This is a genomic window from Armatimonadota bacterium, assembly GCA_022563855.1.
Lineage (GTDB): Bacteria > Armatimonadota > Fimbriimonadia > Fimbriimonadales > Fimbriimonadaceae > JADFMN01.
In genome coordinates, this window is record JADFMN010000004.1 from 228,563 (window position 1) to 286,233 (window position 57,671).

Annotated in this window: 43 protein-coding genes (2 of these 43 running past the window's edge); 30 read left to right on the forward strand and 13 right to left on the reverse strand. The window is 61.0% G+C overall.

Going from position 1 to position 57,671, the window contains the following annotated elements:
* Positions 1-501, forward strand: partial view of a DUF2961 domain-containing protein gene (locus IH944_07065; protein MCH7904313.1) — the 3' portion only. It extends 627 nt beyond the left edge of the window; only the last 501 of its 1,128 coding nucleotides appear in the window; the start codon falls outside the window, past its left edge; it ends in the stop codon at positions 499-501.
* Positions 502-654: 153 nt separating this feature from the next.
* On the opposite strand, the gene IH944_07070 is transcribed toward IH944_07065, so the two are convergent.
* Positions 655-1,950, reverse strand: a complete 1,296-nt coding sequence (locus tag IH944_07070; protein MCH7904314.1) for a hypothetical protein — start codon at positions 1,948-1,950, stop codon at positions 655-657.
* 434 nt (positions 1,951-2,384) lie between these two features.
* On the opposite strand from IH944_07070, the gene IH944_07075 reads away from it, so the two are divergent.
* Positions 2,385-2,837 (forward strand): TIGR00725 family protein, encoded by a 453-nt coding sequence (locus IH944_07075; protein ID MCH7904315.1) that lies wholly within the window; start codon positions 2,385-2,387, stop codon positions 2,835-2,837.
* A 379-nt stretch (positions 2,838-3,216) separates the two neighbouring features.
* On the opposite strand, the gene IH944_07080 is transcribed toward IH944_07075, so the two are convergent.
* Positions 3,217-3,450 carry a zf-HC2 domain-containing protein gene (locus IH944_07080; GenBank protein MCH7904316.1) on the reverse strand — a complete coding sequence of 78 codons (234 nt, stop codon included), beginning with the start codon at positions 3,448-3,450 and terminating at the stop codon, positions 3,217-3,219.
* Positions 3,451-3,557: 107 nt separating this feature from the next.
* Between IH944_07080 and IH944_07085 the strand changes: the two genes are divergently transcribed.
* From IH944_07085 to IH944_07110, 6 genes are all read left to right on the forward strand, one after another.
* The gene (locus tag IH944_07085) at positions 3,558-3,950 is read left to right on the forward strand and encodes a cupredoxin domain-containing protein (GenBank protein ID MCH7904317.1); all 393 of its coding nucleotides are present in this window, start codon (positions 3,558-3,560) and stop codon (positions 3,948-3,950) included.
* Positions 3,943-6,381, forward strand: a complete 2,439-nt coding sequence (locus IH944_07090; GenBank protein MCH7904318.1) for a copper-translocating P-type ATPase — start codon at positions 3,943-3,945, stop codon at positions 6,379-6,381. The genes IH944_07085 and IH944_07090 overlap by 8 nt, the downstream gene beginning before the upstream one ends.
* Positions 6,382-6,402: 21 nt before the next feature.
* The gene (locus tag IH944_07095; GenBank protein MCH7904319.1) at positions 6,403-8,046 is read left to right on the forward strand and encodes a 5'-nucleotidase C-terminal domain-containing protein; all 1,644 of its coding nucleotides are present in this window, start codon (positions 6,403-6,405) and stop codon (positions 8,044-8,046) included.
* Positions 8,047-8,191: 145 nt separating this feature from the next.
* Positions 8,192-10,954, forward strand: coding sequence for a S9 family peptidase (locus IH944_07100; protein ID MCH7904320.1), 2,763 nt, complete (start codon positions 8,192-8,194; stop codon positions 10,952-10,954).
* An 82-nt stretch (positions 10,955-11,036) separates the two neighbouring features.
* Positions 11,037-12,704 (forward strand): acetolactate synthase large subunit, encoded by a 1,668-nt coding sequence (locus IH944_07105; GenBank protein ID MCH7904321.1) that lies wholly within the window; start codon positions 11,037-11,039, stop codon positions 12,702-12,704.
* Between the two features lie 11 nt (positions 12,705-12,715).
* Positions 12,716-14,146: an aldehyde dehydrogenase family protein gene (locus IH944_07110; protein ID MCH7904322.1), complete on the forward strand. Its 1,431-nt coding sequence runs from the start codon at positions 12,716-12,718 to the stop codon at positions 14,144-14,146.
* A gap of 120 nt (positions 14,147-14,266) precedes the next feature.
* Here the strand turns inward: IH944_07110 and IH944_07115 are convergent, their stop codons facing one another.
* Positions 14,267-14,638 (reverse strand): hypothetical protein, encoded by a 372-nt coding sequence (locus IH944_07115; protein MCH7904323.1) that lies wholly within the window; start codon positions 14,636-14,638, stop codon positions 14,267-14,269.
* 293 nt (positions 14,639-14,931) lie between these two features.
* Between IH944_07115 and IH944_07120 the strand changes: the two genes are divergently transcribed.
* The 8 genes from IH944_07120 (at position 14,932) to IH944_07155 (ending at position 26,279) form a co-directional block, all read left to right on the forward strand.
* The gene (locus IH944_07120; GenBank protein MCH7904324.1) at positions 14,932-18,198 is read left to right on the forward strand and encodes a PD40 domain-containing protein; all 3,267 of its coding nucleotides are present in this window, start codon (positions 14,932-14,934) and stop codon (positions 18,196-18,198) included.
* Between the two features lie 666 nt (positions 18,199-18,864).
* On the forward strand, positions 18,865-19,788 hold the full coding sequence (locus IH944_07125) for a DUF4349 domain-containing protein (protein MCH7904325.1): 924 nt from the start codon (positions 18,865-18,867) through the stop codon (positions 19,786-19,788).
* Between the two features lie 201 nt (positions 19,789-19,989).
* Complete coding sequence (locus IH944_07130; GenBank protein ID MCH7904326.1) at positions 19,990-21,000, forward strand: DUF4349 domain-containing protein; 1,011 nt, start codon at positions 19,990-19,992, stop codon at positions 20,998-21,000.
* An 85-nt stretch (positions 21,001-21,085) separates the two neighbouring features.
* The gene (locus IH944_07135) at positions 21,086-22,102 is read left to right on the forward strand and encodes a hypothetical protein (protein ID MCH7904327.1); all 1,017 of its coding nucleotides are present in this window, start codon (positions 21,086-21,088) and stop codon (positions 22,100-22,102) included.
* Between the two features lie 56 nt (positions 22,103-22,158).
* Positions 22,159-23,106, forward strand: a complete 948-nt coding sequence (locus tag IH944_07140; protein ID MCH7904328.1) for a hypothetical protein — start codon at positions 22,159-22,161, stop codon at positions 23,104-23,106.
* Positions 23,107-23,137: 31 nt separating this feature from the next.
* Positions 23,138-24,322 carry a hypothetical protein gene (locus tag IH944_07145; GenBank protein MCH7904329.1) on the forward strand — a complete coding sequence of 395 codons (1,185 nt, stop codon included), beginning with the start codon at positions 23,138-23,140 and terminating at the stop codon, positions 24,320-24,322.
* A gap of 287 nt (positions 24,323-24,609) precedes the next feature.
* On the forward strand, positions 24,610-25,875 hold the full coding sequence (locus IH944_07150; GenBank protein ID MCH7904330.1) for an aconitase X catalytic domain-containing protein: 1,266 nt from the start codon (positions 24,610-24,612) through the stop codon (positions 25,873-25,875).
* Positions 25,866-26,279, forward strand: coding sequence for a DUF126 domain-containing protein (locus IH944_07155; protein MCH7904331.1), 414 nt, complete (start codon positions 25,866-25,868; stop codon positions 26,277-26,279). The genes IH944_07150 and IH944_07155 overlap by 10 nt, the downstream gene beginning before the upstream one ends.
* 28 nt (positions 26,280-26,307) lie before the next feature.
* Here the strand turns inward: IH944_07155 and IH944_07160 are convergent, their stop codons facing one another.
* From IH944_07160 to IH944_07170, 3 genes are all read right to left on the reverse strand, one after another.
* The gene (locus IH944_07160) at positions 26,308-26,562 is read right to left on the reverse strand and encodes a hypothetical protein (GenBank protein ID MCH7904332.1); all 255 of its coding nucleotides are present in this window, start codon (positions 26,560-26,562) and stop codon (positions 26,308-26,310) included.
* Positions 26,563-26,654: 92 nt separating this feature from the next.
* Positions 26,655-28,112, reverse strand: coding sequence for a peptidase S10 (locus tag IH944_07165; protein ID MCH7904333.1), 1,458 nt, complete (start codon positions 28,110-28,112; stop codon positions 26,655-26,657).
* A 176-nt stretch (positions 28,113-28,288) separates the two neighbouring features.
* Positions 28,289-31,147 carry a S9 family peptidase gene (locus IH944_07170; protein ID MCH7904334.1) on the reverse strand — a complete coding sequence of 953 codons (2,859 nt, stop codon included), beginning with the start codon at positions 31,145-31,147 and terminating at the stop codon, positions 28,289-28,291.
* 140 nt (positions 31,148-31,287) lie between these two features.
* Between IH944_07170 and IH944_07175 the strand changes: the two genes are divergently transcribed.
* The 5 genes from IH944_07175 (at position 31,288) to IH944_07195 (ending at position 38,975) form a co-directional block, all read left to right on the forward strand.
* Positions 31,288-33,609 carry a DUF1592 domain-containing protein gene (locus tag IH944_07175; GenBank protein MCH7904335.1) on the forward strand — a complete coding sequence of 774 codons (2,322 nt, stop codon included), beginning with the start codon at positions 31,288-31,290 and terminating at the stop codon, positions 33,607-33,609.
* 68 nt (positions 33,610-33,677) lie between these two features.
* Positions 33,678-34,946 (forward strand): DUF1552 domain-containing protein, encoded by a 1,269-nt coding sequence (locus IH944_07180; protein ID MCH7904336.1) that lies wholly within the window; start codon positions 33,678-33,680, stop codon positions 34,944-34,946.
* Between the two features lie 418 nt (positions 34,947-35,364).
* Positions 35,365-36,744: an extracellular solute-binding protein gene (locus tag IH944_07185; GenBank protein ID MCH7904337.1), complete on the forward strand. Its 1,380-nt coding sequence runs from the start codon at positions 35,365-35,367 to the stop codon at positions 36,742-36,744.
* A 30-nt stretch (positions 36,745-36,774) separates the two neighbouring features.
* On the forward strand, positions 36,775-37,710 hold the full coding sequence (locus IH944_07190) for a sugar ABC transporter permease (GenBank protein ID MCH7904338.1): 936 nt from the start codon (positions 36,775-36,777) through the stop codon (positions 37,708-37,710).
* Positions 37,707-38,975: a carbohydrate ABC transporter permease gene (locus IH944_07195; protein ID MCH7904339.1), complete on the forward strand. Its 1,269-nt coding sequence runs from the start codon at positions 37,707-37,709 to the stop codon at positions 38,973-38,975. The genes IH944_07190 and IH944_07195 overlap by 4 nt, the downstream gene beginning before the upstream one ends.
* Here the strand turns inward: IH944_07195 and IH944_07200 are convergent.
* From IH944_07200 to IH944_07215, 4 genes are all read right to left on the reverse strand, one after another.
* Complete coding sequence (locus IH944_07200; GenBank protein ID MCH7904340.1) at positions 38,972-39,757, reverse strand: alpha/beta hydrolase; 786 nt, start codon at positions 39,755-39,757, stop codon at positions 38,972-38,974. The genes IH944_07195 and IH944_07200 overlap by 4 nt on opposite strands.
* On the reverse strand, positions 39,757-41,745 hold the full coding sequence (locus IH944_07205) for a DUF2961 domain-containing protein (protein MCH7904341.1): 1,989 nt from the start codon (positions 41,743-41,745) through the stop codon (positions 39,757-39,759). Before IH944_07205 ends, IH944_07200 begins: the two co-directional genes overlap by 1 nt.
* Before the next feature lie 372 nt (positions 41,746-42,117).
* Positions 42,118-42,960: a sugar phosphate isomerase/epimerase gene (locus tag IH944_07210; GenBank protein ID MCH7904342.1), complete on the reverse strand. Its 843-nt coding sequence runs from the start codon at positions 42,958-42,960 to the stop codon at positions 42,118-42,120.
* Positions 42,957-43,937: a Gfo/Idh/MocA family oxidoreductase gene (locus IH944_07215; GenBank protein ID MCH7904343.1), complete on the reverse strand. Its 981-nt coding sequence runs from the start codon at positions 43,935-43,937 to the stop codon at positions 42,957-42,959. Before IH944_07215 ends, IH944_07210 begins: the two co-directional genes overlap by 4 nt.
* Before the next feature lie 82 nt (positions 43,938-44,019).
* On the opposite strand from IH944_07215, the gene IH944_07220 reads away from it, so the two are divergent.
* The 3 genes from IH944_07220 (at position 44,020) to IH944_07230 (ending at position 48,346) form a co-directional block, all read left to right on the forward strand.
* Positions 44,020-45,258, forward strand: coding sequence for a sulfatase-like hydrolase/transferase (locus tag IH944_07220; protein MCH7904344.1), 1,239 nt, complete (start codon positions 44,020-44,022; stop codon positions 45,256-45,258).
* A 331-nt stretch (positions 45,259-45,589) separates the two neighbouring features.
* A complete protein-coding gene (locus tag IH944_07225; GenBank protein MCH7904345.1) occupies positions 45,590-46,384 on the forward strand; it encodes a sulfite exporter TauE/SafE family protein in 795 nt (264 codons plus the stop codon).
* 12 nt (positions 46,385-46,396) lie between these two features.
* Positions 46,397-48,346 carry a right-handed parallel beta-helix repeat-containing protein gene (locus IH944_07230; protein ID MCH7904346.1) on the forward strand — a complete coding sequence of 650 codons (1,950 nt, stop codon included), beginning with the start codon at positions 46,397-46,399 and terminating at the stop codon, positions 48,344-48,346.
* On the opposite strand, the gene IH944_07235 is transcribed toward IH944_07230, so the two are convergent.
* The gene (locus tag IH944_07235) at positions 48,343-49,713 is read right to left on the reverse strand and encodes an NnrS family protein (protein MCH7904347.1); all 1,371 of its coding nucleotides are present in this window, start codon (positions 49,711-49,713) and stop codon (positions 48,343-48,345) included. The two genes, IH944_07230 and IH944_07235, sit on opposite strands and share 4 nt — an antisense overlap.
* 225 nt (positions 49,714-49,938) lie before the next feature.
* Here IH944_07235 and IH944_07240 point away from each other — a divergent pair, with 225 nt between their 5' ends.
* Positions 49,939-51,657, forward strand: a complete 1,719-nt coding sequence (locus IH944_07240; GenBank protein ID MCH7904348.1) for a DUF885 family protein — start codon at positions 49,939-49,941, stop codon at positions 51,655-51,657.
* 227 nt (positions 51,658-51,884) lie between these two features.
* Here IH944_07240 and IH944_07245 read toward each other — a convergent pair whose 3' ends face one another.
* Both IH944_07245 and IH944_07250 read right to left on the reverse strand, forming a co-directional pair.
* Positions 51,885-52,271: a hypothetical protein gene (locus tag IH944_07245; GenBank protein MCH7904349.1), complete on the reverse strand. Its 387-nt coding sequence runs from the start codon at positions 52,269-52,271 to the stop codon at positions 51,885-51,887.
* Entirely contained in the window at positions 52,249-52,926 is a 678-nt protein-coding gene (locus IH944_07250) for a hypothetical protein (GenBank protein ID MCH7904350.1), read from the reverse strand. The genes IH944_07245 and IH944_07250 overlap by 23 nt, the downstream gene beginning before the upstream one ends.
* A 282-nt stretch (positions 52,927-53,208) precedes the next feature.
* Between IH944_07250 and IH944_07255 the strand changes: the two genes are divergently transcribed.
* The 5 genes from IH944_07255 to IH944_07275 all read left to right on the forward strand — a co-directional run.
* Positions 53,209-53,469, forward strand: a complete 261-nt coding sequence (locus IH944_07255) for a hypothetical protein (GenBank protein ID MCH7904351.1) — start codon at positions 53,209-53,211, stop codon at positions 53,467-53,469.
* A gap of 69 nt (positions 53,470-53,538) precedes the next feature.
* Positions 53,539-54,432 carry a hypothetical protein gene (locus tag IH944_07260; GenBank protein MCH7904352.1) on the forward strand — a complete coding sequence of 298 codons (894 nt, stop codon included), beginning with the start codon at positions 53,539-53,541 and terminating at the stop codon, positions 54,430-54,432.
* Between the two features lie 236 nt (positions 54,433-54,668).
* Positions 54,669-54,995, forward strand: coding sequence for a redoxin domain-containing protein (locus tag IH944_07265; GenBank protein ID MCH7904353.1), 327 nt, complete (start codon positions 54,669-54,671; stop codon positions 54,993-54,995).
* 210 nt (positions 54,996-55,205) lie between these two features.
* Positions 55,206-56,996 carry a DUF2961 domain-containing protein gene (locus IH944_07270; protein ID MCH7904354.1) on the forward strand — a complete coding sequence of 597 codons (1,791 nt, stop codon included), beginning with the start codon at positions 55,206-55,208 and terminating at the stop codon, positions 56,994-56,996.
* Positions 56,997-57,111: 115 nt separating this feature from the next.
* Positions 57,112-57,671, forward strand: the 5' end (the start) of a protein-coding gene (locus tag IH944_07275; protein MCH7904355.1) for a hypothetical protein. Its footprint extends 784 nt past the window's final position; only the first 560 of its 1,344 coding nucleotides appear in the window; it begins with the start codon at positions 57,112-57,114; the stop codon falls past the right edge of the window.

Genomic DNA, 57,671 nt, shown 5'->3' on the forward strand with positions numbered 1-57,671 from the left:
GGCGTGAACTACTACGTCCAGAACCCCGGGCCGGTGTGGTACGGGGAGGGCGACGACATGTTCGTGATCGACGGCGAGTCGTGGCCTTGCTCGTTGCACGGTACCGGGACGGAGGACTACTTCAACCAGTCGTGGTGCCCCGACGAGCATTACTGCCACCCGTATTTCGGGATCGCCTACGCGCCGGGGCGGGGCAACGACGACCCGCGTTTCGGCTGGATCGGGAAGACGCACAACTACCGGTTCCACATCGAGGACCCGGTGCGGTTCCGGTCTTCTTTGAGGGCTTCGATCGAGCACGGCCACGCTAACTGCCTGACTTTGGGTCTGTCTTCTGTGGCGTACTGGTATCAGACGATGCCTTCGAAGGAGTTTCCTGCTCTTCCGTCTGCAGAAAAGCGCAAGCCACTGCAGGAGGTCGGAGTGGTCGAGGTCCACCGGTGGCGCGAGGCCTGGCGGCAGTCGAAGGGCGGCGGCAGCCCGTGGGGCACTGAGAAGTAGGCGTACATGCCCCCTCTCCCAATGCATTGGGAGAGGAGCGGATTCACATTCCCCCTCCCTAACCCTCCCCCTAGGCCTAGGGGGAGGGGACTTAGACGCCGTGTCGCGGGATCCTTCGATCCGCTCAGGACGACGTGCCACCCTCCACTCCGCCTACTCAGGTTGGTCGAACTTCAAAGTAACCGGGTCGAGATCGGGGGCGGTCACGGTAATACTGAACCCGCCTTCGTACATCAAGAACTCGAATTCAGCTCCATCAATTAGTTTCGACTGCCACTTCGCGCCGTCGTCCAGCGAGACAGACCCTGTGGCGATTTCGAACGCTTTTTGGTAAAGCTCGCCGACCATCGCACGCCGAGCTATTAGTCTGTACGGCCCGATAGTAAGCGACGCATCGAACAAGCCGAGATGGTCCATGATTTCGTAAAAACCATAAGGGAACCCCTGAGCCACCCAATCAGTCGGATGCTCGACGAACTTCGTATATTGCTCGTCGTTCTTCACGTAGTCCTCTACTCTCGAACTGAGCTTTTCATAAAAGTCACACGCTGCCTGAATACCCAATATCTCGAACTTTCTCGCCGCACTCGCTGACAATGACGAGCCTTCTATTTTCCCCGCTAGAGAGTGCATGTCTATGTCGTCAATATTTTTTCTGAACTGGTTCCCATTCTTGTTCTCGTCACTCACCATTCGCATTGAATCCAGAAACAGGACGATCTCTTGCTCGTAAAGCGTCTTCAGATCGATCGGCTGGAACAAGGCGTCTAAGACAGACTCTAACTGAGACTTGTGATCTTCTGAGATCGCGTGACTACCGTGACGTATCACCTCAGATGCGATTGTTTTTTGTGTGCCCAGCCAGGCGATTACGGTCGTCAGACTGCGCTCCGACCCTAAAAGAGCGGATATTCGATTTGCAGAGTTCAAGTCGTCGATCGAGCCTGCGACATCGTCGTTAAAGAGCCTATACCGAGCGCGGACGCAAAGGGCGGTTACGGCTTGCTTGCTCGAGCCCAGGTCGGACATCAACATCGCCACGCCTCGCTCCCAGTCTCGGCCAACAACGTACTTCTCTTTCAACATCAGTAGCTGAACTTGTTGATAGATCGGCTCGAACTGCTGGATCGCGACTGCTGCGCCTGCCAAGAACTCGTCTCTGTCACTTATCCTCGAAAACTCCGAAGCGGATGGCCAGTTGTCACTGTTCTCATCGTACAGCCGATCTATCTCGTTGATTTCGACCCAAGCGTTCTCATCGTCGAGGATCGGGCTCTCGTACAGTTGCTTGGTGTAAATGGGGACTCCGAGCGACTCGGCCCGGGCGAGGGCGGTGGCGAGCCTTGTTTTATTGCGTTCTTCTTCTTTGAGGTTGCTGAACGCCCACAACCCGACGACGAGAAGTACCGCCGCCAGGAAACCGCCGATGACCCACTTGCGTGCCCCCATGCTTCGATGATATCAGAAGAAGGTGCGGGGTGTCCCAGGTTTAATGTCCCAAGTTTAATGTCCCAAGTCCCGAGGGGAATTGTGGGCGGCTCGGGAGCTCGGCGGTTCGGGTTGGCTTGGGGCACGCAATTAAGGAGGTCGTTTCCGACAGCTCTTCTCCCGCTCCTGTGGTTTTCGGTAGTTGAGCGCGTCGGTGAGTGGGAGAGGTTAGGTGAGGGCATCGGAGTGCCTTGGACTAAGAGTCCAAAGGCCTGGATGCGGTCCTTCGATCCGCTCAGGATGACGTCGGCGCTCCGACGGAGGGTCGTCCTCCTGGGCGACCTCGGCTTTCGCTGGACGGCTAAGATGGCGTTCGGTCAGTTGCAAGCGCGGTGTCGCAGGAGCGCCACCCTCCGATGCGGCAAGGCAAACCCTCCCATATTCCATAATCCGGCATGGTCAGGTTGATCGCCGTCGTGGGCGCGGGCGACTGCAGCGCGGAGGAGGCGAAGATCGCCGAGGAGGTCGGTCGCTTGCTGGCGGAGGCAGGCTACGGCGTTGTCTCGGGTGGCCTCGGAGGCGTGATGGAGGCCGCGTGCAAGGGGTGCAAGCAGGCCGGAGGGACGACGGTAGGAATCCTTCCCGGAAGCGACCGAAACGAAGCCAATCAGTGGGTAGACATCCGCGTTCCGACCGGAATGGAAGAGGCGAGGAACGCGCTGGTCGCCAAGGCCGGCGAGGCGATGATCGCGGTCGGCGGCGAGTACGGAACGCTGAGCGAGATCGCGTTCGCTCTGAAGCTCGGCAAGACCGTCGTCGGCCTGGGATCGTGGGATCTCGGATCGGATCGGATCGTGCAGGCAAGCAGCGCGGTCGAGGCGGTCAAGACAGCACTGGCCAGCCGGTAGCAACAGCGTGCGCGGTGTCGCAGGAACGCCATCGTCCATGTCGTCTCTGGGAGGGCGAGCGTCCTCGCGAGCCGCGCGGATGCTCACGGGCTATCGCGCCGTTCGCCGGCATCGACAGAGCGACGCCCTCCATTGATTGCGATAGGTGCGCTGGCTATAGCCTGCCGAGCAAACCGGCTCCTTCGATCCTTCTACAAGCTCAGGACAGGCTGAGCTCAGGAGAAGTCGCTGCAGTCGCAAAAACTCGGACAAACCCTCATGGCATGACCGTGGCACACGGGGATCGGTTCGGAGGTTCGGGGGTTCGGTGATTGAGGAGTTGAAATCTGAAATCTAAGATCTGAGAACTGAAAACTGACTATGGCACACGACGCGACGGTCACACCGCCTGATCCAGCGCCGCCATGATGCGGGCTAGTAAACCTGCTGGGAGATCGACGATCGCCAGTTTGCTTCGCACACAGTCCAGGTACTCGCGCTCGGTCGCGAACGCACGCGAGCAGGGGTCGCAGTTTGCAAGATGTTGACCGACAACGACCATCTCTTCAGCGGAGAGCTCGTTATCCAGATAGCTCATCAGTCGAGCCCTGATCTGCTGGCAGTCTGCGATCATTCCGAGAGCAAAAAGGACTGGGCCATACCGATTAGTTCCCGGGAAGAGGGCCGTTAGGCTGCATCAGGGAGTCAAAATAGGTGTGTGCGGATTGTGAATAGTAGGTTATGGACGTACCTGAGGTAGTGGTTTTGGCGATGGGCGGCCTAGCGGTCGCTGGGATCGTCTGGTACTTCTTTCTTGGTGAAAAGACCAAGAGCACGGCGGTGGTCGCCGCAGCAGGCTACCAGGAAGCCACGGTCACGATTAGCGGTGGCTACGACCCGGCGGTCATCGAATTCGAGGCTGGCACTCCGGCTAGGCTTCACTTCTTCCGCGACGAAGATGACTCGTGTTCTGAGCAGGTTTTGATACCTAAATATGGACTTAGCCGATTCTTGCCGCCACACGAGACCACAACGATCGAGTTCGTTCCCGACGAGGTCGGGCGGTTTCCGTTCCACTGCGGCATGAACATGATGCGGGGCGAAATCGTAGTTAGAGGCAGGGACGATGGCTGAGAGCCAGCAGAAGATCAGCCTGCCGGTGACCGGCATGTCTTGCGCGGCGTGCGCCAGTCGGACCGAGAAGAACTTGAGGCGCGCGGCAGGCGTTTCCGACGCGAGCGTCAATTTTGCCACTAAGAACGCGACGGTCTCTTACGATCCGGGTGTGACGAGCACGCAGCAGATCGTAGATGCGATCAGGACGACCGGTTTCGATACCGCCGGAATAAAACAGGGCGAGATCGCAGCGAGCGATGCGGGAGCGGTGGAGGCCGTTCGAGCGATCCCCGGAGTGTTGGCGGCGAGCCAGGCGAACGGCTTCGTGTCGGTCGAATACCTCGGGCCAGTGATCGGCATCGACGAAATCACATCGGTTCTGCAGCGCAAAGGCATTGACGCAACTGCGGACGACGAGGCCGACGACGAAGACTGGGAGCAGAAGGCGAGGGCCGCCGAAATCGCGGACCTCAAGGGCCGTCTTTTGGTCGCGGCGATGTTGGGGATTCCCGTCTTGCTCATCGCGATGTTGCCGCACGTGTTGCCAGAGACGATGCTGCTGCACAACCTCCTCGAGGACGTGGGATTCGACTGGATACAACTCGTGTTCACGCTGCCGATTCTCGTCTACTCGGGCAAGTCGTTCTTCGTGGGGGCTTGGAAGTCGTTCATGCACCGTGCCGCGGACATGAACACGCTCGTGGCGCTCGGCACTGGCGCAGCGTTCGTTTACAGCGCCGCTGCAGTTGTGTTCCCGTATGCGGTCGACCCTATCACCGGGCGAGCACCGGTTTACTTCGAAGCGGCTGCGGTGATCATCGCACTCGTTCTGTTAGGGCGATTGATGGAGGTCAAGGCCAAGTCGCAGACAGGCGAGTCGATCAGAGCGTTGATGGGCCTGCAGGCCGTGACAGCGCGAGTCGTGCGAGACGGTGAGACAAGAGATGTCCCGATCGATCAAGTGCGGCTCAGCGAGTCGGTCATCGTGCGGCCTGGTGAACGGATTGCAGTAGATGGAGTCATCACAGAGGGTACGACGGCAGTCGACGAGTCGATGCTGACCGGCGAGAGCATGCCTGTCAGCAAGGTCGTGGGCGACAGCGTGTTCGGCGCGACGGTCAACGGCACCGGCTCGATCACGGTCGAGGTCACCAAGATCGGTCGCGACACTGCGTTGCAGCGGATCATCAAGCTGGTGCAGGACGCCCAGGGCAGCAAGGCGCCGATCCAGAGGCTTGCGGACGTCATCAGCGGCGTGTTCGTGCCGATCGTGATGATCGTCGCAGTGGTCACGTTTGCCGTATGGTTTGTTTCAGCGCCCACGGACGTCAGGCTCAGCCAGGCGCTCGTCGCCTCAGTTGCAGTGCTGATCATTGCGTGCCCTTGCGCGCTCGGCCTTGCGACGCCGACCGCGATCATGGTCGGGACTGGAAGAGCCGCACGGATGGGCGTGCTCATCAAGGGCGGCGAGAGTTTGGAGACTGCCCAGGGCATCAGCGTCGTTATTCTCGACAAGACCGGCACGATCACGGCGGGCAAGCCGACGTTGACGGCAGTGGTGCCGACAAACCGTTGGAGCGAGGAAGACCTGCTTGCGATGGTCGCGTCCGCCGAAGCAAAGTCGGAGCACCCGCTCGGCCAGGCGATCGTCGACGGCGCGATGGAGCGAGGGATTCAGCTGAAGAACGCTACGGACTTTCAGTCGATTACCGGTCGCGGCTTGAGCGCGATGGTCGATGGTTGCGAAGTCTTGGCCGGAAACAAACTGTTGATGAGCGAGCGCGGCATCGACACGTCGGCGCTCGACGCTCAGATGGCAGAGCTGGCAGGCCGAGCCGAGACGCCGATGCTCGTCGCACTGGCGGGCGAGCTTGCGGGGCTCGTCTCTGTCACGGACCCGATCAAGAAGGGTTCCAAGAGCGCGATCCAAGAATTGAAGGACATGGGCGTGGCCGTCGTGATGATCACGGGCGACAACCAGCGCACTGCCGACGCCGTCGCGCGAGAAGCGGGCATCGACCGCGTGCTCGCCGAGGTGCTGCCAGAGCACAAGGCCCGCGAGGTCAAGAAGCTGCAAGGCGAAGGACGCATTGTGGCGATGGTCGGCGACGGCATCAACGATGCTCCCGCCTTGGCGCAGGCGGACGTCGGCATCGCGATCGGGACGGGCACCGACGTCGCGATGGAGGCCAGCGACATCACCCTGATGCGCAGCGATCTGCACGGCGTCGTTCAGGCGATCCGCCTTTCGCGCGGGACGATGCGCACGATCAAACAGAATCTGTTCTTCGCGTTCTTCTATAACACGCTGGGAATTCCCCTTGCTGCGGGAGTTCTGTATCCGGTGTTCGGAATGCTGCTTTCGCCGATCTTCGCAAGCGCCGCGATGGCGCTGAGCAGCGTGTCGGTCGTGACGAACAGTCTGCGCCTCCGCAAGTCACGGCTGTAGGCCGGTATATTAACGGTCACCATGTTCGCACGCCGTGTGACGTTCTCTCTGGCGCTGTTCTTGGGCCTCTTTGGGCAATGCCTCGCTCAAGGTTTTTCGCTAACGATCTTGCACACGAACGACATGCACGCGCACATGGATGCAACGCGCCTTAACGGCGTCATGTACGGCGGCTATGCGCGCCAGGCGACGTTGGTCAAGCGTATAAGAAGCAAGGTTGGCAATGTATTGCTGCTGAATGGCGGTGATACGTTTCAAGGGACGATCTACTTCAACGCGTACGAGGGCCTGAGTGACCTGGCATTCATGAACTACGTCGGCTACGACGCTATGGCGGCGGGCAACCATGAGTTCGATCGCGGCCCGTCGGTGCTCGCTGCGTTTATCAGATTGATGAACTTTCCGATGCTGGCCGCGAACATAAACATCAGCCGCGACGAGCACCTGCGCGGGCTCATCGGCAAGTCGACGACGATAAAAGTCGGCGGTCAGACGATCGGGATCGTTGGAGCGGTCACTCCGTCTTTGCACGCGATCAGTTCGCCGGGAGAGGACGTCAAAATGCTCGACATCCTCGCTTCGACGCAAGCTGAGATCGATAGGCTGCGCGCGGACGGCATCAACAAGATCGTGATGGTGTCGCACGTCGGCTACAGCTCGGAGGTCTGGCTGGCGCAGCAGCTCAAGGGCATCGACGTGATCGTCGGCGGACACTCCCACACGCTGCTCGGATCGATGGACGGATCGTCCGAGGGCGCGCGCCCGTATCCAACCCGCGTTACGAACGCCGAAGGCGACACGGCGCTGGTCGTACAGGCTTACCAGTGGGGGATGATCTTGGGGCGGCTCAACGTCGAGTTTGACAAGGAGGGCCGAGTCACCAGCTGGAGCGGGGGACCGATCCCGATCACCGAGGATATCCCTGAAGACCCGGTCGCCAAGTCGATGATCGCCGCGTTCACCAAACCGGTCGAGGAGTTGAAGAACCGCATCGTCGGGGAGACGACCGTGACGCTGGATCGCGACGGCCAGTCCGTCAAGGGGTCTGTCATGTCGGAGCTGGTCGCCGACTCACAGTACGAAGCGACCAAGAGCATGGGCGTCGTCGCCGCGTTCATAAACTCCGGCGGTGTGAGAACGGCGCTCGAGCCTGGGGGTATCTCTTACGGCGATGCGATAACCGTTCAGCCGTTCAACAACACGCTGGTCGTGATCGAGCTGACCGGGGCGGAGATCAAGGCGTCGCTCGAGCACGGAGTCGGCAACGGAGCAGGTGGGCACGGCGGCTTCCTCACGCCGTCTACCGGCACGAGCTACACAGTCGACCACTCGCAGCCCCTTGGCCAGCGAATATCCAGAATCATCATTGGCGGCGAAGCGCTCGATCTCAACAAGAGCTACAAGGTTGCGATCAACAACTTCACGGTTGGCGGGGGCGATGCGCACGAAGTGCTGAAGAACGCCAAAGGGCAGCGGTTCGACACAGGCCTGCTCGACATCGACGCACTGGTCGAGTACATCAGAAATCACTCGCCGCTCGACCGCGGACCGGCGAGCCGAGTCACGATCAAGACGAGCGCTGGCGCTGAAACGTGTGGCGATGATCTCGCGTTTCAAGTCCCGATCTCCTGCGCATCTGGCGGAGCCTTGCGCCGGCCAGCATAGCAGCGCGCACAAATGCGTCGACCGCTCCACCGTCGTCTGGTTGCCGTCTGCCTTCGGCGTCAGCGCGAGGACAATCGGCGACTAGTTGGCGACAACCTGGCGACCACCAGACGCCGCTCCTCCCGAAACGGGTAAGACTGTCGGCATGAACAGCGTTCGCCTGTCCACCGTCCTCGCGCTCGTCGCGCTAGCTTGTCTAGCCCTGCCGCAAGAGGAAGCCGCGCCGCGCAAGCGCGGCCTGCTACCCAGCGAGTATGGCCAGTGGGAGAGGCTCGGCCAGACCGACATCTCGCCGAACGGCAGTTGGACGTTCTCTGTGATCAGCAAGGTCGACGGCGACCCGCGCATCGTGATCAAGGCGAGCGACGGCCCCGAGACGTGGACGCTCGACACCGCCAGCCGCGCCGTGTTCAGCGACGATTCGAACTGGCTAGTCTATACGATGGTCGTGCCCAAGGAGGAGGCCGACAAGTTCCGCCAAGAAAAAAAGCCGGTCAAGAACAAGATGGGAGTCCACAACCTGGAGAGCGGCACGGCGCTTGTATTCGACGACGTGCAGCGCTGGCAGATGTTGAAGGACAGCAACCTCGTACTCGTCCACCGTTACGCGGCGGAAGGGAGCGAGGGCGGCGGTGATTTTGAGATATTCAACCTGGAGGACGGCGGTTCGATGCCGTTCGGCAACGTGCGTTCGTTCTTCGCTCACCCCGACGGCGACCTCGTCGCGATCCATACGGTCTCGGCGGCTGGCAACGAGGGTGTGCAAGTGATCAACACGTCTTCCTGGCGGGTTCACACAGTGGCTTGGGCGGACAACCACTTCCGCGACGTAGTGTGGGCCGAAGACACGGACTCGCTCGCGTTCCTCACTGGCAAGGAGCACGATGACAAAGATGGCGACTGGAACATCGTAGTCCTGGCGAGCGGCTTCACGGACGATGAGCCCGATCAGATCCTGTTCGTGCCGGAGCAGATCGAGGGCTTCGCTGATGGTCAGCGCATCTCTGATCTTGCCGGCCTGTTAATCTCTCGCGACGGTTCGTCGGTGGTCTTCGGGACGCAGGAGTGGAAGGACAAGGAGAAGGACAAGCCGAAGCCTGACGAGGTGGCGGGGGTCGAGATCTGGCACACGAACGACCCCATCGTCGTGCCGCGACAGGCGCGCACGGCCGGCCAGGACAGGGCACGCTCGGTCCGCTGGGCCTGGCGACCTGCCGAAGGCGACCCGGTGCGCTTCGCCGACCCGGAGCTCAACCGCGTCAGGATCAGCCCCGACCACGATTTCGCCGTCGCGTTCGACCCTCGGCCACATGCGTCCGCTGTTCAGGTCAACGGGATACAGTACGTCGACGTTGTCGTGATCGACATGGCGACCGGCGGGAGCCGGATAATGCTGGAGAAGAGCGCCGCCAACATGGGCGGGTCGGGCGCCGCGTCGATCTCGCTTTCGCCGGAGGGCCAGTACGCGGCTTTTTTCGACGGCGAAGACTGGTGGATCGAAGACCTCACCTCGGCTGAGAGGAGAAACGTCACCGATCAGTTCGATGCACGGTTCGATCGGCGACTGTACGACGGCACGGCGCCCGTCAATCCTGCAGCATCTTTCCCTGTGTGGTTCGAAGAAGACGCGCGCGTTGTCATCCACAATGACTTCGACGCTTTCTCGATCGATCCAGCAACCGGCGAAGGAAAGCGTCTGACGGATGGCGAATCCGAAGACGTCCGGTATCGCCTGATGGACGTCGGCATGAACGAAGAGGGCCTGACCGTCGGCGATCCGATGTTCTTCAACGTCTTCGACACAGAGACGAAGGGCTCCGGCTTCTGGCGACTCGATGAGGACGGTAGCGCGCAGATGCTCATGTTCCAGGACGCGAGAATGAGCTGGGCGGCGAAGTCCGACGACACCGACCGCGTGCTGTTCAGCATGCAGACGTGGGAGCGGTCGCCAGGGACCTTCCTGACCAACCTCGTCTTCAGCGCGGTGAAACAGATCCAAGAGACCAATCCACAGCAGGAGAAGTACCGCTGGGGCAAGGCCGAACTGGTTCAGTACGAGGCGATCGACCAGGAGTTGCAGGGCGTCCTGATTTACCCTGCGGACTACACGCCCGGCTTGCGCTATCCGATGGTGACGTATATCTATGAGCGCCTCTCCGACGGTCTGCATCGGTATCTCGCACCTGGCAACACCAGCCCGTACGACATGCAGCACTTCAGCCAAGCCGGCTACTTCGTTCTGATGCCCGACATCGCTTATCGAGACAGAAACCCTGGCCTTGGCGCGCTCGAGTGCATCGAGGCGGCGGTGCAGGCGGTGCTCGATAAGAAAGTCGGCGTCCACCCAGACCGCATCGGTCTGACCGGGCACAGCTGGGGCGGATACGAGACGGTGTTCCTCGCGACCCACTCCAAAATGTTCTCCGCCTACGTCGCCGGTGCGCCGCTCACTGAACTGCTGTCGATGTACAACAGCTTCTACTGGAACACCGGCAACTCGAACCAGGTGATCTTCGAGATCTCGCAGGGGCGCATGGGGGTGCCTTGGTGGGAGGACCTCGACACGTACATCGCGAACTCTCCGCTTTTTCACGCGGGCAACATCGACGCGCCGATGCTCGTCGAGGTCGGGACAGTTGACGGCGCGGTCGACTGGCACCAGGGGCAGTACCTCTACCAGACCCTGCGCCGAATGGGCAAGAACATGGTGATGCTGGTCTACGAGGGCGAGAACCACGGCCTGCGACAGCCAGCGAACCGGAAGGACTACGCCAAACGCGCGCGGCACTTCTTCGACGTGTACCTAAAGGGCATCGAGCCGGAGAAGTGGGTCACCGAGGGCGTCCCGTTCATCAAGCTCGGCGAGGAGCTGAAGCCGCCGAAAAAGGACGACGGAGGCACTCAGTGACCGTCTCCTACGCCGATTCAACAATGGCCGTCGCGACCCCGCACGCAGTAACATCGCGACTGGAGAGGTGCTTGCAGGCAATATGACGGAACCTACAAACGATCCAGCGAGCAAGACGACCGCGAAACTTTTCGTCGAGTGCTTGGAAAGCGAGGGTGTGGAGTTCATTTTCGGCATCCCCGGGGAGGAAAACCTCCATGTCATGGACGCGCTGCGAGACAGCCCGATCAAGTTCGTCACGGTGCGCCATGAGCAAGGCGCGGCGTTCATGGCGGACGTCTACGGAAGGCTGACCGGACGCCCAGGAGTGTGCCTTGCGACGCTCGGCCCTGGCGCGACCAACCTCGTCACCGGCTTCGCGGACGCCAACATGGACTACGCTCCGATCGTAGGCATCGCCGGCCAGGGCGCGACGACGCGCAAGCACAAGGAGAGCCACCAGATCCTCGATCTCGTCAAGCTCTTCGAGCCGATCTCGAAGTACAGCGTCGAGATCGTCGAGCCGGAAGTCGTCCCGGAGGTCGTCCGCAAGGCGTTCAAGGACGCCCAGGCCGAAAAGCCGGGCGGCGCGTTCATCAGTCTCCCTGAAAACGTCGCTGGCGCTCCCGCCCCAGAAGGTGCAAGGCCTCTCAAGCGCCAAAGCCCGACAGCGCCCTATCCGTCCCCCGAAAAGGTCGAACAGGCGGCCAAAGTGATCTCCGAGGCGCGTTATCCGATCATCATGGCGGGGAACGGCGTCGTTCGAGGGCGTGCTTCGGACGCCTTGGTGCGGTTCGCCGAGAAACTCAACATCCCTGTGGCGCAGACGTTCATGGCCAAGGGCTGTATCCCGTTCTCGCACCCGTTGAGCCTCGGCACCGTAGGCCTTCAGGCGCACGACGTCGTCGGCTGCGGCTTCGACCGCGCGGACGTCGTTGTCTGCGTCGGGTTCGACATGGTGGAGTACCAGCCCAGCCTTTGGCACGCGAACGCAGACAAGAAGATCGTCCACATCGCCCCGACGTATGCCGAGGTCGACGCCCATTACATCTTGGAGGTCGGTGTCATCGGCGACATCGCGCCGACGCTCGACCAAATCGCGGAGCAAGCAACGCCGAACGACTCATCGAAGGTCGCGACATTGCGCCAGGCGATCGTCGAAGAGCTCGCCGAGTTCGCCGACGACACTGCGTTTCCCATTAAGCCCCAACGCATCATCCATGACACGCGGAAGGCCCTCGGCGACGACGACATCCTGATCTCAGACGTCGGCGCGCACAAGATGTGGGTCGCCAGGCTCTACCACGCCGCGAGGCCCAACACGTGCATCATCTCAAACGGGTTCGCCTCGATGGGTATCGCCCTGCCGGGCGCGCTGGCCGCAAAGTTCGCATTCCCCGACCGCAAGGTGCTCGCCGTCACAGGCGATGCGGGTTTCCTGATGAACTCGCAGGAGATCGAGACGGCGCTACGTCACGACCTGGCGTTCGTCGTGACGGTTTGGAACGACTCGGAGTACGGCCTCATCAAGTGGCACCAGGAACGGCGGTTCGGGCGGTCGGGAGACGTCGATTTTTCCAACCCGGACTTCGTCAAGTACGCCGAGTCTTTCGGAGCAAAGGGGTATCGGGTCGAGACAGCCGATGAGTTGTTCCCGACCCTCGAGCGCGCGTTCCGGGACGAGACCGTCGTGATCGTCGACGTCCCCGTCGACTACAGCGAGAACATGAGACTCACCGAAAAGCTCGGGCAGCTCGTCTGCCCCATCTGATGGAAAAGCACATGCATTACGCAGTCCGAGTGCCGGGCGCCAAGAAGAGCGGGACGTTGGAGGTCGCCTCGCCGTACGACGGCAGCCTCGTCGCGACTGTCGAAACGATCGACGCAAACGGCGCGGAACAGGCGCTCAAGAACGCGGACGCGCTCTTCAGAAACCGGAGAGCGTGGGTTCCCGCGCACGAACGCGCCGCAATTCTGGAGCGCACCGCCGAGTTGATGCAGGAGCGGTCCGAGGACCTCGTCCGAATCGCGGTACAGGAGGGCGGCAAGCCGCTCGTCGACACGCGCATCGAGATGGCGAGGGCGATCGATGGCATCAAGAACTGCGTGCAGTGCATGAGGGCCGTGCACGGCGAAGAAGTCCCCATGCGGCTCAACCCCGCTTCCGCGAACAGGGTCGCGTTCACCCGCAGGGAGCCGATCGGCGTCGTTGTCGCCGTCAGCGCGTTCAACCATCCGATCAACCTCATCGTGCACCAGGTCGGCCCTGCCGTCGCAAGCGGCTGTCCCGTTATCGTCAAACCTGCCCACGAAACGCCTGCCTCGTGTTTCGAGCTTGCGAACATTCTGCAAGAGGCGGGACTGCCGGAAGGCTGGTGCCAGGCGGTCGCGGTCGACGACCACTCGGTCGCGGAAAAGCTTGTGACCGACCCGCGCGTCGCGTTTTTTAGCTTCGTCGGCAGTGCGGCGGTCGGATGGACCCTCAGGTCGAAGCTCGCCCCTGGTACCCGGTGCGCCCTGGAACACGGGGGTGCCGCGCCGGTCATCGTCGCCGCAGACGCCGACCTTGACGATGCGCTTCCGCTCCTGGCAAAGGGCGGCTTCTATCACGCGGGACAGGTCTGCGTCTCGGTCCAGCGCGTGTTCGCACACCGCTCCGTTGCAGACCGTGTCGCAGAGGGCCTTGCAGGCCTCGCCTCCAAGCTTAAGACCGGAGACCCGCTGGAACCGGACACCGATGTCGGGCCGCTCATCAGGCAACGCGAGGTCGAACGTATAGCGCAGTGGGTCGAAGAGGCCGTTTCAGGCGGCGCGACGCTCGCGACCGGTGGCAAGAAGCTCTCGGACTCCCTCTATGCGCCGACCGTCTTGGTCGAACCGCCCGAGGACGCTTCGGTCAGTCAGAAGGAGATCTTCGGGCCGGTCGTGTGCGTCTACCCGTACGACGAGATCGAAGACGCGATCGCGCGTGCCAACGCACTGCCGTTCGCGTTCCAGGCGTCGGTGATGTGCAAAGACATCGACGTGGCCATGCGCGCCTACAATGGCCTGGCGGCGTCGGCCGTGATGGTGAACGACCACACGGCGTTCAGAGTCGACTGGATGCCGTTCGCGGGCCTGCGGCAGTCAGGGTACGGAACCGGAGGCATCCCCTACACCTACCGCGACATGCAGATTGAAAAACTGTTGGTCGTCAGGTCGAAGTCGCTGTAGCGCAGATCTCAGGCGACGACGCCATCACGAATCAAGTCGGAGCTGGACGGCGTTCCAGCCCCGACACTTATTCACAGCGGCCATGCATCGCACGCCGGACTTTGGATCTGCCCTACAGGCTTAATTGTCTTTCTTGGGCCGCGGGTCCTTCAGGGTCACGCTGACTTTCTTCGCAGCGTCGACGATGCTGGCCAGCATCGTCTTGCCCTTCTTGTCGAACGTGATTCTGAGGTTGCCGTCTTTGTCAAGGTTGCTAACCTTCGTGACGCCCTTGAGCTTCAAGATCGCCTCACGGGCGTTCTTGATGGCGCCCTTGCTGCCGGTCGCGTGGAGAACGAGGGTCGCGTCGAAGTTCGGACCGGACTCCCTCACGGTGCCGATCAACTCTTGCAGCGACACTTTTTTCGAGTCGAACTTGAGGCGCGCCAACTTTGTTTCGATGCTTACATTGAGGTCAAGGATCGGCTTGATCGTAGCGATGCCAGACTGCACCGCGCTCGAGCACCCGCCTCAGGTCATGCCCGTCACAGCGAGCGTGACCGGTTGCAGCTTCAGTTCGGCGTTCGTGGCCGACCAGGCCGTGGCCACGGTCAGCGCGGCCAATGCGGTTACGATTGTTCTTGTCTTCATTATGTTATCCAGTCTACATTCGTAACGGTCTGTAACGCGCGACAGTTTCGCAAAATCTGCGCCAACGGCAGTTTGGCGGCAGCGTCAGGGATTCTGCCGGGTCCGCAGCAGCCTGAAATCGGTTCCTTTGCAACCAGTATGTATACTAGCCAACCATGAGAGGAATATTCCGTTTCGCAATGCTCGCACTAGCGTCGGCGCTGGTGTGCGCGGGCTTCGCCCAAGAGGAAGAGGTCAAGCCGGATAAGCTGAAAGAGGATCTCCCACTGCAGGGCACGGAGACCATCGAGTTCACGACCGACGAGGTCACTTGGATGTCGCTCGACGTCTCGCCCGACGGCAGCACGATCGTGTTCGACTTGCTAGGGGACCTTTACACACTGCCGATCATGGGCGGCGAGGCCAGGAAGATCGTGGGCGGGATTTCGTTCGAAGGCCAGCCACGGTTCTCTCCCGACGGCGAGAAGATCGTGTTCACCAGCGACCGCAGCGGCGCAGACAACGTCTGGATCGCAGACGCAGACGGCGACAACGCCAAAGCGCTCACCAAGGGGCGCAACAGCCATTACTTTTCTCCTGACTGGACGCCCGATGGCAAGTACATCGTCGTTTCCAAAATGATAAGAGGCCAAGTCTCGGTGACAATGCTCGTTCCGACCCTTCGCATGTACCACGTCGACGGCGGCAGCGGCCTGACGCTGAGCAGCCAGGCCTCAGGATCCGGCGGCTTCTCTCGGCAGTTTCAGATGGGAGCGGTCGCATCGCCCGACGGCAGGTATGTGTACTTCGCGTTCCACAACGGTCGCCCTAGGCGCAACGCCATGTTCCCAATCTGGCAGGTCTCTCGCTACGACCTCAGAACCGGCGACACCCAGCGATTGACGAACGCGCAGGGCAGCGCGATGCGGCCCGCAATCTCTCCCGATGGAGAGCACATGGTTTACGCGACGCGGTTTGAGACGCAGACTGGTCTGCGCGTCCGCAATCTCGTGACGCACGAGGAGAGATGGCTCGCCTACCCCGTCACTCGCGACGACCAGGAGTCGGTCGCCAGCCGCGACACGTACCCCGGCTACTCCTTCATGCCCGACGGCAAGTCGCTGATCGTGCCGGTCAACGGCAAGATAGCCCGCATCGACTTCAAGTCCGGCAAGATGACCGACATCCCTTTCACGGCGAAAGTTTCTGTGAAGGTCAACCCGACGGTCCACTTCGATTACAAGGTCGAGAGCGGCGATCAGGTCACCGCGCGGCTGGTCCGCTGGGCGAAGCTTTCGCCGAGCGGTACACAGGTCGCGTTCACAGCTTTCAACAAGCTCTGGGTTCAGGATCTGCCGTCCGGCGAGCCGAAGCGGTTGACCCAAAGCGAAGGCGTTGGCGAGTTCATGCCGGCGTGGACTCCGGACGGCAAGGAGATCGTGTACGTCACGTGGAGCGGCAACGGCGGCAGCGTGATGAAGGTGAGCGCGGACGGCGGTACGCCAATGAAGCTCACGCACACAGACGCGTACTACTCCGACCCCGCCGTGACTCTCGACGGAAAGAGGATCGTGTTCACAATGGGCAACGCCATCGACCACATGTTCTCGATCGAGCCGGATGGCAGGCGCGACGGAATCCTGCCCGAGACCGGGGACGAAGAGATCGGCGGGTTCGGCGGCGGAATGGGCCGCGAGCTGGTATGGATGCCGATCTACGGCGGAAGGCCGACGACCATCGGCCCGGCGCGCGGCTCGTCGCCGCATTTTGTAAAAGATCAACCTGAGCGCGTGTACCTGACTTCGCGCGGAAGCCTGACCTCGGTTCGCTTCGACGGGCTCGACCGAAAGACGCATCTAACCGTCTCAGCCTCGACAGGCGGCGGCGGAGGTGGACGCGGCGGAGGAGGCGGGGAGGCCGTCATCATCTCGCCGGACGGAGGCTTTGCGTTCGTCAGCGCGGCGGGGAGGCACTACATCGTCACGATTCCGCCTTCGGGAGATCAGACGCTGAGCTTCTCGCTCCCCGGCGGCCCCGCTCCGGTCAAGAAGATGTCCGAGCACGGCGGCGACTACCTCGGTTGGTCATCGGACGGACGGTCGGTCACTTGGTCGTGGGGCGCGACGTTCTACATCCAGGACGTGAAGAGCGACGAGCCGCACGAGACGCCGATCAAAGTCACGATGCCGCGCGCGAAGCCAGAAGGCACGGTCGTTCTCTCCGGCGCGCGCCTCGTCACCATGAACGGTGACGAGGTCATCGAGAGCGGCGACATCGTCGTCACCGACAACCGCATCGTCGCGGTCGGCCCGAAAGGAACGGTCGCCAAGCCGGCCGGCGCGAAAGTCATCGACGTCACCGGCAAGACGATCATTCCAGGCTTCGTCGATATTCACGCCCACCTGCGCCCGCCGCGCAACGTGCTGCAGCTGCAGAACTGGTCGTACCTGGCCAACCTCGCTTACGGGGTCACGACCACGCGCGACCCGCAGAGCGGCTCGACCGACGTGTTCTCCTACATGGACCTGATGGACACCGGCCAGATGATCGGCCCGCGCATCTTTTCGACGGGCCCCGGCGTGTTCTCGCGCTCGGGTTTGACGGACAAGGACGCGGCATTTCGCTACATCAAACGGTACCGCGACGCGTATAACAGCCAGACGCTGAAGCAGTACATGTCCGGCGACCGAATCGTGCGCCAGTGGATCGCGATGGCTTGCCGCGAGTACAGCATTACGCCGACCACCGAAGGCGGGCTCGACCTAAAGCTCAACCTCACGCACATGTTCGACGGCTACAGCGGCCACGAGCACTCGCTGCCGGTGCATCCGCTCTACAAGGACGTGACCGAGTTCGTCGCGCGCACGAAGACGTTCTACACGCCGACGCTCTTGGTTGCTTACGGGGCGCCGTGGACTGAGAACTACTTCTATCAGCACACCGACGTGCACGGCAACATGAAGCTGCGCCGGTTCGTGCCGCACGCTCTGCTCGACGGAATGACACGCCGCCGGGGCCAGTGGTTCTTGCCTGAAGAGTACGGGCACGAGGGGATCGCGCGGGGGCTGCGCGACGTGGTTCGCGCTGGCGGTCGCGTGGGGCTGGGGTCGCACGGCCAGTTGCAGGGCCTCGGCGCGCACTGGGAGATCTGGGCGATGCAGAGCGGGGGCATGACCGAGCACGAGGCGCTCAAGTGCGCCACGATCTTTGGCGCTGAGGCGATCGGCCTTATAAGCGACCTCGGCTCTCTTGAGGCGGGAAAGCTCGCCGACCTGATCGTGCTGGACGAGAACCCGCTCGACGACATACGAAACACGAACACGATCCGCTACGTGATGAAGAACGGCGAGCTGTTCTTCGGGGACACGCTCGACCAGATCTGGCCGGTTCGCAAGATGCTGCCGAAGATGTTCTGGCAAGACCTCGATCCGCCGACGGATTAGCGGGTCGCACCGGAACCCCCATCCCTCAACACTGCGAGTGTTGAGGGTTTTGTTCGGGTTTGTTCGGATTTGTTCGGATTGGTTCGGGTTGGTTCGGATTGGGAGGGCGAGCACGTCATCCTGAGTGGATCGAAGGACCTCGCGAGCCGGTGTTCCACGGTCGGACTCGCAGGAATTGTCCGCGCGCTTGCTCGGAATCCCTCCCCCGGCCTATTGCTTGACGTTCGCAACAAACTCTCGTGGTCGGGGGAGGTTAGGAGGGGGCCGGAACAACCTTGCGATTCTCGTGTCTGGAATTTGACGTTCGTCGCTCGCGAAAGCTAAGGTCGCCCGGGAGGACGACGCTCCACTGGGAAGGTGCGAGGTGCGAGGTGCGAGGTGCGAGGTGCGAGGTGCGAGGTGCGGAACCAACCCGAACACAGTTCTCAGTTGGCTGTTGGCAGTTGGCAGTTGGCAGTTTTCCGAACCAACCCGAACGAACCCGAACCAACCCGAACCAACCCGAACCAATCCGAACGAACCTGATCGAACCCGATCGAACCCGAACCCCCGATCCGCTAGTTCATTCGGCGCACGACTGAACGATTCTGCTCTAGCTCGACACTGATCTTCTAGCTATCAGGCCATCAAGCTCGTCTTGCCGGCCTGGAGCGAGGTTTGATCAGTATGAAAAAAGCTCATTGGCTGCCGTTGGCAGCGCTAGCGGTTCTCTTGGTCGGTTGTGGCGCGGAAGGGTATGACTCGGCGGAAGTATCGAGGTCCCTACCAGATAGTGATATGGCCCAGTCCGGCGGAGGTGGGTACAGTTTCGACGACTCTGGACTAGAGTTGACCATGGGGGCGCCGAACGACAGCGGGGGGGATATTCCTCCCCTGGCACAAATGACCACGGCCAGCATGGCTCAGCAGCTGCGGCAGATCATCCGCAACGGGGATATCAGCTTGAGAGTCGACGACGTGCGGAAGACCGCGCGACAGATCACGGATATGGTCGTCCAGGGCGGCGGATACGTTCAGTCGACGAAGACGAACGACGTCGCTGGGGACAACCCGACGGTCGACATGACGATTCGCGTCGTTTCGAGCGGCTTCGACGACGCGATGATGACGCTCGAGGAGATGGGCGTTCTGCTTGAACAGTCTTCGAACACGAAAGACGTGACGTCGCAGCTCATCGACCTCGGCGTACGGGTGAAGACCTTGACGGCCAAAGAGGACACGTTCCGCGAGATGCTGCGCAACGCGCGCACCACGAGCGACATCATCTCGCTGCAAGAGCGGCTGACGCAGGTTCGCACCGAGATCGAGCGGATGGAGGCGCAGCGCAAGTCCCTGAGTGCGCTCGCGACACTCTCGACCATCGAGGTCCACCTCTCTGAGAACGCGACGATTCCTGTCGTCGCCAGCGACCCGAACTGGTTCGGCCAGAACTTCGCCGCCGCCTCGACGTCGTTCATGGGCATCGGTCGCGGGCTCGTCAGCATGCTGACTTGGCTGGTCGTGTTCAGCCCGATCTGGCTCACCCCGATCTTGGTCGGCGCGTGGGCGTGGAAGCGATTCGGCAAGCGGATTCCTCCGGTAACCCACTAAGGGCGAGATTCGCGCGGCCCGGTAACGGGCCGCGCTTCTCATGCCTCAGGACGGGTTTGCCACAAGTCTGGGCGACAACAAGCTACGTCCTGAGGCATGGAACTCTTTTCTCCTCCTTCTACGGTTTTCAAGGTTCAGGGAGAGTTTTTCGGCACGGCGCGCGAAATTGTTCTGTAGAATCAAGTGTGAGGGTCTTGAACCATGAAAAAAGTACCGTGGGGGTTAATTGCAGTTTCCGTTTTCGCCGTAGTCGTTATTGTGGCGATTTTCTTTCCAGTATTCGCGCAGTCGAAGGTGAGCGCGAGTAATTCGATGGCGATATCGAGCCGGGCCGCCGATAATTCACCGGAGTTCAATACGATGGCTGGAGCGCCTGAAGATGCAACCGTGTCTGGCGACTTCCTCGGCTATAGTCGCGGGAGTCCGGCCGTGGTGACTGGGGGCACAGGCGGCGGATCAGGTTCAAGCCAGTCTGTACCTCCGTTGACAGAGATGTCGACGGCGTCCATGGCCGAGCAACAGCGGCAGGTCATCCGCAACGGGGAGATCAGCGTGCGCGTCCCGGACGTCGAAGAGGCTGAGAGCAAGATCACCGACATGGTCATCAAAGGCGGAGGGTACGTCGAAAGCTCGTCGACCGACCTGCCGGCCGACAACCGCACGATCGACATGACGATCCGGGTCGTGGCAGACGGCTTCGACGGTGCGATGCAGCAGTTGGCGGCTCTCGGCATCAAGCTCAGTTCGAACTCCAGCACGCAAGACGTGACGGCGCAGCTCATCGACCTCGAAGTAAGAGCGAGGACGCTGACGGCGAAAGAGGACACGTTCCGAGAGATGCTGCGCACCAGCCGGACCACGAGCGACATCATCTCGCTGCAAGAGCGGCTGACGCAGGTTCGCACCGAAATCGAGCGGATGGAGGCTCAGCGCAAGTCCCTGAGCACGCTCGCAACGCTCTCGACGATCGAAGTTCACCTGACCGAGAACGCGACGGTTCCGGTCGTCGCGAGCGACCCCAACTGGTTCGGCGAGACGTTCGCATCCTCGGCGACCACGTTCGTCGGCGCTTCGCGCAGGTTGGTGACTGCGGTTCTTTGGATCGTGGGCGTCGCGCCGTACTGGGGCATCCCGCTCATAGCCGGCGTCTGGCTTTGGAAAAGGCACAACGGAGCTGCTGCGTCAACGCCCGAGCAGTCAGGCCGCGATTAACTTGCTTGAGCGTCCTGGGATGCTGTTCGCCGCTATTGACACAGCGGGCCGGAAGTATTGCGTAATCAGATGAAAGGTGCTTGAAATGAAGTACATCCTATACGTCCTGGTCTTCACGAATCAGCACGGCCTAGAACTTCGACGATTAGATATCGATGGAGCGACAATAACGAGGAATCCGGTTACGCGAGAAATCCCGTCTCTGCTGGGCGAGAACGCCGTCTTGAGTGGTATACCACTCACTCTTGGGTCGCCGAGTCCGTTAGAAGACCCATATTCATTTGCCACGTCGCAGATGGTGGCCAGCAAGGATGGGCGTTATCTGGTGATGACGCAGATCAGACGTGAAGGCAAGACATCTGCGGCTCTCATCGATTGGGAAGAAGGAACTTACCGCTCGTTACCACAGGTTTATCACACTCTCCACTCATTCACGGAGAACGGGAACGGTGCCAAGTTCATTGCAAGCAGCTCTGACTACAAACACGAGTATGGGAAGTACACCCTCCTTGTTAAGAGCCTGACGCTTGATGAGACGGGGACCAAATGGCAAGAGCGTCCAATTAAACTTCCAGATCCTCCGGTCCCGCCGCAGTGGAACGAGCGATTGGCAGAACTGCTACCAGCGCTTGATGCGCAGGACGCGATCGGTGCTGAGGGGTATAACGATTTCAGCCAGTACTCCCTCCTAAAGCCTTGGACGACGTATGACTACCTGTCCATCGATGGATCTGTGGCAATGGTCGAATACCGTCAATCCGGCAATATGTCCATTGCGCATCGCTTGGGTGTCGCCACCTACGAGAGCGGCTGGGCGCTGAAGCATCTGGGCAACTGGACCTGGATAGTGCGCAAAGAGATTCACGGAGATCTTGTGTTCGTTCTAGGAAAGAGGTATGGGAAGGCACTGGCCACGCTTTCTATAATTCGGCACACCGACGGAAAGCTACTCCTTGAGCTGTTTGCTTCTGATTACTGCCTGGCGGGGCACAGCAGGCACACAGAGTATCTCAGGTACCAGCAGATGTTGGATGACGAGGACGCTGACTCGAAGCACGGGGCTGCAAGGGACGTAGTGCGACTTGGAGAGTCCCGTCGGTGACGGAGTAACATCGAGAATAGCGCGGCTTGGCAACGCGCCGCGCTAAACTACGCGTCATGAACGCACGGGTGCATATGACGCGGGAGCCGGAGCCGGACGCAAAGGAGATTCTCGTTGGGCTGTTAGACGGTGTTGTGGATCTGAGTTTCGGCGACGACGCGCCGTCCGACACGAAGATCCTCGTCAACGGGCAGCTCCGCGAAGACATCGTCGGAGACCTGCCGCTGTGCGAAGACGTCATCATCCCGTTTGCCGGTCTGCAGCCCAAAACGCGCGAGATATTGCTCGGTCACCCTGCGATTCGCGTGCACAACCTGCACCACAACGCGAACATGACCGCCGAGATGGCGATGGCGCTGCTGCTGGCGTGCGCGCGACGCATCGTCAAACTGCACAACTCGTTCTCGCACGACAACTGGGAGCCGCGGTACTTCACACGCGACGCCAGGAGCTTGTACAGCAAGACCGTCGTCGTACTGGGCTGGGGGGCGGTCGGCAAGTGTGTCGGGGCGGCGTGCGCCGGGTTTGGCATGAACGTGATCGGCGTGCGCAGGGTGGCGGATGGCGAGGCGCGCGGCGTCGACGAACTGCACGAACTGCTTCCCCGGGCTGATTTCTTCGTCGCGACGCTTCCGCTGACCGGGGAGACCGAGGGTTTGATCGGCAAGGAGCAGATCGCGCTGCTGCCAAAGAGCGCGATCGTCGTCAACGTCGGACGCGGCAAGGTGATCGACGAGCAGGCGCTGTTCGAAGCGCTCCGAGACGAGAAGATCGACTCTGCGGGGCTCGACGTTTGGTACCAGTACCCGAAGGATCGCGACGACGAAATCTCTCCGAGCCGGTACCCGTTTGCGTCTCTTCCCAACGTCGTGATGACGCCGCACGTCGCCGGTGGCACCCAGGACACAGAGGAGGTGCGGATGAAAGCGCTGGCCAAGTTGATCAAGGACATCATCGGCGGCGACACCGACGCAAACCTCGTGGACTTGGCTCGCGGTTACTGAGCTTCGCTGGTAGAATCTGCGGCACAGACCGATGAAAGGGTGGCCGCTTTTTGTTCTGTCCGCTTTTGCGCTGTTGCTCGCGCCCGGTTGCCAGCAGCAGCCGACGAACTCTGATCCCTCGCATATCTCGACAGTCACTCCCGAGCCTGAGGTCGTCGAGCCAGAGCCGCCCCCGCCGCCGCGCTACCCGAAGCCCGAGATCGTGCGCGGGATGTACATGACCGCTTGGGTCGCCGGATCGACCAACCGCCGGGCACAGCTTTTTGAACTCATCGGCGACACCGAGCTGAACGCGGTTGTGATCGATATCCGCGACGTAGGGGCCAACTACTGGGAGACGAACATCGAGCTTGACGAACTAGCGCTGGCTACCGAACTCGCAGTTGTCAAGCCCGAGGAGCTGATGGATCTGCTCGACGAATACGACATCTATCCGATCGCGCGCATCTCTTGCTTCGTCGACAACTACGTCCCGGATTACGACGTCGCCAGGGCAGTGCAAAGAGCCGATGGCACGGTTTGGAGGGAGCGGAGCGGCCGCCGCTGGCTCGACCCATATAACAAAACGAATTGGGAGTACCTCGGCGAGATCGTCGACTTCGCGGTAGAGCAAGGTTTTCCTGAAATCCAGCTCGATTACGTGCGATTTCCTGCCGGGGGGCTCCGGTCTTCGATGGTCTTTCCCGCGAAGGACGAGTGGCCCGAGGAGACCACCGACGCGCAGGTGATCCAAGAGTTCGCGCAGTTCATCCGCGACCGGCTGCCGGAGGACGTCGTCTTGAGCGCCGACATCTTCGGGATCGTCAGCAGCACGACGAAAGACCAAGGCATCGGCCAGGACATGGAGTACTTCCCGCAGCCGTTCGATCTGCTCTGCCCGATGGTGTATCCGAACCACTACGCGAACGGCGAGTACGGCATCGCCGACCCGAACGGTTCGCCTTATGAGATCTTGATGAAGAGCGTCGGCGACTTTGTCGAGCTGTTGCCCGACAAGCCGCTGCGACCGTGGCTGCAGACGTTCGGTGGGTACGGCGTCGACGAGGTGCGCGAGCAAATCCGCGCGCTGAAGGAGCTTGGTGTGCAGGAGTACCTGCTGTGGCATTCGGGAAATTCTTATGAGGGACGGGTGCCGGTGGACACGAGCGATCTTGACCCAGAGCCGTTGGAAGAGGAGCCGTTGTCGTCTGACGCCGAGGTTCCCGACCCGAACTAACGGGCGATGCAGTCCCCACCTGCCTCCCCCAGCCACGAAAACGTGTGGCAACCACAGTCCTTGCAGGCCGGGGGAGGAATCTTTCGGATCACAGACAACCGTTCGGGCTCTTCGATTTGAAATTTGAGATTTCAGAATCCCGCATAGCGGGTCGTCCTCCTGGGCGATCTTGTTTTTGCGAGAGGAACTTTGGTTGGCAGGGACGTCGCTCCGCTCCTCATTGGCGTTGACAGAGCAACGCCCTCCATTCAGGTTGCCGAAAACCCGTGGGGTGGTAGATTGGTTTCGTGCCAGCACTCTCCGATTACGACCGAGCTGCACTTGCAGGCGAACACGGGCCTGCCGCGCAAATGTCGATGCGGATCATCGTGCGGATGGCGGACGTCACCGGCGCCCCAGAGCTGATGGACATCGTGGCCGCGCACATCGACAGCACGATATACATCGGCGAATCGTGCATGGAGTATGCGGAGAAGCTTGTCTCTCTTGGCGCGAAAGTAAGAGTGCCGACGACGCTCAACGTCAGCGGTCTCGACGAAGAGCACTGGATGGACTGGCCCGTGCCTATGGACTGGGCGGAGAAGGCGCACCGGCAGATGGTCGCGTACAAGAGCATGGGCACCGTGCAGACTTGGACGTGCGCGCCGTACCAGACCCGGCACAGGCCAAAGTTCGGGCAGCAGATCGCGTGGGGCGAGTCGAACGCGATCGTCTTTGCAAACTCCGTGATCGGCGCGCGGACGGAGCGGTATCCAGACCTGCTGGATATCTGTTGCGCGATCACTGGGCGGGTTCCGAAGCGCGGGCTGCACTTGACTGAAAACCGCGCGGGCGATTTTCTTATTCGTCTTGTCGGTGTGCCTCTTGCTTTGCAGTCGTCGGACGACTTCTATCCAGTGCTAGGGCATTTGATCGGCCAGCTTTCGGGCGAACGCGTGCCGGTGATCGAGGGGCTGGAGCACAGACCGACGGACGACCAGTATAAAGCGCTTGGTGCGGCGGCGGCTTCTTCTGGGACAGTAGCTCTGTTCCATGTCGTCGGGCACACGCCGGAGGCGCCTACTTTGGACGAGGCGTTCCAGGATAAGTCCTATAAGTCTTATAAGACCTATGAGATTGCGATGAGTGAGTTGTGTGCAGCGCGTGACGAGCTGTCGTCTTTCGAGGGTGAGCGGATCGATATGGTCGTGCTTGGCAGCCCGCACTATTCGCTCGACGAATTTCGTGCGCTGCTACCGTTGATCTCTGGTCGGGAACGGTCTTCTTCGACACGGTTTCTGGTCACGACCGGTCGACTTGTACGTCAGGTTTTGGCGGGCAACGGGATGCTCACTGAGCTTGAGTGGTTCGGCGTGCAACTGACGGTCGACACCTGCCCGCTTGCCACGCCGATGCTCCCGCCGGACGTGAAGGTGCTGATGACCAACTCGGGCAAGTACGCGTACTATTCGCCTTCCCTGCTCGGTGTGGAGGTCGTGTACGGGAGCACTGCCGACTGCGTCGAGTCGGCCGTACGAGGAAAGGTCGTGAGGGACGACAGCCTATGGGTGTGATCCAGGGCGTTCCGATCGTGCCTGGTTCTGCCGAGGGCGAACTGTTGGTCAGCGACGAGCCGATGTCTTTCTGGGGAGGTTACGACGCCGCGACTGGCGATTTGATCGACCAGCACCATCCGTTGTGCGGGCAGAACGCGCGCGGCAAGGTGCTTGGGGTCCCGTTCACGATCGGGAGTTCGACGACGGCGGCGGTGTTCTTGCAGGCGATCCGCGACGGCACCGCGCCTGCGGCGATCATCACCGTTGGAACCGACTCATTCCTCGCGCTCGCCTCGATCGTCGCGGCGGAGATGTACGAGAGGGCCGTTCCGGTCGTTTCGGTTTCTGCTGACGAGTATGCGACGTTGAGGAGCGGCGTACGCGTGAGCATCGACGACTCGGGGCAAATAGAAGAGCTGTAGCCGCACCCTAATATCAACGCTTAGGCCGCTAATGGCCAAATCTTTCCTCATGGTTTTCGATGGCGAGGCGATAGTCCTCTATCGGCCCGGGGGCTCCGCGTGGAACACGGTCTATGGCTGTTTGAGCTGACAGCCAGTCAGAACGCTTCATAAAGAAAAGTGCCCTTGCAAAATCCTTGTTCTCTTGGGAATACAACGGTATCCGCTTGAGCAACTGTTCCTCGCTGCGCGCCAGCCACGCGAACGCAAATATCGGCCAGGCCTGAGTGTATGTCAGGGCCATACTCGATTGTACGTGCAGCACGATGAGCCGTTGCAGGCGACAGCTGCGTCTCAGTCCCCGCGTGCCAGCGAAGCGCGCGACGGCTGTCGCCTTCACTTGTTCCTCTTGATAAACCCCACGCAGTCCGTCTTGAACTTCTTCAGCGACGGCTCGTGGATGTACATCATGTGTCCGGCCTCGTATTCGGAGAGCGAGAAGTTGCCTTCCAGCTCGGGGTCGAGGCCCATGTGGGCGAGCGTGTACTCGGTCGCGTAGAACGGCGTCGCGAGGTCGTAGTAGCCGCTGCAGACGTGGACCTTCATGTGCGGGTTCTTGGTCATCGCCTTGCGCAGGTGGTCGCTGGTGTCGGGGTGTCCTTCGCCCGCCGATCCCCAGTCCCACGGCTCCTTGACGCCTTTGAAGATCTCGTACGGAAAGTCGGTCTTGTAGCCGAGCGTCCCGCGCACGTAGTCGTTGTAGCAAGCCGTGAACGGCGGCATGATCCCGCTCATGCTCGGGTCGTGGTCGAACTCCTCGCCGACTACTTCCTTGTTGATTCCCACGAAGCGACTGTCGAGCCGACCGATTGTGCGGTGCTCGTCGCGCCTCAGCTCTTTGCAGAAGCCCTGTATCTTGATGCGCAGGTTGCAGGCGTCGACGTAGCTCTCGCTGAGGCCGGTGAAGCGCGCGACGTCCTTGACCATCTTGTCGTACTCCTTGCCTGTGATCGTGTCGCCTTTTGTGAGAGCGGCAGCGTATGGGCCGCTTGCGAACTTGCGCGCTGCTTCGAGGGTCTTGTGAATGTCTTTGAAGCTCTTGTCGAGCTTTCCGTGGTACCAGGCGGCTGCGGCGTACGTCGGCAGGAAGAGGATGTACGGCAGGTCGTTGCCCTGCACGAACCGCGCGGTCTGGAAGTTCAGGATCGACGAGATCAGGACGATGCCGTTGAACGCGATGCCTTGGTCTACGAGGTATCCGGCAAGACCGGCGGCGCGCGTCGTGCCGTAGCTTTCTCCGGCAAGGAACAGAGGCGAGGACCAGCGCTCGTTGCGCACGAGGTACATGCGCATGAACTCGCCGACTGATTCGAGGTCGCCTTGAAGGCCCCAGGCCTTCTTGCTCAGCTCGATGTTGCGCGCGCGGCTGTGGCCCGTACCGATCGGGTCGATGAAGACTAGGTCCGTCTCGTCGAGCCACGTGCTCTGGTTGTCGACCAACTGGTAAGGGGCTTTGGGCATGAAGCCGTCTTTGCCCATCTTGACGCGCCTCGGCCCGAGGGCTCCGAGGTGCAGCCAGCAGGAGGGCGATCCCGGGCCGCCGTTGAAGACGAACGTCAGCGGGCGCTTGGCCTTGTTGCGAAGCCCGTCCTTGACATAAGCCGCGTAGAAGATCTGCGCGTCGATCTCGCCCTTCTCGTTGAAGATCGGCATGCGGCCGGCAGTGGCGGTGTACTTCAGCACCGCCTTGCCCAACTTAAGTTGGTGCTTCGTGACCGATGGCTTTTCTTCTTCAAACTTCAGGTCTTCGTCCTTCTTCTTGTCTTCCGGCTTGTCGTTGGTCTCCTCGGGCATGGTTTGATCAGTCTACCGAGGCTTGGCACAGGCAACCGGGGCAAGCCGCTTCCGCCCGTACGGCCTGCCCTGCGGGTCAGACCGTGGCACCCGAGTACGAACCAAACCCGAACCAATACGAACCCTCTAGTCGTGCGCTAGGGAAAGCGCGGACGCGTCCGCGCACTCCGAAAGGGCTATCCCCCTCCGTCCGTCAGCTCGAAGCCGTACGTCTTGCCTTTCTCCGTCGCCGGGACGCCCTCGGCCATCCACACCGGCATCGGCGCATCCTTCAGGTAGTGGTCGAAGAACTGCGAGAGGCGCACGGACAGGTCTTTGCGGTTTTTCCGCTGGCGCAGGTTGTGGCCTTCGCCGTTGTAGACAAGCAGCCAGGCTGGCTTCTGCATTCGGTGGAGCGCCGTGAACATTTCGATGCTCTGCCACCACGGGACCGCGCCGTCCTTGTCGTTGTGCATCATGAGCAGCGGGGTCTTGATCTTGTCGGCGAAGAAGATCGGCGAGTTCTCGAGGTACCGCAGCGGGTACTCCCACATCGTTCCGCCGATGCGGCTCTGGCCGCTCTCGTACTGTAGCTGGCGCACGAGCCCCGAGCCCCAGCGGATGCCGCCATACGCGCTGAACATGTTGCTGACCTGCGCACCCGCGCCCGCCGCCGCGAACATATCGGTCTCGGTCACGAGGTACGCGACCTGGTAGCCGCCCCACGACTGGCCCTGGATGCCGAGTTTGTCGGGATCGACGTAACGGTGTTCGGCCAGTACGCGGCTGACTCCGGTGACGACCGCCGAGACCGCACTCTCTCCGGGGTAGCCGATCTTGTACGGAATGTCCGGCATGAACACGACGTATCCGTTGCTGACGAAGTAGCTGATGTTGATCGTGCTCGCGCTGGGCGCGGGAGTGCGATACCGGTTCAAGTTCTGGGAGCTCTTCTCGTAGAAGTAGGTGATCATCGGGTACTTCTGCGAGTAGTCGATGTCGTCGGGGACGTGCAAGATGCCCTGAAGGTGATCGCCGTCGAGCGAGACCCATTCGACGAGTTCTGTCGTGCCCCAGCGGTACTCGCCTTGCTGAGGGTTGATGCCGCTCATCTTCTTGGGGTTTTCGAAGTCGAGTTTGCTGACGTAGACATCTCGCGGATCGCGGAACGTCTCGCGAGTGAAGTGCACCACGTCCGCGTCGCGCGCCTTGACCACAAAGCCGTAGTAGGCGGCGTCCATCGTCAGCTCTTGCGGCCTGCGGCCGGTGGAAAAGTTCGCCTTGTAGAACCCGGCGTCCTTGTACTTGTTGTCGAACGCCGTCAGCAGCGCGGGCTGGCTCGTATCGAGAAACTCGGCATCGGGGTCGAGGTTTCGGTACCGGAGCCTGATGTTGGCCGCGCGGCCCCAACCGGCGGTGATGTTTCGCGCCTCGCCGTGGAAGATCGGCACTTCCCAAAGGTCGTACCTGTCGTAGACGTAGGCGACGGAGTCGTCCTCGTTCCAACCCGCTACGCCGTAGAGGTTGCCGCCGCTCGGGCGGTCGTCCTCGGTGTTGTAGATCGGTTCTGGCACGCGCGAGGTTATGTCGATCTTGCGCTTCGTCCTGGGATCCATGACGAACGCGCGCTTGACCTTCGTATCGAAACCGAAGAGCCAGCGACCGGTCGGCGACCAGCCGAGGCTGCCCCAGTACTCTTCGAACAGCAAGTGCGCTTCGCCGGTGCTCAGGTCAACGAGGTAGACGTTGTCGGGGGTCAGGCCCGCGCCGCTTGTGATCGGCTTGATCGAAATCCCGTAGTCTCCGTCGCCGTCTGGCGGAAGTGAGACGGAGAAGTGCTCTTCGCTCTCGTACTGCGAGATCGAGCCGTCGCCCATATCGACGATCGCCTCGTACTGGCGGTTGCGGGTTGAGTTGGCCCTCAGCAGTTGCTGAGGCTGGAGAATCAGGTCGGTCCACGACCAAACGTCGAGGCTGACCTTCTCGTCGTCGGGCGTCTCGTCCTCCTCCTCTTCCTCCTCTTCGGGTCGTTTCTGCAAGCCGATGAACAGCCGCTGGGAGTCCTTGCTCCAACGCATGCTGGCCCCGGACGGAACCCACCAGCCGTCGGCGATGCCGTCCATTCCGGCCTGCGCGACCTTCTTGGTCGTGCCTCCCGCGACGTTGTGGACGTAGATCGAGTGCGACGGTTTTTCGGCGCGGTAGTCGTCCTTGTCGGTCAGGATCGCGATGTTCTTTCCTTCTTCGTCGAGCCTGATGCGGCTGTATTTTCCGAGCCCTTCGATGATCGTGATGTTCGTCTCGCTCTCATCGTCGAACTCGTGCGCGTATACGCCGTGCCCAACGATCTCCTTCGGCGAGAAGGCGAAGTACAGCCGCGAGCCGTCCTTGTTGAACGTGTAGCTCGAGACGTTGAGGAACACGATCTCCTCACCGGTAGCGAGGTTGCGGGCGATGATCTTGTACCCGTCACCGTGGCCCTTCTTCTTCTTTTCCTCCTCTTCCTCCTCCTGCTCCTCTTCCTGCTCTTGCTTTTCCTGGTCAAGCGCGGGGTCTTTCCTTTCCTCCTTCTTCGGCTCGGGCTTTGGCTTTTCGGGCCGGTACACGAACCAGCCGGAGTCCTCGCTTGCGATGGAGTAGGAGGTGATCCTCTCCAACTCGGTCTTCTCGCCCGTGGCTAGGTCGAGGATCAGCAGGCCGTTCTTCGGCCGATCGACCGCCTTGACTTTCTTGCGCGTGGCCTCGCGGGCCTCGTCGAAGTCCGGCACGATCGTCGCGATCACGAACTTGGAGTCTTCGCTGAACCGGACGTTGCTGCCACGGTCGAACGTGTACTCGGTCGAGCCGCTGACGCTCTTGACGTGGTAGACGTTGTTGCCCTGCTGAGGTGCGACGCCGAACAGTATCCACTCGCCATCGTTGGAAAGTCGCGTACCGGCTACGGACTGCCAACCGTCATATACGTCGTGGGTGAGTGGTTTCTTCTGAGCAGCAGCAATGGCGACTGCGCAGAGGGCTAAAACCAAGAAAAGCTGTTTGAACGGGGTTGGTCGCATGGATGATCCTTGTCGCAGGGAGCGTGGACGGATTCGAGCATACCTAGGTGCAATCTTGACTGCGCGAACCCGGCGCGGGTGGTGCGAGAGCGAGAATTGCTATACACTGTTCGGTAGCAGAGATAATGACTAGACGGTTCATGCGCCGATACCCAATGATTCTTCCAGCTGTCGGGCTGGTCGTGCTGGCGTCCGTCATCTCCCCGCGACAGGTCGAGGCGCAGGACAGCGGGGCAGTCGACCTTCAGGCTGAATTCACGAACACAGTTCGACCTATTATTGAGCGTTACTGCGAGCCGTGCCACAGCGGCGACGACGCCCCCGCCGGGTTCGGAATCGACGGGATCACACATCTGACGCAAGTCGTTGGCGACCCCGATAGGTGGAACCAGGTTCGCAATTTCGTCGCGACCAGCCACATGCCGCCGCCCGAGGCGGATCAGCCGAGCCAGAAGGAGCGAGACCTTATCGTCGATTGGATCGACCGAGCAATGTCTTCACCACTTGGTGGGGCGAACCGCGTGACGATCAGGCGGCTCAATCGGAGCGAGTACAACAACACCGTTCGCGACCTGCTGTACGTAGACCTGACGCCAGCGGACGACTTCCCGAGCGACGACGTCGGCTACGGGTTCGACAACATCGGGGACGTGCTGACGATCTCGCCGCTGCTGATGGAGAAGTACTTCGCTGCCGCTGGGTTGTTGGCCAGGACGGCGATATCCCTCCCAGCATTTCGCGAGATCGTCCTGGACGCGTCAGAGTTGACGACTTCTGGGAACTCGAACATGACTCCCGACGGCGACATCGGGTTCTACAGCGTTGGGCGCGCCACTACTCGGCAACGGATCGAAACCCCCGGAGAGTACGCGATCAAAGTGACCGCCTGGGCCCAGCAAGCCGGGCCCGAGATCGCCAAACTGGAGGTGCGCGTCAACGGTCGGGTCGTTGCAACGTTCGACGTCGAGGGGACTCGGGCAAAACCGCTCCAGTACGAAGTACCGACGAACCTGCCGGTGGGCGTGGCCGAGATTAGCGTCGGGTTCATCAACGACTATTACAGACCCGATGCGGCGGACCCGCGCCAACGGGATCGCAACCTTTACGTCAGAAGCCTGGTCATAACGGGTCCCCACGGAGTTCAAAGCAATCCGAAGTCTCACGACGCGATCGTATTCGTCACGCCAGCCTTGCTCGAGCATCGAAGCGCGGCGCGTCGGGTTCTGTCGTCGTTCGGCGAGCGAGCGTTCCGTCGGCCCGTTACGCGCGAGGAGGTCGAGAACCTCCTCAAGGTGTACGACCTCGTTCGCAAGAGCGGCGACAGCTACGAGAAGGGCATCCAAGTCGCTGTTCAGGCCGTGCTCGTTTCACCGAGCTTCCTCTTTAGGGCAGAGCTGGACTCGACCCCGATAGGCGATGGCCAGGAGTGGCTGGGGCATTACGAAATTGCGAGTCGGCTCAGCTACTTCCTGTGGAGCTCGATGCCGGACGAAGAGCTGTTCGATCTCGCTCGGCAGGGTCGCCTGCGAGATCCGGAGACGCTGCGGGCGCAAGTCGATAGGATGTTGGCCGACAAGAAGGCGGATGCACTTGGTGAGGACTTTGCTGCTCAGTGGCTCAACCTGCGGCTGCTTGAGACGCTGTCGCCGGACGAAGAAGTGTTCGCGGGGTTCACCGATGAACTCAAGGCGAGCATGATCGGCGAGACGACGATGTACTTCCAAGACCTTGTGCGGAACAACGGCAGCGTGCTCCGGCTGCTCGACAGCGACTACACGTTTCTCAACGCTGCGCTGGCCGAGCACTACGGGATCGCGGGAGTGACCGGAGATCACCTTCGCCGTTTCGAGCTTCGCGACCGACGACGGGGTGGCGTGCTCACGCACGGCAGCGTTTTGACCGTTACGAGCAATCCTAACCGTACGTCGCCGCCGAAGCGCGGAAAGTGGATTCTCGACAACATCCTCGGAACCCCGCAGCCACCGCCTCCACCCAACGTTGGCGTCTTGGAAGACAGTCGAGAGGCGATAGCGGCAAGTTCGCTGAGAGAGCGCTTGGAGCAGCACAGAACCGCGCCGATGTGTGCCTCGTGCCACGCGAGGATCGACCCGCTGGGCTTCAGCCTGGAGAACTTCGACGGAGTCGGCCGGTGGCGCGACGTAGACGAGGCCAACCGCCCGATCGACAACCTGGGAGAGCTGCCTGACGGTACAAAGGTGGACGGCGTAGAAGGTATAAGATCGTATCTGCTGGCGAATAGCGATCAGTTCGTGCGCGCCCTAGCGTCCAAAATGATGACGTACGGCGTCGGGCGGGGCATGAAGCCGACCGATGATGAGATTATCGACCGGATTCAGACGGTGGTCGCAGAGCGAGGGTATAAAATACGCGAACTGATCAAGCAGATCGTCGTGAGCGACACGTTCCTGAAGAGAACAACTGAGAAGGTGACAAGACAGTGAAACCAATTCCACGACGCACGTTTTTGAAAGGCATCGGCACTGCGGTCGGCCTGCCCCTGCTCGAGTCGATGCTGCCGCTCGGCGCAATGGCGCAGTCTGTTCAGAGCCGCCCAAATCGAATCGCCTTCCTGTTCGTGCCCAACGGGATGCACATGCAGCACTGGCGCCCATCGACGACGGGAGCGAACTACGACCTGCCGACGATACTGAAGCCGTTGGAGTCTGTGCAAGGCTCCGTCAATGTGCTCACCGGTCTGTCTCAGCTGAACGCTCGGGCGCTCGGCGACGGCCCCGGCGACCACGCGCGCTCTACCGCCACATGGTTGACGGGCGTACACCCAAAGAAGACCGCAGGTGCAGACATCAGCTGCGGTATCAGCGTGGACCAGGTAGCGGCGCAGGCGATAGGCGATCGGACCCGGTTTCCGTCTCTTGAGATCGGATGCGAGCAGGGCGCGATGGCGGGAAGCTGTGATTCCGGATACTCGTGCGCGTACTCCAGCAACATCTCTTGGCGCGCTGCCGAGACGCCGAACGCCAAAGAGATCACCCCGAGACTGGTGTTCGAGCGACTGTTCGGCAACGGTGAAGACTTGGCCGAGGCCGAGGCTCGCGCCAAGCGCACCCTGTACAACAAGAGCATCCTGGACTTCGTCATGGAAGATGCTGAAAAGCTGATGCCTCGCCTGGGCACGAGGGACAGGCAGAAGCTAGAGGAGTACTTTGAGAGCCTGCGAGCAATCGAGAGGCGGATCGTCGATGTTGAAGAGCGGGATTTCGACGACATACTCGTCGGCGTTGAGGTGCCGGGCAGGGGTAGGCCGAGAGATCGCGGCGAACACATCCGGCTGATGAGCGATATGATGGTGCTCGCGTTCCAGGCTGATCTGACCAGGATTTGCACGTTCATGTACGCCAACGACGGCAGCAATAGGCCGTATCGGGAGATCGGCATCAGCGAAGGGCATCACGAGATTTCGCATCACGGCAAAGCGGCTGACAAGCTTGAGAAAAAGCGCAAGATCGACGAGTACCACGTCGAACAGCTCGCGTATCTGCTTCGGAAAATGCAGAGCATCGACGAACTGGACGGAACGCTGCTCGACAACTCGATGCTCGTGTACGGCGCAGGGATCAGCGACGGCGATCGGCACAACCACGACGACCTGCCGATTCTGCTCTGCGGCAAGGGCGGCGGCCGCATCAAGAGCGGCCAGCACCTCGTTTTCCCGAATCAGACTCCGATGAACAACCTGTTCGTCACCTTGCTGGACAAAGTTGGCGTCGACGTCGAACAGCTGGGCGACTCGAACGGGAATCTGAAAGAGTTGTTGTAGGGGGGCGGAGGTTCGGGTTTGTTGGACGTTCGGGTTTGTTCGGATAACAGCCAACTGCCAACTGTGTTCGGATTTGCCTCGTACCTCGTACGACGCAGCTCCCCAGTGGAGGATCGTCCTCCTGGGCGACCTTAGATTTCGATAGCGACAGACTTCGAACGCAGATTCCTGGGCTCGCAAAGTACCAACTGCCCCCTCCTAACCTCCCCCGACCACGGCAGTTTGCGGCGAGCGGCAGTCTGCAGGCCGGGGGAGGGATTCGGGCGTGACCGTGGCACACTGGGAACGGTTCGGGGGTTCGGCGGTTCGGTCGTTCGGAGGTGGAAACCCGCATCTTGGGACTCGGGGCTGAAGACTCGGGACTCCCAAACGGCAACTGAACCCGCTGCGCGAGTAGAATCCGGCTTGAGGCAGAAGCATGAAGACACAGATCCTCTTTCCCCTCGGGCTCGCATCGGCCGTTTTGCTGATCGCAGGCTGTGGCAATTCAGAAGCAGACGACCAGGCAATCTCGGGTGGCGACTCCACTGGATCCGTCGAGGCAGCCACGCTTGACTTGGCTTCTCAGACCGACGGCCCACTCGATATCAAAGTGTTCAGTGGCGGTTACGGCCACGACTTTTTTGAAGAGGCGGGCGAGGAGTACGGTGCAGAGCACGGCATCGAGGTCAAGACGGTAGGAGACCCGCATTTGTGGGAGCCGCTCAGGTCGGACTTCGTCGCAGGCAATCCGCCCGACGTCACTTGGCCTGGATGGGGCATGAACTACTGGAGCCTCGTGTTCGACGGCCAGGTTGAACCGATGGACGCCTACCTCGCCATGACGCCATACGACTCCGACGAAGGGACCTGGCGAGAGACGTTCGACGAACAGCTACTAGAGCTCGGTCAGTTCGAAGGCAAGCAGTACATGCTCCCGTTCCACGTCAACCTCAACGGCTGGTGGTACAACAAGACGATGTTCGACGCACAGGGGTGGGAGCCGCCGGCGACCTTTGAAGAGCTGTTGGAGCTCGGAGAAAAAATGAAAGCCGCAGGGGTGGCGCCGCTGACCTTCCAAGGCCAGTGGCCGTACTATATGCTGTACGGGTTCATCTACCCCATGGTTATCAGTTCGGGTGGGATCGACGCCTGGAACGACTGCCAAAATCTAGTGCCCGGAGCCTGGTTGTCCGAACATATGCTGAGGGCGGCTCAGTCGGTCGAGACCATGCGCGAGCGCGACTTCTTCCTCGACGGATCGCTCGCGATGGACCACATCCAGTCCGAAACCCGATTCTTGGCGGGCGATGCCGGCATGGTTCCGGTAGGAACCTGGTTTTACGCCGAGATGGAGAGCGCCTGGCCCCCCGGCCTCGTCGCAGAGTTCATGCTTCCGCCACCGTTCGAGAACGGGCAGGGAGACAAGAGCGCGCTGATGGTCGCCATCGAGCCGTTCATCATTCCGAGCAAGGCGAAGAACAAGGATCACGGCGTCAACTACTTCCGGTATATCACCTCTAAGGACAAAGCGCTACAGTTCGTGGAGGAAAAGGGCACGCTCATGGCGATCAAGGGCCTGGAGGAGGCGATCTACCCGCCCCATTTGATCACCCCAGCGCGCCTGTTCGAGGAATCGACGACCAAGTGGCACTCCGAGTACCGGTTCTGGTATCCGGACCTGGCCAAGGAGGCCGAAAAGGCCATGTCAGCGCTGCTGGCAGGCGATATCAGCGCGCAACAGTTCTGCGACCGGCTCGAGGTCAAGGCCGAAGACACTCGCAACGACGACCGTATCGTCAAGCACAAGATTGGATAGTGCCGTGCGCGACCAGACGGAGGGCCACGCTTGACCAAGAGCGGCTCTGCGTCGTCGAAGGGCTTCTTCCGAACCGCCCGGGGGCGGTTCGCCATCTTCTACCTTTCGCCCGCATTGCTCATGTACGGGTTCTTCGTGTTGTGGCCGCTGGTCAACGCGTTCCGGCTGTCGATGTACAGGTTTACCGGGCTTTCTCAGAAGACGACTTTCATCGGACTCGACAATTTCAACAGGCTCGCACGGAGCGACAATTTCTTCCAGTCGCTCAAGAACAACGTCTGGCTTCTGGTCTTCTCGCTGTCAGTCATCATGGTGCTGGCGCTGCTGATCGCCCACGCGACGCAGGACGACTCGCGGTTCGGGAAGTTTCTTCGCGCCGTCTATCTTTTCCCGCACGTGATCTCGCTCGTCGTCGTCGCGATGCTGTGGAAGTTTATCTACGCGCCGGGCCTTGGGCTCATTCAGCCTACGTTGCAAGCCTGGGGCATCGAAGTCCCCGGCCTTGACTTTTCGCTTGGAATCCTCGGTGCCTCGACTTCGGCGCTGCCCGCAGTCGGAGTCTCGTTCGTCTGGTATGCGCTGGGCTTCTACATCATGGTCCTGGCCGCGGGCATCCGCTCGATCCCCGAGGAAGTCAAGGAGGCCGCAGAACTCGATGGCGCGTCAGGGCTGTTCCGGTTCTGGAAGGTGACGTGGCCGCTGATCTGGTCGGTGCGGCGGATCGTCGTGATCCACATCGTCATCGCTGTCATGAACACGTTCGCGCTCGTCCGGCTCATGACCAACGGCGGGCCCGACGGCGCGACCGAGGTCACGCTCACCTACCTGTATAAGCGAGGCTTCTCGCCAGACTCGTTCTACGGCGAGGCCACCGCGATCGGCGTCGTCAACTTCGTGGTGGCGATGGCCCTTGCGGGGCTGGTGATCCTTCTGTTCCGCCGCGACCCGACGGAGGCGAGGCGGTGAAGCTCCTATTCGTGAAGGTCGTCTTCGGGTGGATGTTTAAGTACACGCGAGTCCTGCTACTCGGTGTTTTCATCCTGATCGTCGTTTTCCCGATCGCCTGGATGGCGGTCAGCTCGTTCAAGACGACGCGAGAGATATACCAAAGCCCGTGGTCGATGCCGAAGGAGTTTGCCGACCGGAAGGAGCAGTTGAGTCTGGCCGCCAAGGAGCTCCGTGCCGACGTCGATGCCTTGCCGCAAGAGTTCCCGACTAGCGCGAGTCGGGTGCGCGATTTGTCCAAGGCGTTCACTGCGATGTCCAGCGACCCTGTTGTTGAGCAGGGCGAGAACGGCGAGACCATCCTCATCGAGCCGGGAGGCGCGATCAACCGCATCCGGCTCTTCGCACCGGAGTACAGAGACGCTGGCAAGTTCGTCAGCCGCTCACAGCGCTTGGCGAGAAACCTCGACGCCTATGCGAGCGATCTCGTTGACGGCTCGCCCCGCGCGGCATCGCTGGAGGAGCGCCTCAGCAAGGATTACGACAAGATACGAGCCGATCTTCGCGAGGTCGCCGATCAGGCGCAAGCAAAAGTCAGACAGGGCGCGTTCGGCAACTACGTCGAGGCGTGGACGACGACGGGCATCGGCTCGGCGTTCCTGAACAGCCTGATGGTCACCGCCGCCACGATGATCGTGCTGATCCCGATAGCGGCGATGGCGGCATACGTGCTGGCGAAGTACAAGTTCCGAGGCTCGAACGCACTGTTCATGCTGTTCCTCGGCGGGATGATGTTTCCGCAGTTCCTCGTGATCGTGCCGCTGTTCCTCCAGATGTCGAGCATGGGGCTGGACGACAACCTGTTCGGCCTCACCCTTGTTTACATCGCGTTCTCACTGCCGTTCACAGTTTTTGTTTTGACCGGTTTTTTCCACCAGCTGCCGGACGAGTTGGCGGAGGCGGCGATGCTGGACGGCTGCAGCCACCAGGCGACCTTCTGGAAGATCATGATGCCTCTCGCGAAGCCAGGGCTGGTCGTGGTGATCATTTTCAACGTGATCGGACTTTGGAACGAGTACAACCTTGCGCTCGTCCTGATGCGGAGCCGGGAAGGGTTCACCCTGCCGCGAGCCCTCGACAGCCTCCAGATGACGGCGCAGTACCTCGGCGACACGGGCGCGCTGATGGCGGCGATGGTGATCGTGGTCCTGCCGGTGCTGATCGTCTACTGGCTGCTGAAGGAGAAGATCCACGAGGCGATGCTCGCGGGGGCGATCAAGGGCTAGTCCTGAGGCAAGAAGGCAAGCCACGCCTCTAGCTTTTCCCAGTAGTACTCGCTCGAGTCGGGGTTTCTGTCGGCGCGGAGCGCTGAACTTCCGTGTACGCCCTTGCGCGATGCAGCCAGGAAATCGTAGTCGTGTCGAACGACGGTGTCAGGGCGGCTTAGGAAGATCGACTCGACTTCATCCTCATACTCTGTCGCGGTAGAGGCGAAGAAGCACGGCACCGTCACACGCGCGTTCCAGCCAGCGACCGGGTTGCCAGAACCGAAGTACTCGCCCGGAGAAAACGCAAGAACGGCGTTGACGTCGTCCGGATGCTCAGCCGCCAAACGCAGCACGAGCGAAGCTGAGTAACTGCTGCCCCAAACGTAGATGCGCCTCCATTCTCCGAGGTCCGCCGCCCAAGCGAGCGCGGCTTCGAGGTCCTGGTAGGCGCTCTCGTACGTCGGCGTCTTTGAGAACTGAGATCGAGTCAGGTTATCGCGCTCGAACCGATCGCCGCCGGAGCGTAGATCTACAGTGAGGCAGTCGTAGCCCAGAACAGCTACGCGGCTGGCGATCGGCTCATACTCGCCCATGTTTGAGCCAGCCTGGTGGAACATGATGATGAGGGTTTCCGCGTCGTCTGGGCCGTCGACCTGTCTGGCGAACACCGTAGTTCCGTCAGCGGCCTCGAACGTGATGCCGTCGAACGAGGCAATATCGACGGGCGGGGTCTTTTTGCCGCTGGAGCATCCGATCGCTAGCATCGCTAGCGCGAGGTATGGGGCGAGTTTGTTTTTCATCAGCGTGAGATTTTTTCGAGCAGGACGTAATCGAGCCCCATGAGATGACGCTTTGGCGCTGACTTCGGGTTGGAACCGATCACGATTACCTCGATAACTACCTTGTCTTCTACGCTGACAGTGCCCAAATCGATCTTCTTCCACGAAACTCCAGAACCGAAGAAGTCAATTTCGCCCGCGCTCTTTCCGTTCACGATGATTTCGTGAATCCCGTAGTCCGGCGCGTGGCAGAAGTTGCCGATGACCTTGTAATCGCCCGGCTCATCGACTTCGAACTCAAGTACGAGGCGATCACCCGGCGAGGCGTCGATCCACCACAGCTGTAGACCGCCCGAAAGCTGAAAGAAACCGCCCTGATGCTCACGGGCGCCGCCGGTCATCGTGGTGACGGTCATCTTCTCGCCCTCGTACGCGCCCTCGACCGGCGCTGGCGGGAGAAGCTCTTCGACGCTCAGCTCGTCGACGTCGATCTCCCTCGGCCCTGTGGAGCCGGGGGTGGCGTACCAGTAAGCCGTCGCGGAGTAGCTCACCTGTGCCTCGTTCCAGTGCCAGATCTCCATGTCGAACTTCAGCGATTTGCGGAACGGAATTGGGTCGAGGATGTGCCACCGGTTGTTGGCTATGTGCCCGAAGTTATTCGGGGTGCCGGTGACCGGTTGTGTGTGATACGGCACACCGCTGTACGGCGTTGGGTCGGACCAGGCGTAGCCGTAGTAATCCTCAGTCCCTGTGCCGAACGTTGACGGGAACGATTCGCCGTCGACCCAGACCTTTTCGTCGCCCTCGCCCCACCATCCCGGGACGGAGTTGGCTACGTGGTAGGTGCTGCCGACGTAATGGCCCGCGCCTGTCACGTCCATGAAGTTGAAGTCGCGCATCGGCCTGGTGCTGCCGCGGTCGGTGCTCCACTGCGCGTGGAAGTAGAGCGATCGCTCGTCCCAGCGGTACGCGCTCGTCCTGATCTGGATCGTGCCCAAGGCGTCCACAGGGTTCTTGTTGACGAGCCGCACAGTCGCGGTTTTCTTGAACGGCATCCAGAACCGGCAGATCATCGAGCCGTCCTCCCGCACGCTGAACGCGAACGACTCGTACGCGTTGAATCCCGGTGGCGATCCGAAGAAGTCGCTGACCGGCGCACGGACGCACGTCTCGCCGTCGAAGTCGATCTCCAGCCACAGGTTGCGGAGCAGATTGTGGGCTTGCAGCGGGTGGCTCCACCGCATGTTCGGAATCAGGTCTGGCAGGAACGGCGACAGGATCAGCTCGGTGATCGCGGATGCGCCGGTCAGTTCGACTTCGGCGGAAGCGCCCTTGCCGGCGCGGTACTCGAACGACCAGGCTCTTGACCCGCCCGGTCGCTGAAGCTGGTCAGGATTCCTCAGCAGATGCCGCGTCTCGCTGATCCGCCCTTGGTCGATGTCGTTCTGGTCGAAAGTCTTGACAGGGGTTCCAGGGTCGAACGTGCGGTATCCGATGTGATAGTACATTCGAGGGAGGCCGTCGCTCTCGGTGTCGTCGACGGTTATCTTAAGGCTCTTCGAGTACGGGATCGGGAAGTACAGGTTGGTTCCACGCAGCGCGCCGTAACCGAATGGTGGGGCCATCGATGGCTGCTCGCCGGTCAGCAGGTTCCTCGTCGTGTTCTCGATCCGGGGTGTTGTTTCGCCGTCGAAGTAGAACCGGATGGTGCCCATCGGGTTCGCCGACCAGATCCTCACGACTGCGCCGGGGCCGGTCAGGTCGGCCATCACGTACTCAGTCCGCCCGTCCTTCTCCTCGGTTCGAATGTACTTGCCCCAATCCGCGTTGGCGAACCAGCCTTCCTGGTCTGGCGAGACGCTGCCACGATCGTAGCTGCTTGCTTGGGACGTCGTGTAATACGGGTCCGCGACGCGCGTCAGCCGACCGAAATCGACCATCTCGTACAGCATCGAATTGATCGTGACTTCTGCTTGGGAGACCGTCGCCGCCAAGAGGAGGGAGAGCATTCGCTGAGTTTAGCCGCTCGGGGGGATCAGCGCAACGCCGTCCTATGAAGTCTGTCACGCCCTGTCCGAAATCCCTCCCCCGGCCTGCTGACTGACATTCGACGCCCTTCCCGGTGGCCGAGGGAGGTTTGGAGGGGGCCGAGAGCGCCCCGCAGTCCTCGTGCCCTCAGTTTGAAGTATGTCGCTCTCGAAAGCTAAGGTCGCCCAAGAGGACGACCCTCCATGGGGAAGTCCGGTGTCTGGAGTTTGCGCCTCCGAACCTCCGAACTCCCGAGCCGATCCCCGTGTGGCACGGTCAGGCCCGAAGGGTTTGTCCGTGCGTCTGCGGCTTGCGATAGAAAAGCGCGGAAGCGTCCGCGCACTCCCAAAAAGCTACCGGCCCATGATCGCGCTGAGCGCGTTGGCGGTGTTCGCGCACCGCACTTCGGCGTGGCTCGGGTAGTGCGGGATCATTTCGGCGGTCAGCGGACCCTCGTATCCGATCTCCTTGATCGCCGCCATCACTTTGCCCCAAGGCACGTCGCCCTCGCACAGGTCGACGAAGCCGTCGGCGGTGCCGACCGACAGCCTGAAGTCCTTAACGTGGATTGCCTTTATCCGCTTGCCGAGAATCCTGATCCACTGGTCGGGGTGGCCGTAAGGCATGATGTTGCCGACGTCGAAGTAGCTCCCGATCCAAGGCGAATCGAACTGGTCGATGAAGTGCGCCATCTCCATCGGCGATAGCAGGAACTTGTTCCAGACGTTCTCGATGCCGATGTTGACCTTGCACTCAGCCGCAATGGGCAAGACCTTTTGCAATCCTTCGACCGCGCGCTGCCAGACGAGGTCGTACGGTTGCACGGGCGTCTCCGGCATGAAGAACACATCGACGGCACCGGGGATCACGAGCAAGGTGTCCGCGCCGAACCAGCCTGTGATCCTCAACATCTTCTTCAGCGCGGTCAGGGCCTTTTCACGGTCGGCATCTTCGGCGCTGGCGAGGTTGTAGCCCCAGTACGTGCCGCTCGCCATCGTCTTGATCTGCAGTCCCTGCGCTGAAGCCCTGGCGACCGCATCTTCACAAAACGATTGCGTCACGTCGAGGTGCAGCTCACCGGCGTCGGCTATCGCCGGCTCGACCGACTCGAAGCCGTCGCGCTTCGCCTTCGCGAAGAAGTCGTCGAGAGATGGGTCCCCGGGGTACGACCAGTAGTTGATGCCTTTCAGATTCATGATAGTTTGCTCTCGATTTGCGCGACTTCGTCCAGCACAACGCGCAGGGATTCACGGGATGACTCAGGAGTGACCGTCACGAGCGGTGTGTCGTTCTCGATGCAATCCACCAAGTACGCCAGTTCGTTGTAGTAGCCGCCGAGAGATGAGAGGTTGCCGCTTGCGCCTTCGGCCTCCATTTGGTCAGCCCCGTGCTTGACAGGGTCTTTGCCCTCTTCGTAGATCATCAGCTCGCCGTCGCGGTAGATCATCGAGCCGCGATCGAACACCGCGCGGTACTCCATGCGGAACGGGTTGCCCTGCGGGAGGTTCCAGCCTCCTTCGAGCTGGACCACGACGCCGCCGAACCGCATTGTCGTGAAGAAGTGCCCGACGCCACGACTGTCCTTGCTACCGTGGCTCACCGTATGGTCAGGAGATCCGAGCAAGTAAAGTGCGAAGTCGGTGTCGTGTATGTGCATGTCCATCGCACCGCCGCAAAGCTCCGGCTCAGCAGCCCACTGGTCGACTGTATAGGAAGGGAACGCGCCGTACCTAGTGAAGTTCGCGGAGAGCAGCGCCCCAAGCCGCCCGTCGTCCACCGCTGCCTTCAGCTCCTCGTACTCCGGCCAGAAGCGGATGCAGTGCCCTACCATCAGCTTCACGCCAGCCTTCTTAGAAGCCTCCACCATTCGGTCAGCATCCGAAACAGACAGCGCCATAGGCTTTTCGCACATCACGTGCTTTCCGGCTTCGCAGGCTTTCACCGTAAAGTCCGCGTGCAGGTAGGTGGGCAGGCAGATGTCGACCATATCGACTTCTACGATCATCTCGTCATATGAGCCGTAGACCCTGCCGCCCCACTTAGCCGCGAACTCGGAAGCCCTGTCTGGGCTCTTGTCGAATACGCCGACCAGGTCCGCCCCATCGAGCACACTGTACACGTTCGCGTGCATCGTCCCCATGAACCCGCATCCGACCAGTCCGACCTTCACCATTGCCGCCAGCGATACGATACTCAATGGCGCCTTGCGATATCCGGGCTTGCTTGGGCACGACATGCTGTAGAGTGTCTGTACAGTGATCAGCGTGCTGCTGGGGTTCGTCGTCTTGCTGCCTGAGGCCAGACCGCCGAACATCGTTCTGGTGATGGCGGACGATGTTGGAGTCGAGGCGTTCGGCTGCTACGGAGGGGAGAGCTACGATACGCCGCGCATCGACGCAATGGCGGCTGTCGGTGTGCGGTTCGAGAACTGTCACAGCCAACCGCTCTGCACACCGAGCCGCGTCAAGCTCATGACCGGACTCTCGAACGCGCGCAACTACACCAAGTGGAGCATCCTGCCCCCCGGCGAGCGCACCTTCGCCCACATGCTCAAAGAGCGCGGATACGCGACCGCCGTAGTCGGGAAGTGGCAGCTCTACGGCGCGGTGCATTTAGGCGACGACGCTGGCACCGGCACACTCCCGAAGGACGCAGGTTTCGACAGCTACTGCCTCTGGCAGGTCGAACACCTTGGGTCGCGGTACTGGAACCCGCAGATCGACGTCGACGGAAGACTTCAAAAGCCAGGTGCAGACCTCTACGGCCCAGACGTGTTCCTCGATTACGCGATCCAGTTCATGCGTGAGAACCGGGACCGACCGTTCTTCATCTACTACCCGATGGTGTTGCCGCACGGCCCGTTCACGCCGACCCCGCTCAGCCAAGAGCGCGCAGCGCCCGACGGACCGCAGAACTTCGGCGATTTGGTGCGCTACGTCGACCGGCAGGTCGGGCGGCTTCAGAACGCGCTGCGAGAGCTCGACATCGACGACCGGACGGTCTTCATCTTTACAAGCGACAACGGCTCACACGTCAGCATCACCGCCAGGAGGAACGGCAAAGATGTGCAGGGGGCCAAGGGCGGGACGCTCGATACAGGAACGCACGTCCCGCTCATCGTCACCGGTCCCGGGGTCGCGCGCGCGACAGTCGTAGATGACCTGGTCGACTTCTCCGACTTCATGCCGACCCTCGTTGAAATCACTGGAATACCTTACAATCGTCTCACTGACGGCGTCAGCTTTTGGCCCCAGTCGCAGGGCGAGACAGGCACCCCGCGCGAGTTCATCTACACCTACTACAACCCCCGCCCCGGTAAAGCACCCTTCCCTGAGCGCGACTGGGTCCGGACCGTGCGGTACAAACTCTACGGCGACGGCCGGCTCTACGACGTCTTCTCCGACCCGCTCGAGGAGAACGCAATCGAAAACGACAGAATGCGGGCGATGCTGCAACAAATGCTCGACAAGTCGCCCCGAAGAGAGCCTCGGTAGTGTCGTCGTTCCTCCTCCGTACTACCGAGGCTTCAAAAATCGTCCTCGGACTAAGAGTCCGGGCTTCCGAATGCGATCCTTCGATCCGCTCAGGATGGAGAGTCCGCGCTCCGATTTGTCGTTCCGGAGTGCGGTGGCTTGCCGCCGCTCGTCTGCGAGGGGCTTGCCCCGGCTAATTGGCTGATGCGACCGGAGTCGTCCTCGGACTAAGAGTCCGGGGTCCTGGATGCGGACTAAGAGTCCGCGCTCCGAACTCCCGAACTCCCGAACCGTTCCGCCAGCTTTCAGTCTCTCTTGCAGTACAACCCCCCGCAAGGAACAGAATACAGCTATCGAAACCCTCGGATACATCGCCTCAGCGCTCATCGGACTCAGCCTCGGGCTGATCGGCGGCGGCGGCTCGACCCTCACCGTGCCGGTACTGGTCTACTTGTTCAGCATCCCAGCGACACAGGCGACCGGCTACTCCCTGTTCGTCGTCGGCGTGACTTCGGTGGTCGGAGCGTACTTCGCCGCTCGGCGCGGCCATGTCGAGATCCGCACTGGAGCGCTGTTCGCGCTTCCCGCTCTTGTCAGCGTGTACCTGGTGAGGCGACTGGTCGTACCCGCGCTTCCGGACACCCTGTTCAGCATTGGTGCGACCGGGGTCACGAGGGACGCCGCAATCCTCGTCCTGTTCGGCACCCTGATGCTGTTCGCGGCGGTCGCGATGATCCGGCCCAGGATGACCGAGTCGGAAAAGGAGAACGGCCACGCGTGGAAGCTGGCGGTCAAGGGAGCGCTCATCGGCCTGATCACGGGGTTGGTCGGCGCGGGAGGCGGCTTCCTCATCGTCCCCGCTCTCGTCTTCTTCGCGAAGCTGCCGATGAAGACCGCAGTCGGCACGTCGCTCTCGATCATCGCGCTGAACTCGCTCGTCGGTTTCGTCGGCGAGGTTCAGGCTACGAACGACATCGCCTGGGCGCTGCTTGGAACGGTGACGACTATCGCAGTTGCTGGCATCGTCGTTGGCGGGATGATCGGAAAGAAGATATCAGGCGCGAAGCTCAAGCCAGCGTTCGGATGGTTCGTCCTCACGATGGGCGTATTCCTGGTCGGTAACACTTTGTTGGCTGCGCCCAAGTAAACTCAAGTCTCAATGCTAGGGCTGATCGCCATTGGTCTCACAGCGAGCGTAGCGGTTTATCACGTCTCGCCCGACGGCGACGACAGCGCCTCGGGGTCGAGCAACGCGCCGGTCGCAACGATCTCCCAGGGTGTCCGGCTCGCTGGCCCCGGCGACATCGTGGTGGTCCACGAGGGCGAGTACCGAATCACCGAGCCGATCTTGATCGGCAAGGACAAGGCGCGCCTGTTGCTCAAAGCTCGCGGCAGGGTCGTCCTGCGCGGTGGCTTGGAGATACCGAAGTCCAAGATCAAATCCCTGGACATCGATATCGAGCGCCGCCTGACAAAGGCCGCGTCCCAAAACGTCTTACAGGTCGACCTCAGGGAGATCGGCATCGCTGCCATCGATCCGCTGATCGCACGAGGGATGAACCACCGAGAAGCGATGGCGCCGGTCGAGTTGTTCGTCGGCGACGAGGCCCAAACGCTCGCTCGCTGGCCGAACGAAGGGTTCGTCCGCACCGGCAAAGTGACCGACAAAGGCGCGGTGCCAAGATTCGGCGACTACAGTGGCAAAAAAGCGGTGTTCGAGTTTCCGCAAGAGCGGATTGAGAGCTGGCAGACCCTCGAAGACGTATGGGCGTTCGGCTACTGGATGTGGGACTGGGCCGACGAGAGCATCCCAGTCGAGTCGTATCGCGATGGCAAGCTCACGCTCGGCGGGCCGCATTTTTACGGCGTCAGGGAGAACCGTCCGATCTACTTCGAGAACGTGCTCGAAGAGCTCGACAGCCCCGGCGAGTACTACATCGACCGCGAGCGCATGCGGCTTTTCTTCTGGCCGTCGACAAGCGGCACGGCGCACTTATCGCTGAACAAGAAGCCGATGCTGCTCATCGTCGAGGCCGAAGAGGTGACGGTCGAAGGTCTGCGGTTTGTGACGAGCCGCCAGTTTACGGTCGATATCACCGGCGGCCGCGACGTCGTTCTGCGAAACTGCGTGTTTCGAAACCTTGGCCGGTACGCGGTGAAGATCAGTAGTGGCACCGGGCACCGCGTCGAGCGGTGCCGTTTCTCAGATCTCGGCGAGGGCGGCGTGATACTCAACGGCGGCGACCGCGACAGACTTTCACCGGCTAGCCACGAGGTCATCGACTGTGTGTTCGAGAACTTCTCGCGCCGCGCTCGCACATACCGGCCGGGGGTGCTCGTCGGCGGCGTCGGGATGCGCGTCGCGAGGTGCGAGTTCAAGGACGCGCCACACTCGGCGATCATCTTCAGCGGCAACGACCACACGTTCGAGCGCAACTACTTCCACGACATCCTCACCCACACCGGCGACGGTGGCGCGGTCCTTGGCGACCGCGATTGGAGTGAGCGCGGTACGGTGATTCGCGAAAACCTGTTCCACCGCCTGCACGGCGAGCACATCTACGAGAACGGCGTGTACCTGGACGACCTGATCTCCGGGATCAAAGTGCTGGACAACGTGTTTCTCGACTGCTTCTGGGGGCTGATGATCGGCGGCGGGCGCGACAACGTCGTTACAGGCAACCTCTTTGTCGACGTCCGACTCTCGATGCACCTCGATGCGCGGGGCCTTGGCTGGAGGGCTGACAGCTTCGAAAGCTTGAAGAATTTGCTCAACCGCGTTCCGTATAAAAGCTTAGTCTGGCGACGCCGCTATCCGGGGATCGAAGATATCTTGGATGACGATCCCATGTCACCGAAAAGGAACACCGTGACCGACAACGTCTTGGTTCGGGCAGGGAGGGTCACCGATGACCTCGCGCCGCAGTTCAAGAGCGGGGGCACGATCGAGCGCAACGTCTCATCGGACTCGAAAGCGGTATTCACGGTGACGAACGGGGTTCTAACAATGGACCGAGAGGCCGCCGAACTCCTCGCAGCCATTCCGGGATTCAACTCCCCCAACGGCCGGAAATACGGCCCGACCTCGAACGTGCCCGGCCCCGACTAGGCCGGCGACGCCGCCTTGATCCTCGCGGTCCGCACCATGTGCGTGCCGACGTGTGCGCCCCAGATGGCCAGCGCAGTCAGCTCGACGAACCCGGTCACGCCCATCGGCAGGAAGGCCGTCTCCGTATAGTCGGTCATCACCTCGAGCCCGACGCGGAACACATTGCCGACGTTCAGGAGCCAGAAAACCGACCACAATGGGCTCAGCCGCGACTCGATCAGCCCGTTCATCTGCGCCACGACGTAGGTGCCGACGCCGATGATCATCTGCGAAATGAACCCGACGGTCAGGACGTGCCGAACAGCCCCCGTGTATGCGTGGGAGAACGGCTGCCCGGTCGCCTTGAGGTGCAACGGCTCCAGGATGAGCATGACGCCCGCCACGAGCAGCCACACGAACGCCGCACGAATGAACTTGTGAGACCGCAGAGGCTTGGCGAGCCGCTCGAACATCCCGGTAGCGAGCACGAGCAGAACTGCCCCGACAGCCAGCAGAACACCCGAGACGTGGAATATCCAGCTAGCCGATGCCGCAAGGTTGCGCTCGATGAAATAGAGCCAGCCAACCATCTTGCCGAACAGCCCTGCGTTCCAAAGTACCAGCCCCGCTAGGCCCTGAGCACGGGAGGCCTCGCGCGCGCCGAAGCACGAGTGCATCTTGGACAGCGCGACGCCGAAGATCATCATCGTCACGAAACCGAGGAACTGAGCATCGCGGTAAGGCGAGAACCACTTCGCGACGAACGCGACGTTCTGCGCGGGGTCGATTTGATGGGTGAGGGCGAAGACGAACGGCTCGGCGAAGGCGATCAAGAGCAAGTAAGCCAGCGAGGCGAAGACGAACGCGGACTGCCACGTCAGGCCTTGGCCCGTCCGGTGGCGGTTCACGGTGATGTTCCAAAGGAAGACCACGACGGCGAGCGCCTGTAGAACGCACGAGCCGATTCCAACCGGCATCCAGATGCTCCGGTCGACGTGCACGAGCGGCTCGGCGGCGAACCGCAGGCCGATCCCGACCGCCATCAGAATCAGCGACCCCCACGCCAGCCGGTGGAAAGACCGCACTCGCTCGACGGTCGGAGCGTGCTGCTGAAGCGAGAATCCGATGATGAAAAAGGCGACCCATCCGTACACCTGCGAGTTGGCGTGGGCGAGTACGTAGGGGGTCCAGGCGGAGGCTGTGTAGCTCCCCTGCAACGCGATTCCGAGCAACGCCACAGCGCCGAGCGCGCAGCCTGCTGTCAGCACGCTGACGACCCCCGCTAAGAAGAACGGACGGTAGATCTCGACGACCGCCCGGTCCGTCGGCTTCTTGGGCTGAATCCTAGTCGGAACCAAGCGAAGGCTGCTGAGTTCCCGCTGTGCCATTGATCTTAAGGTGGACTCTTTTGTCAGGCTTGTTTATGACGCCCGTCATAGGCGCTGGCGGAACCACCATACGCCGGTCGTTGACGGGTCGAGCGGCGAGGGCGAAATATCGAGTCAAGTGCCAGCTAAGGTCGCCCAGGAGGACGACCCTCCAAGGGGAAGTCACGAGTCCCGGGTACAAGCGCGCGAACCTCCGAACTCCCTAACTCGGCTAAACTCAATCGCATGATCTCGGCCCTACTCTTCGCCGTCGGAACAACCGGAGGGGATTTGGCCGCTCCTATCAAGGCCATGTCTAACGAATTAACACAACTCACAGCGCTTGAAAACGCGATGATCCCGATCGTGGAGCGGTTCTCGATGGACCGCGACGAGTTCGAGCGGCTCTACCTCACGACCCACTCTGCCGATCGATTCGCCGAGCTGAAGGTCTTTCTCGCAGAGCAGATGGACAGCCTTGGCACGGTGGACTTCGACGACCTCGGGGTCGAAGGGCGCGTCGATTGGTTGCTTCTGCGCAATCGTATCGAGTACGAACTGCTCGATGCCGACATCGACCTTGAGCGCCTGAACGAGGCGTCGCCGTTGCTGCCGTTCCTGGACATGATAGTCGGCTTCATGGAGCGACTGCGCGCGATGGAGAACGTCGATTCCCGCAGCGTTGCCGGACAGCTCGCCGACGCTCTCGAAAAACTGAAGTCAGCGAAGGAGGACGAGATCGAAATCTCGCCGTTCGTCGCTCTTCGGGCTGGGCGGATCGCCAACGATCTGAAGCGGTCGCTCAAGACGTGGTTCGAGTTCTACGACGGATATGATCCGGACTTCTCGTGGTGGGTGCGAAAGCCGTACGAGGAGTTTGACAACGAGCTAGAGGCCTGGATCAAGTACGTCAACGAGGAGCTGGGAGGCGTGAAGGAGGATGACGACGAGGCGATCGTCGGCGATCCCGTCGGTCGAGAGGCACTCTTGGTCGATCTCAAGAAGGAGATGATCCCTTACACTCCCGAAGAGCTGGTCCGGCTCGCCGACAAGGAGCTGGCGTGGTGCAAGGCGGAGCTCAAAAAGGCCGCCACCGAGCTAGGGTTTGACGACCCGATGGCGGCGATGGAGTACGTCAAGACGCTCCACGTCGATCCCGGCGACCAGCCTGCGCTGATCCGCGACCTGGCGCTTGAGGCGATCGCGTATCTGGAGGACAACGACCTCATGACCATCCCCGAGCTTGCCAAGCAGAGCTGGCAGATGTCGATGATGTCGCCGCAGCGGCAGTTGCTCGCGCCGTTCTTCCTGGGCGGGCGCACGATCATCGTCTCGTACCCGACCGACGCGATGACGCACGAGCAGAAGCTGATGAGCATGCGCGGGAACAACGAGCACTTCGCGCGCGCGACGGTGCACCACGAGCTGATCCCCGGCCACCACATGCAGCAGTACATGAACCGCCGGTTCAACACGCACCGCAGCGCGTTCGGAACGCCGTTCTGGACCGAAGGGTGGGCGCTATACTGGGAGATTCTGCTCTGGGACCTTGGATTCCCGAAGACGCCGGAGAACAAGATTGGCATGCTCTTCTGGCGAACGCACCGCGCAGCCAGGATCAAGTTCTCGCTCGGCTTCCATCTGGGGCAGATGACGATCGAGGAGTGCGTCGAGCTCTTGGTGAACGTCGTCGGCCACGAGCAGAAGACCGCAGAAGCCGAGGTCCGCCGCTCGTTCGAGGGCAGCTACATGCCGCTGTACCAAGCGGCGTACCTGCTCGGCGGGTTGCAGATCAACTCGCTCCGCAACGACCTGGTAGAGAACGGCCCGCTGAGCTACAAGGAGTTCCACGACCGCATCATCCGCCTGAACCGCATGCCGATCGAGATGCTCCGCGCGATCCTGACCGACACTTTGTTGGAGAAGGAGTTCGAGACGAACTGGCGCTTCTACGGCAGCCCGTAGCTTCACACCTACGCTTTAAGGTGTGGGAGGATTTGGCAGGCGGGTGCACGGGTGTCACGGTCTGTTCCGAATCGTAGGCCGTGCTTGCTCCAACTCCTCCCGGAGCCGACAATATGCTGCGTTATCGACCGCGTCGATCTCCCCCGGCATCTGGTCACCTGGAGACCAAGGCCTTCGCCCGAGCCAGAGTGGACCTATGGCCTCGCCCAGAGACGGAATCTGAGAAGCTACAGCGACTCAATCTGATCCGCTGTGCTCAAGCGTGCCAAGGTTCCCTGTTTGGCGCCAATGCCCCACTGTTGGATCTTTGGCCAATTCTTGATGATACGTGCCGCATCTGCGAATAATGTATCCTGCTTACCCGAGTAGCGAACGTAGAGCACCCGTACACCATTGGCCATGAGCGCCTTATGCTCCGCGTCACGCCTTCGCTGATTGTGATCACGACTAATCACGATCCAATCATTCTTACCCGCTTCGGGAATCCAAACAGTATCTGGTGTATCCGTTGGGAAGCGATCCCTCAAAGCAATGACTTCGTGACCATGAACCAAGCCGGACAGAGCCCGGGCGATTCGGAAAGAGATATCGTTATCGAAGAAGAACGTCGCCACCTTTCTTGCGCTCCATGGAACGTTCGAATTCAGCGGCATCTTCAATAGCTGAGGTAGTCGTACCGTACCACCAAGCGACAGCGCCCGCGTCTTCTTCAGCCATTAGTGCTTGTGCGAGGACGTACGTGTGAGCTCCAGAAATATCTTCTATGGGCTTTCCAAATGCTCTGTTTGGATGAAGTACGACTGCCCGATCACGACCCAATGGCCGCCATTCGGATGCAAGATCGCCGACGTGAACGAGTTGTCTGCCGATCTCTTCGAAGAACGCGTGATGTTGTCCCGTTAGGGCGTGCTGCCAATTGCCACCCAGTTCAATTAGCATCCCCTTTCCATCAGTAGCAAATCTCTTAGTCGCCAGCGGATATGAATCGCCCCACGCTTTACGGAACTTGCCAGCTGTAGCGCGAATTTCATCGAGCTTTACGCCCGCATCGCGAAAACCCCGCACGTACATCAGCTCAACGAGGTCGCCGAAAGTAAGTGCAGACTCCTCATCCCGTGCGATCACTGCTGCATATTCCTTGGTGCCGTACCTGAGCTCTTGGACGTAACCCTCTACCCACCGCGACAGAGTTCGTCGCGGTGTCTTGAGCAAGCGGGCCGTATCAACTAGTGAGTAAATGCCTACCCCGAGGGTTTCAGAGCTTGTCATGCTCCTAATTTTACGCCATTACGGCCTGCAATAGGGTGAAGATCTAGCCATTGGGTCTGGGTAAAGGTAAAGTTCCGAGCTTCCAACGCGCAGCCTCTAGCAAGTTGCCAGCCTGGCAGCCGGGGCGACCCTTGGTCTCGCCGTCCATCGAGAACGACCTGAAATCGATACCTGGGCAAGGTCGCCCTGGAGCAGAAGCCACCATTGACATCCGTACACTAGATCCTTCAACTCTCAATAGCCTGACATGAACTTTTGCCTTGGACATGCGTCTACGCTGGCATGAAAAGGCTCGTATACCTACTCATTGCATCAGCGATCGGTTCCGCCTCCGCAAGCGCGCAAGTAAACGTTCGATCCTCTGAACTCAATGAGGCGACCTTCTCGAAGATCCGCGCCGCGATCCTTCTCAACCCGTCGGCGGCGCAGTGGGAGACGATCCCATGGCAGCCCGAACTCGGGCCAGCGATCACCGAAGCACGCAAGCAGGACAAGCCGATCCTCCTGTGGATGATGAACGGAAACCCCGTCGGCATGACTTGATTCAACGGTGTAAAGGACAGGCAGTTAGCCTGGGAAGACGAAGGAGTCAGGGAGCTAGTCAAGGGTTTCTTGCCGGCCACCGACGAAGTGGACAAGCTGCAGCGCGGCAACACGCCCGCGAGCAGGTTCTTCCGTCAGGTCATGACCCGCAACTACTCCAACCTGCAAACCACGCAAGGCACCTACTTGGTGACGCCAAGCGGTGAGCTGCTGGGTTATGGTCACACGCTCGATCCTGCGGGGATGAAGACGTTCCTCAAGGACGGGCTGAAGAAATGGAACGCAATGTCACAGGCGGAGAGGCTCGGGAACGAAGCAAACATGGCCAAGAAGTCCTCGATGTATCCCGAAGACGGGCTCGTACTCATGGTCGCGCTGCACAAGTTCTATGAGAGAGAGCCGCGCACCGCGCGCGAGCTACGCGGACTGGTCGAGTGGAACAGGGACTACGCGTGGTTCAGCAAGGACGAAGCGCGACAGTTCCTCCCCAATGCTCCCAAGACGGGCGACAAGCACGAAGTGCCGACAAGCCTGATCAACCGGCTGGCGCGTTACCACTTCACGGACACGGTTCTTGCTTGGGCAGACCCGTATCCGTTGAACAAAGTTGAATCCGCACAGCTGACGTCGACGGTCACTAAGATCGAAGGAAACATTGTTTCAGTGCGGTTCGACGGCGCCGTCAAGGTGTGGCAAGACGACCTTCCACGCTTCGGCTACTCCAGGGCGCGGCTCCCGCGCAAACCCGACCGCGGCTACGACGCAAAGCTCCTTGGTTATGCCACTTTCGACTTAGAAACGAGCAAGTTCGTGTCGTTCGAACTCGTCGCCAAGGGTGCCCATCACGGCGGTGGCGTGGGCGCATACACTGTTCCGACGACCCTGGGCATCGTGCTTTCTCTCGCTGGGGACAGACCGATGGACCGGATCGAACCGCTGCACATCAGACAGTACGATTGGTGATCGCTGTAGCTGCATCCCTCAGGTCTCGTTCTCTCTCATCACCGGACGTGCGCGAGCGACAAAAGCCATCATTCGGTACAGTTGCACAGATGACCATCCAGAACGACCAGCCGTTCCCGACGATAAAAGCCTTCAGGCTCGATGGCGGCAAGAGGACACTGCCCGACGACCTTGGGCCGGGCTGGAGCGTGCTCCTCTTTTATCGCGGAGTGTGGTGAAGCTTCTGCCATCGGCAGTTGGCCGAGTTCCAGTCACAGTTCGAGCGGCTTCGGCGCCTAGAGACGCAGGTCGCGGCCCTCTCTTCGGACTCTGAGGAAGAGGCGCGGGAGATGGTCGATCGCAACTCTTTGACCTACCCCATGTACTTTGGGCTCGACGCCGAGAGGACGCTGGCGGCGATCGGAGGCCATGTCAAGTTGGAGAAGGGGTTCGTGCAGCCGTCGGGGTTCCTTTTGCGGCCCGACCGGACCATCGTCCAGTTCACCCAGTCGAGCGGGCCGATTGGCCGGTTTGACGCCGTGGACGCGGTGAGCATCATCAAGTGGTACCAGGAGAGTAGTTGAGGGTGACGGACTCAACGAACGGCTCGCTTGCTTGGCCGATATCTCAGAACGGACTCCGCAGTTGGTCCCGAGGGTAGGCGTTGCACCGTCCGCACACTCAGGCAAGAAAGATGGAGGGTGGCGCTCCTGCGACACCGCTCACGGTTTTGCAGGAGCAAAACCCTCCAATTGCGCACCTTCAAAGGATAACATCACGCCAGGTGTGATCCGATGACGACACTAATTCTCGCGGCACTGCTGACGACTCAAGACCGAGGCGGGCTAGCCGGACTCGCGCAGAAGCACGAGGGGCAGTCCCGGCGCGCGACCTCGACGAGGCGCGAAGGCCCGGATGGCAACTACCTCAGAACTGCCAGACCAAAGGGCGACCTCAGCGAGCGCAGCAACTGGGACAACTTCCGTGTCGCGGCGGGTGAGACGCACGTGCTGATGGACGAAGAGGGGCCGGGGGTCATCACGCACATGTGGCTCACGTTCCTCGGCCCACAACCGCAAGGTTGGGCGCCGGACGGCTCGGCAGACCACCAGGAGATGCTCTTGAGGATCTACTGGGACGGAAGCGAAAAGCCAGCCATAGAAGCACCGGTAGGAGACTTCTTCGCCAACGCGTTCGGCAAAAGGAGGGAGGTTATCAGCATCCCGGTCATCGTCGAGGACGCGGACTCTTACAACTGCTTCTGGCACATGCCGTTCCGCAAGTCCGCGAGGATCGAGATCGTCAACCAGAGCGAGAAGCCGATCTCCCTGCTCTACTACAACATCGACTGGATCAAGCGCGATTCCCTCCCGGAGGACACGCCGTACTTCTACGCGCAGTACCGCCAGGAGTACCCGGTCAAGAGCGGCCAAGACTACGTCGTGCTGGATACCGAGGGAGCAGGCCACTACGTTGGCACGGTGCTCAGCGTCAGGACAAGAAGCCCCAGCTGGTTCGGCGAGGGCGACGAGAAGATCTACATCGACGGCGAGGAGCACCCTTCGATTTGGGGCACCGGCACAGAGGACTACTTTCTTTCAGCTTGGGGACTGAAGACGACCAGCACACCGTACTTCGGGACGCCGTTCTTCGACCAGTGGGGCATAGTCGGCGGCCACACGAGCGCATACCGGTGGCACATCAACGACCCACTCGTGTTCCAGAAAGGGATCAAGGTCACGTTCGAGCACTTCGGCTGGATCTCGCCGGATGAAAACCCCGACTACAAGAGCACTTCGTGGAACGAGAGGGAAGACGACTACTCGAGCGTCGCGTTCTGGTACCAGACCGGCACGCCGACCTTCGCAGCCCGCGCGCCGAGCGGGCCAGAGAGAAAACTCCCCTCTCTCGAAAGGGTGATCGCCTACGCCCGCGACCACATCGAAAACCGCGGAGACTTCCCGGCAGAGACGCAAAACCTCTCCTTCTACGACGGCCCCCAAGTGCTCTACCGACCGACCAGCGAAAGAGACGCCTGGATCGAGATTCCGTTCGAGATCACCGAGAAGGAACCGCTGCGACTCCTGCTCAACATGACCACCAGCTACGACTTCGGCACTTACCAGGCGTACCTGATTCCAGTAGAGACTGTTTTGGAGTGCGGCGATTCATCGCCGCTTTTGCTACCGCAGGCCGAGCCGCTCGGCATTCGTTTGGGTTTGTTCGGTTTGGTCCGGATTGGTTCGGGTTCGTTCGGCGGTTCGGGAGTTCGGGAGTTCGGAGGGTCGCCGCAAAGTCCCGCCCCATATTCATCATTCATCAATCATCAATCTGCAGTCCCCCTCGGCTCCCCCATCGACCTCTACACCAAGGAAGTCAAGAGCAAGGAGATCCACCTGCTCGACTTCTGGCCCGAACCCGGCATGTACATCCTTCGGCTCGTATGTACCGGCAAGAACCCCCTCTCGAATGGCTACTACCTCGGCATGGAATCCGTACGCTTGAGAGAACGAAGACCGAGGGTCAAACAGTACGGCCACGACAAGGACATGGACTGGCGAAAAGAACTGAAGCTGTACCGCTAGCAGAGTCTCCTAGCCTGTGCGAGACGCCAATCACAGAATGAATTCTACCGGGCGTGGGGCACGCGTCAGGTATGGTCATGCCACCGGCGCGAACGCGCCGCCGAGGAGATTTGATATGAAAGTTATTGGCATCGTCGGCATCCTGGGTTTGGGCCTGGTTGCCGCGACCGCAATTTCGTTCTCGTTGTCCAGGGATGCTGTCGGAGCTTCTGCTACGGCGAGCAAAGCTTCGGAATCAAGTGAATTCGTGTCGGCGGAGTCGTTCTTCACAGGAACTGTGGTCGATAACGATGGTGCTGGCCCGCTCGCAACGGACTTGGAACGCGTTAATCCCAGGCGGGAACTGCCCCAGGGCATGGAGTGGATAGCCCAGACCCCGCCGGTCGATACGTCCGGCATCGGCATGAAGACGGCAGACGGAGTGTTCGTCGGAGTCGTGCTCCCGTACGACACGCGCGAGGGCGACCAGGTCTCCACCGTCGTCGTCGCATCGGCGCCGCCGGGCGAGTCCGAGGCGATGTTCGCGGGCATGGTCATCGTGGACCCCCAAGGCAAGAATCACGACGTAAAGCCTGGCGAGTTCATCACCTTCGCCGCTGTCGGGGCCATGGTCTGGAAGCTGCTCGACCGGGACGGCAACACGGTCGCCGAGACGAACGTCGATCTAACGGACCA

Coding starts and splice junctions, on each gene's coding strand:
- IH944_07165 (MCH7904333.1), bottom strand. CDS start 28,112: ATGCCCGAGGAGACCAACGACAAGCCGGAAGACAAGAAGAAGGACGAA.
- IH944_07170 (MCH7904334.1), bottom strand. CDS start 31,147: ATGCGACCAACCCCGTTCAAACAGCTTTTCTTGGTTTTAGCCCTCTGC.
- IH944_07075 (MCH7904315.1), top strand. CDS start 2,385: ATGGTCAGGTTGATCGCCGTCGTGGGCGCGGGCGACTGCAGCGCGGAG.
- IH944_07180 (MCH7904336.1), top strand. CDS start 33,678: ATGCTGCCGCTCGGCGCAATGGCGCAGTCTGTTCAGAGCCGCCCAAAT.
- IH944_07145 (MCH7904329.1), top strand. CDS start 23,138: ATGAAAGGGTGGCCGCTTTTTGTTCTGTCCGCTTTTGCGCTGTTGCTC.
- IH944_07250 (MCH7904350.1), bottom strand. CDS start 52,926: ATGACAAGCTCTGAAACCCTCGGGGTAGGCATTTACTCACTAGTTGAT.
- IH944_07270 (MCH7904354.1), top strand. CDS start 55,206: ATGACGACACTAATTCTCGCGGCACTGCTGACGACTCAAGACCGAGGC.
- IH944_07230 (MCH7904346.1), top strand. CDS start 46,397: ATGCTAGGGCTGATCGCCATTGGTCTCACAGCGAGCGTAGCGGTTTAT.
- IH944_07130 (MCH7904326.1), top strand. CDS start 19,990: ATGAAAAAAGTACCGTGGGGGTTAATTGCAGTTTCCGTTTTCGCCGTA.
- IH944_07205 (MCH7904341.1), bottom strand. CDS start 41,745: ATGCTCTCCCTCCTCTTGGCGGCGACGGTCTCCCAAGCAGAAGTCACG.
- IH944_07090 (MCH7904318.1), top strand. CDS start 3,943: ATGGCTGAGAGCCAGCAGAAGATCAGCCTGCCGGTGACCGGCATGTCT.
- IH944_07140 (MCH7904328.1), top strand. CDS start 22,159: ATGAACGCACGGGTGCATATGACGCGGGAGCCGGAGCCGGACGCAAAG.
- IH944_07085 (MCH7904317.1), top strand. CDS start 3,558: ATGGACGTACCTGAGGTAGTGGTTTTGGCGATGGGCGGCCTAGCGGTC.
- IH944_07200 (MCH7904340.1), bottom strand. CDS start 39,757: ATGAAAAACAAACTCGCCCCATACCTCGCGCTAGCGATGCTAGCGATC.
- IH944_07255 (MCH7904351.1), top strand. CDS start 53,209: ATGAAAAGGCTCGTATACCTACTCATTGCATCAGCGATCGGTTCCGCC.
- IH944_07120 (MCH7904324.1), top strand. CDS start 14,932: ATGAGAGGAATATTCCGTTTCGCAATGCTCGCACTAGCGTCGGCGCTG.
- IH944_07185 (MCH7904337.1), top strand. CDS start 35,365: ATGAAGACACAGATCCTCTTTCCCCTCGGGCTCGCATCGGCCGTTTTG.
- IH944_07160 (MCH7904332.1), bottom strand. CDS start 26,562: ATGGCCCTGACATACACTCAGGCCTGGCCGATATTTGCGTTCGCGTGG.
- IH944_07155 (MCH7904331.1), top strand. CDS start 25,866: ATGGGTGTGATCCAGGGCGTTCCGATCGTGCCTGGTTCTGCCGAGGGC.
- IH944_07070 (MCH7904314.1), bottom strand. CDS start 1,950: ATGGGGGCACGCAAGTGGGTCATCGGCGGTTTCCTGGCGGCGGTACTT.
- IH944_07235 (MCH7904347.1), bottom strand. CDS start 49,713: ATGGCACAGCGGGAACTCAGCAGCCTTCGCTTGGTTCCGACTAGGATT.
- IH944_07175 (MCH7904335.1), top strand. CDS start 31,288: ATGCGCCGATACCCAATGATTCTTCCAGCTGTCGGGCTGGTCGTGCTG.
- IH944_07125 (MCH7904325.1), top strand. CDS start 18,865: ATGAAAAAAGCTCATTGGCTGCCGTTGGCAGCGCTAGCGGTTCTCTTG.
- IH944_07095 (MCH7904319.1), top strand. CDS start 6,403: ATGTTCGCACGCCGTGTGACGTTCTCTCTGGCGCTGTTCTTGGGCCTC.
- IH944_07210 (MCH7904342.1), bottom strand. CDS start 42,960: ATGAATCTGAAAGGCATCAACTACTGGTCGTACCCCGGGGACCCATCT.
- IH944_07105 (MCH7904321.1), top strand. CDS start 11,037: ATGACGGAACCTACAAACGATCCAGCGAGCAAGACGACCGCGAAACTT.
- IH944_07240 (MCH7904348.1), top strand. CDS start 49,939: ATGATCTCGGCCCTACTCTTCGCCGTCGGAACAACCGGAGGGGATTTG.
- IH944_07080 (MCH7904316.1), bottom strand. CDS start 3,450: ATGATCGCAGACTGCCAGCAGATCAGGGCTCGACTGATGAGCTATCTG.
- IH944_07215 (MCH7904343.1), bottom strand. CDS start 43,937: ATGGTGAAGGTCGGACTGGTCGGATGCGGGTTCATGGGGACGATGCAC.
- IH944_07100 (MCH7904320.1), top strand. CDS start 8,192: ATGAACAGCGTTCGCCTGTCCACCGTCCTCGCGCTCGTCGCGCTAGCT.
- IH944_07135 (MCH7904327.1), top strand. CDS start 21,086: ATGAAGTACATCCTATACGTCCTGGTCTTCACGAATCAGCACGGCCTA.
- IH944_07110 (MCH7904322.1), top strand. CDS start 12,716: ATGCATTACGCAGTCCGAGTGCCGGGCGCCAAGAAGAGCGGGACGTTG.